This is a genomic window from Planococcus beijingensis, from assembly GCF_016820615.1.
Taxonomy (GTDB): domain Bacteria; phylum Bacillota; class Bacilli; order Bacillales_A; family Planococcaceae; genus Planococcus; species Planococcus notacanthi.
Genome location: NZ_JADHDZ010000002.1, coordinates 57672 through 115342, shown reverse-complemented (window position 1 = coordinate 115342; position 57671 = coordinate 57672). Strand labels below are relative to the sequence as shown.

The following is a 57671-nucleotide window of genomic DNA, read 5'->3' as shown; positions in this document are numbered from 1 at the left end:
TCGCTTCTTCTGAAATCTGCTTGACGATGGCTTGACGCTCTTTATTCAATACGTCCAGACCGGAAGCCAGTGAACGCGCTTCTGCTGCATCATCAGTCAGGAACATCTGCACAGCCGGATCCGCATCCTGCAGACGGCCGATGGCATTGATACGCGGGCCGAACATGAAACCGATCGTTTCTTCCGTAATGTCCTGCTGCTTGATGCCCGCCACTTCACATAACGCGGCAACCGCCGGACTCGGCGAATCAATCAATGCGGCCAAGCCTTCTTTGACGAACAACCGGTTTTCACCGTGAAGCGGAACCAAGTCGGCCACCGTTCCAATGGCTGTCAATTCAATTAGATGATCGGGTATTTCTTCATACAGTGCATGTGCCATTTTAAATGCCACGCCGACACCAGCCAACTCTCCGAACGGATAATTGCCTTCCGGATGGCGCGGATGGACTACCGCAAGCGCGTTCGGCAAAGCCTCCCCGATATCGTGGTGGTCGCTGATGATGACGTCCATTCCCAATCCATTGGCGAAATCGACTTGTTCAATGCCCGAGATGCCGTTATCGACAGTCACAATCAGTTTTGTGCCATTGTCATACGCCTGTTGGAATAACTCCGTATTCGGACCGTATCCGTGCTTAAATCGGTTCGGTATCATAAAGGACACATCAGCCCCTAAATCCTGCAACACAGTCATCATGACAGTCGTGCTTGTAACGCCATCCGCATCATAGTCGCCATAGACAACAATTTTTTCCTGCTTATCGATGGCTCCACGGATCCGTTCGACTGCCACATCCATATCTTTCATCAAATATGGATTATGTATGCCGCTGACGTCCATTTCCATGAACGTACGGGCTGCTTCTGCAGTATCCAGTCCGCGCGTCACTAAAATTTTTGCCAATACGGACGATATATTCAATTCTTTCCGAATTTCCTCAACTGTCTGTTCATCGGGCGTCGTCAAACGCCATCTTTTTTTGGATTCAATCATCTGTATCACTTCCTCACCGATTCATTATACAGCAAAAATTCACAGACAAAAACCTTTCGGCAACTACACCGAAAGGTTCATTTTTCAGAATTGCTCTTTAGTCTGTTCTTCGCTGGTGACGACCTGGGCTTCCGGCACTACACCGGCTTTCTGGTACTCCCCAATTTCATTTTGCTGTGTGGCAATCAGGCTTTCTTTGACCGCCATTTCTTTTTGCAGCGCCTTTACTTTACGTTGCATCTGGTAGTTGCGGATGATCGCCAACACACCGCTGAGCAAAAATCCAAGCAATGCAGATGCCAGGATAACCAGGATCAATGGCCATTCAGCTTCACCAAATACGTAATTGACAGGCACTTCGTCAACGTTGACAACGGCGAACACCGCAATAATTACTGCAAATACAAGTCCAATTAAAATAAGCCATTGTAATTTCATTGTGGATTCTCCTCTCAAAATAAAAAAATGGAACAAGGTCATAGTAACTATACCCTGTTCCATTTCAACTCTAAACTTATACGACAGGCTCGTCAGAACCCCATTTGCTTTCCTGCTCTTTCTTCTCGATGTCGATCGGACCTTTTTTCTTCAACTCGCCTTTTTTCAGTACCAGCCATAGCTGGGCAGCGATGAAGATTGAAGAGTAAGTTCCCGCGATCAAACCGATCAATAAGGCGATTGAGAAGTTGGTGATCGATGGCGCGCCAAAGATCAATAGCGCAATAACCACCAGTACCACGGTCAATACCGTATTGACTGAACGGCCAAGCGTTTGGCGAAGCGATACGTTGACCACGTTTTCCAACTGCTCGAAAGAATCGATTTTCTTCATACGTTTCATATTTTCCCGGATTCGGTCAAATGTCACAATCGTGTCATTGATGGAATACCCGACAATTGTCAGAACTGCCGCGATAAAGGTGATATCCACCTCAAGCCGCAATAGGCTAAAGACGGCAACGATGAAGAATGCATCGTGAATCAATGCCACTACCGAAGCTACACCCATGCGCCATTCAAAACGGAAGGCTACGTAGATGATGATGCCAAGAGCGGCAATCGCCAGCGCATACAATGCATTTTTAGCCAGTTCCTGGCCTACTGTAGGCGACACGGTCGAAATATTCGGTTCTGCACCGAATTCTTCTGCAGCGACCGCTTTCAGGCTATTGATTTCTTCCTGACTGAATTCCTCGTTAAACCGGGCTACGCCGATATTGGACGCATCACCCGAAATGACGATATCTTCCGTTTCATAGCCTGCGCCGTCCAGGAAAGTCTGCACTTCCTCTTTCGACAACGCCGCTTCTGATGCGATTTCCACACGTGTACCGCTGGAGAAGTCGATGCCCAAGTTCAAGCGGAACACACCGATTACGGCCATTCCTGCAATGATCAGGACAATCGAAGCCAAGAAGAATTTATTGCGGTGGCCCGCAAAATCAAAACGGTCAAAGCGTGTTGAAAGGTCTGTGATTTCCAACCCTTCTTCTCTTGCATGGATAGTCGATTTCTTCAAACCGAACAAACCGAATTTATTGTCAAGCACACCACTGTGGACCCATAGCCCAAGCAACAGGCGAGATCCCCATACAGCTGTCAGGAAGCTGACCAGAATGGAAATGATCAACAGCGTTGCAAATCCTTTCACGGAACTCGTTCCGAAATAGAACAATACAATAGCTGCCAGCAGCGTCGTGATATTGGCATCGATAATCGCGGAGAAAGAAGAGCGAGCTCCTACTTTAAACGCTTCTTGAACCGATTTGCCGACACGCATTTCTTCGCGTATCCGCTCGTAGGTGATGATGTTGGCATCAACTGCCATCCCGACACCAAGCATGATTGCCGCGATTCCCGGCAAAGTCAGAACGCCGCCGATCCATTCGAACACCAGCAAGATCAGGTACACATAGGTCGATAAGGTGACGACTGCCACCATTCCGGGCAAACGGTAATAAACCAGCATAAACAGCAGAACCAGTGAAATACCGACTGCTGCAGCGACTATGGTCTGGTCGAGTGCCTGTTCACCGAACTGGGCTCCGACAGAAGTCGAATAGATTTCCGTCAAGCTTACCGGCAACGCACCGGCATTCAAGATTCCTGCCAGGTTCTGTGTTTCTTCCACAGTGAACGATCCCGAAATTTCAACGGATGGTGATGAAATCCGTTGCTGCACACTTGGTGCCGAGACGAATTTCGGGTCTGCTTTCATGCGTTCTTCCGCAAAGGAATCCACGCCTTCTTCAAAATCAAGCCAGATGACCAACACGTTGTCAGGGGCGGGCATCTGGGAAACTTCTTCCGTCACTTCCGCGAACTTGCCGGGATCGTTCAATTCCAGTGTGACAATCGGATTGCCGTTCTGATCGAACGTACCGGTGGCTCCACCTTGTTTCAGGTCATTTCCGGAAAGCAGCAAATTATCTTGAGCATCACGGAAAGTCAGGTTTGCTTCAGTCGACAGCAACTCACGTGCTGAAGACTGATCCTCTACTCCCGCCAATTGGACACGGATCCGGTTATCTCCTTCAATCTGGATGACCGGTTCACTGACACCCAATACATTGATCCGGTTCATCAACGCATCTGTTGTATCCGTCAGTACTTTTTCCGTAACTTCCTTGCCATCTAAGGTTTCCACCTCGTAGAGCACTTCAAAGCCGCCCTGCAGGTCCAGGCCTAGCCGAATGTCTTTAGCGATGGGTAAACTTGTGGTGCCAATGATTCCTATCAGTACAATAACCAGTAAGAAAAAGGCGATAATGCGACCTCTTGCTTTCATATGTAAACTTCCTCCTCGGGTGTGTAAAACACAGCACTATCATTATGAAACAGCCGCTGATTGCTGTCAAATGCAACTGGACATGAGTTGAATAAAAGATCGAATCAAAAAAAGTAATCTGGTTGAACGATGAAATGTTCATCGGTTATTTTACTTCGTTTTTTTCGGGGACGGCCTCAAAAGATGTTCGATGTTCTCAAGTGTGCTGTCATCGTTCCAGCGCGCTTTTTTTAAACCCTCCACTTGGTGGTAAGCCAAAAAGTCGGAAGCGGTCATGTCCATGATGTCGTTGATCATTTCATAGAGATGCATGGTTTCTATATCTTTTTTTCGCCATTTTTTCTTCACACAAAATTCCCATAAGTCTTGTTCTGTAAACGTGTCGTATTCAAAATGATGAAATTCACTGCGTTTGCTCTGAAGGGCTGGCAGAACGAATTCGAATTGCTCAGGGTGACTCGTCATGCGTATACTCCTTTCCGATGTACTGTATCCATTGTACCTCGCAACTGGAAAATTTAGAATAAAATATTATTTAATCATGAAAAAAACGCCTTCACAGTCGAAGGCGTTCCTTTACTTGTTTAGATTGTCGATTTCGCTGATTCCACTACTTTCGCGATTGCTTGGCGCTCGAACTGCATGCGCGTGCCATCCGCTACTGTGATGTAGACTGTTGCATCGTCAACTGCATCCACAAGTCCGTGCAATCCGCCGATTGTAACGATGCGGTCGCCGCGTCTCAATTCTGACTGCATGTTTGCTGTTGCCTTCTGACGTTTTTGGGCAGGACGGATGATGAAAAACCACATTAGCAAGAACATTAATAGTAAAGGTGATAACGCAATTAAAGTTTCCATTATTCATTTTCCCCCTTTCACTTTCTCTATTCTCGAACAAACTCAGAAATTTTTAGCGTTGGGTTTATTGAAACCGTATGCTTCAAAAAATTCTTCGCGGAAATCTCCCAGACGGTCTTCGCGAATCGCTTGACGCACCTGTTCCATTAAGTTTAACAGAAATTGCAGGTTATGATAACTAGTAAGCCTAATTCCGAATGTTTCATCTGCTCGGATCAAGTGATGGACATATGCGCGCGAATAGTTTTTGCATGTATAGCAATCGCATTTCTCATCAATCGGTCCGAAATCACGTTTAAATGCCGCGTTTTTGATGTTCAATCGGCCTGTGCTGGTCATCAATGTTCCATTACGGGCAATGCGCGTCGGCAAGACACAATCGAACATATCGATGCCGCGGATAGCGCCGTCGATCAACGAATCAGGAGATCCGACGCCCATCAGGTAACGCGGTTTGTTGGCAGGCATCAACGGCGTTGTGAACTCAAGCGCACGGTTCATGACATCTTTCGGCTCGCCGACAGACAATCCCCCGATGGCATAGCCAGGAAAATCAAGTGACACCAGATCCTGAGCGCTTTGTTTGCGAAGATCTTCGTACTCGCCGCCCTGGATGATGCCGAACAAGCCTTGGTCCGCTTTGCGGGCATGCGCTTCCAGGCAGCGTTCTGCCCAGCGGGACGTGCGTTCGACACTGGCTTTCATGTATTCATGCGTCGCCGGGAACGGCGGGCATTCGTCAAACGCCATCATGATATCAGAACCCAGATCATTTTGGATCTGCATCGCTTTTTCCGGACTCAGGAACAGCTTGTCGCCGTTCATGTGATTGCGGAAATGGACGCCTTCTTCTTTGATGTTGCGGAATTCGCTTAGTGAAAACACTTGAAACCCGCCGGAATCCGTCAGAATCGGACGGTCCCAGTTCATGAATTTATGCAGGCCGCCCGCTTCTTTGATGACATCATTGCCGGGACGCAGCCACAAGTGGTACGTATTGCTGAGGATAATGCCGGCGTTCATGGCTTTCAACTCTTCCGGTGACATGGTTTTGACCGTCGCTTGCGTGCCGACGGGCATGAATGCCGGGGTTTCAAACGAACCGTGCGGTGTGTGGACGATGCCCAGGCGCGCGCCGGTTTGTTTGCAGGTTTTGATGTGTTCATAGGTTACTGCTGCTGTCATTGGTGAGTCTCCTTTTTCTGTGGCTCAATGAACATGGCGTCTCCGAAACTGAAGAAACGGTAGCGTTCATTTACAGCTTGTTGATAAGCGTTCAAAATATGGTCACGGTTCGACAATGCGCTGACGAGCATAACGAGCGTTGATTTCGGCAAATGGAAATTGGTGATCAACCCATCGATCGCTTTGAATTCATAGCCCGGGAAAATGAAGATATCGGTCCAGCCACTGTCTTCCTGCAGCTCGCCTCCGAATTTCTGGGCAACGGATTCCAAGGTGCGCGTCGAAGTCGTACCGACCGAAATGATGCGTCCCCCTTGTGCTTTTGTTTGATTGATCAAATCAGCCGTTTCCTGTGTAATGCGATAAAATTCCGAATGCATTTCATGGTCTTCAATCGAATCTACCGATACCGGCCGGAATGTTCCAAGTCCCACGTGAAGGGTGATAAAGGCGATATTGACTCCTTTTGCCCGGATTTCTTCCAATAGCTCATCGGTGAAATGAAGCCCTGCTGTCGGTGCCGCCGCACTTCCCCGCTCTTTCGCGAAAACAGTCTGGTAGCGATCCTGGTCTTCCAGTTTTTCACGGATATATGGCGGCAATGGCATTTCGCCCAATTCGTCCAGAATTTCGTAGAAAATGCCATCGTAGATCATCTTGAAATGGCGTCCGCCATGGTCCAGGATGCCGGTGCATTCAGCACGCAGCAAACCTTCTCCAAATGAAACAACGGTTCCGACTTTCACTTTTTTCGCTGGTTTGACCAACGTCTCCCATACATCGTCTTCTATCTGCTTCAACAGCAGCAATTCGATGTTGGCTCCTGTATCTTCCTTGACACCCATCAGGCGTGCAGGTAAAACACGCGTATCGTTGAGGATCAGCGTATCGCCTTTATGCAGATACTCGGTGATGTCGCGGAAATGGCGGTGCTCCGTGTTGCCGGTGGTTTTATTCATGACCAATAGCCGGCTCGACGTACGGTCCAGCAGCGGTGTTTGGGCGATCAACTCTTCCGGAAGTTCAAAATCAAAATCCTGTACATTCAATGTTGTGGGTGGTGTATTTAATTTAGTCATTCAGGCATCTCCATTTTAAAGTGTTCATAGGCAAGCGGCGTCACCGTGCGGCCTCTCGGCGTACGCTGGATAAATCCGATCTGCAGCAAATACGGTTCGTAGACGTCTTCAATCGTCGTCGACTCTTCCCCGATGCTGGCTGCGATGGTATCCAGTCCAACCGGGCCGCCGCGGAAACGTTCAATCATGCCCGTCAATAATTTATGGTCTATATGGTCCAATCCAAGCGGATCGACCTGCAGCATTTCCAAAGCCTGTTCCGCCATGTCCATCGTGATGGACCCGGTGCCGCGCACTTGCGCATAATCACGCACGCGCTTCAGCAACCGGTTGGCGATGCGCGGAGTTCCACGGGAACGGCGGGCAATTTCGACAGCTGCGTTCGGATCGATATCCGCTTCGAACAATTTCGAGCTGCGGATGACGATATCCGTCAGTGCTTCTGTATCGTAGTACTCCAGGCGCGACAAGACGCCGAAACGGTCGCGCAGCGGTGCAGACAAAGCGCCTGCGCGCGTCGTCGCCCCAATCAAAGTGAACGGCGGCAGATCCAGCCGGACAGAACGCGCCGTCGGACCTTTGCCGACGACGATATCCAAACAGAAATCCTCCATTGCCGGATACAGCACTTCTTCAATCGAACGGTTCAAGCGATGGATTTCATCAATGAACAGCACATCTCCAGGCTCCAATGACGACACGATTGCCGCCAAGTCACCCGGACGCTCGATTGCCGGTCCGCTGGTCATCTTGATGTTGACTTCCATTTCATTGGCGATGACAGCAGCGAGTGTCGTTTTCCCGAGTCCAGGAGGCCCGTACAACAGCACATGGTCCAAACTTTCCTGGCGCATTTTCGCGGCCTCGATGAAAATTTGCAGATTGTGTTTTACTTTCTGCTGCCCGATATACTGGCCCAGCAATTGCGGACGCAAGGATTGTTCGAAGCGGTCATCAAATTCCGAGATCTCACTGTCGATAATGCGGTCTTCCATGCCGTTCGCCTCCTTTCATCAGTTTTGTTTAAGCAGCAATTGCAATGCTTTTTTCATAAAGCCTTCTGTATCCAGATCCAAATCCCGCAGCTGCGGTTTGACTTTGGTGATTTCCCGTTCTGAATAGCCGAGGGCTCCCAGGGCCAGCATCGCTTCTTCCAGTTCTGCCTGGTCATGCGACAGCAATGCAGTCGTTTCTTCCGGATCGAAAGGATCGCCGAAAAACTCGGTCAGCTTGCCTTTCAAATCCAAAATCATCTGGCGTGCCGTCTTCTTGCCGACACCCGGGAATTTCACCAAATAGGATTCATCTTCACGTTCGATCGCTTCGATGACATGCTGCGGCTGTCCGCTGGCCAAAATCGCCAATGCGCCTTTGGGGCCGATGCCCGAGACGGAAATCAGCTTGCGGAACAATTCGCGTTGTTCCAGTGTCGGAAAGCCGAACAGCAATTGCGCATCCTCACGGACATGATGATGCAGAAAGACCTGCAATTCATCACTGCTGAAAGAATACGGATTCGGCGCGAAAATCTGCCAGCCGATCCCTTGTTGTTCTATCACTAAATATTCAGGCGTTACGCGTGTAACCTTGCCTTTTATGTAATCGTACATGGACAGTCTCTCCTTCAATTCAACTTTATAATTATAGCATATTCAGCTGCTTTAGACGAAATAAACCCGTTGTTGAGTGGCACATGATAAGATAAAGAGAACGAGTCAATAAGCGAGGGAATCTAATGAAAAAATTATTCGGCGAACAGCGGCGTCAATTCCTGCTGGAAAAAATAAAAACGTCAACACAACCACTGACTGGCGGTGAGCTGGCCGCTTTAACCAGCGTGTCCCGCCAGGTCATCGTCGGCGACATGACGTTACTGAAGGCAAAAGGCGAACCCATCATCGCGACCAGCCAAGGTTATCTGTATCTGGCCGACCGGGCGACAGAAGAAGCAAGCCGGCGCATTGCCTGCCACCATCAGGCCAACGAAACCGAACGCGAACTGAAACTGCTGGTTGAATCGGGCGTCACAGTGAAAGATGTGTCGATTGAGCATCCGGTATACGGCGAACTGACAGCCGGCATCCATGTGTCAAACATCCAGGAAGTTGAAGCTTTCATGAAACGCGTCCGCGAAACCGGCGCCAGCTACTTGCTGGAACTGACAGACGGGACGCATCTCCATACCATCACTGCACCTGATAACGCGACGCTTGAAAAAGCTGTCCAAACGATGCGGGATAACGGATTTTTGTTGGAAGAAATTGAATAGTTTTATGATGAGCCCATGATCCGCAATTTGCGGAATTATGGGCTTTTTGTTTTGAATGCTTAGTTATAGCTATGGCAATTTTAAAAAAGGATAGCCCTTACACAACGCTTCGGCTGCTTAGGGCATAGCTTACGCAAGAATCCAGAGCGCAAGACGGCGAAAGGAAAAGATAGGCTCCTGTATCGCTCCGCAAGTCCACGGATAGCATCCGCCTGGGGTGCAGGATTGGCTATGAAGCTAATAAACCGGCTACTTATTCTTCTAATTAATCATTTATTGCCTAAAAGCTAGAAGTCCCGCAGCGAAAAACGCTGCGGGACTTCTCTTTTTCATTTATACGTATAATACGATCCTAAGGTTTTCACCGTACAGCCAAGTGCCGCAAGCTCTTCAAACGCACCGCGCATCATGGCGTCTTTTTCGTCCGCCAGTACATCAGCGATGAAGAAATAATCGCCGAGGCCGGTTTTCAATGGGCGCGATTCGATTTTGCTTAAGTTCAATCGGCGCCATGCGAAAACGGACAAGATCTGGTGCAGGACACCTGAACGGTCATCGTCGGGCGGTGTGATCATCAACGTTGTTTTGATTTGATCGTCATGCGTCGGGTCTGTCAATTTGTGATCAGACTTCGACAACACGAAAAAGCGTGTGTGGTTAAAATGGAAATCGTGGATGTCACGCTGCAGAATGTCCAACCCGTATTTATGGGCGGAAAATTCGTTGGCGATAGCCGCAATGTTGCGCTCCGGCAATTCGGCAACCATCTTCGCTGCAGCCGCTGTCGAACTATACTGCTCCAAAGGAGTATTCTTGTATGTATAAAACAGGAATTTATGGCATTGCGCCAATGCATGCGGATGTGAATAAATCGCTTCAAACGATTCCGCATTGCGGTTATCCGGATGTACCAGCAAATGTTGTTGAATCGACGACAATACTTCCGCCGTCACATACAATTGCGCTTCGTGGAATAGATAATCCACTGTCAACGGAACTGATCCTTCCAACGCATTTTCCAGTGGCACGACAGCGTAATCCACGCTGCCTTCTGCCACTGCTTCTATGCATTCAGGGATGGTCGTAAATGGCACCAGGGTACCTTCAGGAAAAACTTTTGTTGCCGCAAGGTGTGTAAATGACGCTTCCGGCCCTAAATATGAAATTCGTGTATCAACAGCTTGTCCAGTCATTTAAACATTCCTCCATTAAGATGATCCACTTGATACCACATCAGCCGACTCGACGAAATCGAGCTTTTTCAGCTGTTGCAAAAATACGTCCAAATCCCCGTCCATCGCCGTTACGTCCAAAGACAGTGTGACATTCGCACGCCCTTGGATCGGAATGGTCTGGTGGATGGTTAAAATATTGCAGCCGTTTTCAGCGACTGACTGCAGAAGCGTCGCGAGCGTTCCCGAGCGGTCTTCCAGTTGCAGGAAAACCGTCAGGATTCGTTCTTTGACGATCGAATGGAACGGAAATACAGCGTCCCGATATTTATAAAACGCAGAGCGTGAAAGACCTGTCTTGTTGACCGCGTCCATAATGGAAATGCGGTCGTTCTGCAGCATTTTTTTCACTTCAAGCGTTTTTTGCATCGCTTCCGTCAAAACGTCTTCACGCACTAAATAATACCGTTGTTCCGAAATATCCTTCATTCAAGCTACCTCCGCATCAATCCATAAATTCGAATTCGAATTCAAGCAGGCGAACCGTATCGCCGTTTTCTGCACCGCGCTCACGAAGTGCATCATCAATTCCCATACCGCGCATTTGACGGGCAAATCGGCGAATCGAATCTTCACGTGAGAAGTCGGTCATCTTGAACATGCGTTCAATCGCATAACCGGACAACACGAATGCGCCATCAGACTCACGCGTGATGCTGAATCCATCTGCATCGGTTTCGTGTTTGTACAAGACCGTGCTTTCTGACTCAGCTTCTTCCTCGTCGATCAATGGGAATTCAGGTGTCACTTCAATAACGTCAGCAATGGCGAACAAGAGATTGTTCAATCCTTTGCGGGATAAAGCAGAAATTGGGAAAATACGGGCATCTTCCGGCAATTTTTCACGGAATTTCGCCAAGTTCTCTTCCGACTCCGGCATATCCATTTTGTTCGCAACGATCAATTGCGGACGTTCGGTCAAACGCATATTGTATTGTTTCAGTTCTTCATTGATTGTTACGTAATCCTCATAAGGGTCGCGTCCTTCAAGACCTGACATATCGATGACGTGGATGATGACACGCGTCCGTTCAATATGGCGAAGGAATTGATGGCCTAGGCCAACGCCTTGGTGAGCGCCTTCGATCAATCCTGGAAGATCGGCCATAACAAAGCTGCGCTGGTCTTCTGTTTCGACCATGCCCAGATTCGGGACGATCGTCGTGAAATGATATTCAGCAATTTTTGGTTTTGCAGCAGAAACAACCGACAACAACGTCGATTTTCCGACACTTGGGAATCCGACAAGCCCGGCATCCGCCAACACTTTCAGCTCCAAGATGACATTGCGTTCAAAGCCCGGTTCGCCTTTTTCAGAAAGCTCTGGCGCCGGATTTGCAGGCGTTGCGAAACGAGAGTTTCCACGGCCGCCGCGGCCGCCTTTTGCGATGACTGCTGTCTGCCCATGTTCCACCAAATCAGCAATGGTTTCACCGGTATCTACGTCTTTAACGACTGTGCCCGGTGGAACTTTGATCAATGTATCTTCAGCTTTGGCACCGTGCTGGTTCTTGCTCATGCCGTGTGTTCCGCGTTCGGCTTTAAAGATCCGTTTGTAGCGGAAATCCATCAGCGTGCGCAATCCTTCTTCAACGATAAAGACGATATTTCCGCCTTTACCGCCATCTCCGCCGGCAGGGCCGCCGTTCGGTACATATTTTTCGCGGCGGAATGCAACCATGCCATCCCCGCCGTCGCCACCTTTAACATAAACTTTTACGTGATCGACAAACATATTATCCCTCCATCTGTGCGCGCACAACAATCAATGTGTTGTTTTCGCTGCACTCTTTTCGTGCTGTGAATCCCTGTACTTCTAAAACGTCCAAATCCAGCCAATTCCCCGGACAAGTAATTTTCATTTCAAACAGCGTGGAACTGGAAGCCAATGAAACCGTTCCATAAAACGCCTGATAAGGTTCCAGGCGCCCTTTGGCCGCTTCCACAAAACTCTCCAGAAAAAGCCGAAATGCTGCGTCCAAATGAGTCGGTGCTTTAACAGCCGAACATTCGACATGAAAATTAAATCCCGGAAAACGCCAATTTGCAGTCAACAGCCATTCCTCTGTCAGCGGCAGCCCGATATCAGACAGCCGGCTGGCATGCATAGCCGCTTCGGCATGCGAACGAATTATTTCTTGCGCCTCTTGCAGACGGCCCAGATCCAAATTCATTTTGATCAATTGCAATTCATTTAAAAAATCATGGCGCGCATGCCGAAGCGATTGTGCCACTGTGATTGTCTTTTCCATAAGTCACGTCCCGATTCAGCTTCTTATTCCAGTATACCAAGAGTTCGCAGGAATTTCCTAAAATAATGCGTTCAGCCGACAGGGCCCGCGCTTATAAATTTCAAAAGAAAAAGGACTGCGAAAGCAGCCCTTTTCGTTTTGTATTAAGCTTCTTGTGCAACTGGATATACGCTAACTTTTTTCTTATCGCGTCCGTAACGTTCAAAACGTACGACTCCGTCGATTTTAGCAAAAAGTGTATCGTCTCCGCCGCGTCCAACGTTCTCACCTGGATAAATTTTAGTCCCGCGTTGACGGTATAAAATTGAACCACCAGTAACTTCTTGGCCGTCTGCACGTTTTGCGCCAAGGCGTTTAGATTCAGAGTCACGTCCGTTTCTCGTTGAACCTACACCTTTTTTGGATGCAAAAAACTGAAGATCTAATCTTAACATTCTGTCCCACCTCCTAAGCTGTGAAGGTTATTTTAATATATTCTTCATAGTCTTGTTCAATCGTTTTCAATGAAACAATCATTGCGCGTACAAGCAGTTGAACCTGCTCGTCCGTCTTGTCATCCAGGTTCTCCGGAAAACCGACTTTTAAAAAGCCGCTGTTTGCCTGCTGAATGTCCGGTTCGATTCCCGTCAGCTCCATGATGGCGTTCACCGCTCCGAAAGAGACAGCAGACGCTCCAGCACATACGAGGTCTTGCCCGTGTTCAGCATAATCCGCATGGCCTGACATTTCAAAAGACGAAATGCGTTTTGAGGTTTCTTTTACAGTAACTTGTATCATTCTTACAGGTTGATCGCATCGACAGTCAATTTCGTGTATGGCTGACGGTGACCTTGTTTTTTATGGTAGTTCTTTTTAGCTTTATATTTGAAGACTGTGATCTTTTTCTGTTTGCCGTTTTTAACAACTTTGGCTGTAACAGTAGCTCCTTCAACAAAAGGAACACCCACTTTAGTATCGTCTCCACCTACAAATAGAACTTTGTCAAATGTGATAACATCCCCAGCTTCTCCGTTCAATTTCTCAACGTAGATCTCTTGGCCTGCTTCAACTTTGATTTGTTTTCCACCAGTTTCAATAATCGCGTACATATCCTTGCACCTCCTCTTAAAATAAGACTCGCCTATTCAGGTGACTCGCCGGAGCGAATGCTTAAGGTAACCTGATTCGAGCGGTTGCAGCATGGTACGCTACAAACATAACATTAGAATAATACCACGCCGTTGCGTGTCGCGTCAATAGATAATGTGAGGTTTTGAGAAATTGGTGATGAGTGGTTAGGCAAATGGTTGTGAGGAGTGATTTTGTCGATGCGAGGTGCGCTCTTTGGTGCGTGAGGTGCGCTTGTCCGCTTGCGGGGTGCGCTCTTGGACGGATGAGGTGCGCTTGTCCGCGGATGAGGTGCGCTTTTACCCATTTGAGGTGCGCTTACCGATAAATCTTACCAAAATAGCCGCGCAGTAAATCCCGGTCTTCCACAATGCGCCTCTTTCCGCGAACGTTGCTTTGCGGTGCAGCCGTTTTCAACAATCGGTATAACGTATATTTATTTTCTACTCCCAGCAACCGATACGCCAATTGCGTGTCTAGACTTTCACCAAACAGCACGGCATATTCCTGGAGCGTCACTTGATGTGCATCCCGCGAATGAAACCCGCAGATGCGGCAAAGCCATTTGCGTTCTTGCCAATCCAGTGAAAGGATGCGGCAATTTGGACAGGTGACACCGTGGCGCATGGCGTTGAAGCCGATTCGATGGCGCTCGAGCCAGTGGTGGGTAGAATTCCGCCGAGGCAATCGTTCAATTTTAGAAGCCAGTGCGGTTGCATCAAAAATGTTGGAGCCCAGTGCAAGCCGTTCCAAATGAAAAGGCAGATAGTCGAGCGACACGATGGGATACTGCTTGGGTGCCTCCACCACTTTGCCGGACCGGCTCGCAAGTACGATTACACCATGTACGGAGACGCCGAGAAAATTGCTGACGGCACGGACCGCCCGGTGGAGCTGCGCTTCCGGATTGCGCATTCCTTCCCTGCGCCCATCGATGATCCGGTGAAACTGAAAATTGACGGAATCAAAATAAAACTCGCCCACCATGTTCTTCACTTCCAGTACGCAGACCATTTGTTCATGAATCAACAGCAAATCGATTTGCGCTGTTCCCTCTTTATAAGGAATGTGCACATCACTCAAGAAAATCGTTTCGCCTGGCAGATCCAATTCCCTTTTCAACAAAGCAGCCGTCCGCTGCTCACCACTGGCACCAGCCAATGAACTTTTCAGTTCGGCTAAAACCGCTGCCTTGGATTCATGTGCGTTCGGCAAACGTTCTGCTGCAACCATCTGTGCGAGTAAAAAATCGTTCATGCCACACCTCCCGTAAGTTTTAAAAAAGCCCCCGCTTGGACAGCGAGGGCTCTGACAATCTTATTTAGTGAAAACAGCTTTGATTTTGGTGAACAGGCTTGGCGGTGCTTTTTCCATGCTCATCAACGGTACCGATTCTCCTAGCAAACGGCGCGCAATGTTGCGGTAGCCGAGTGCTGCGGTATTTGATGGGTCCATGACGATCGGCTCGCCTTTGTTCGAACTTGAGATGACACGCTCGTCATCTGCAATGATGCCCAGAAGATCGATCGACAAGTGAGTGGTGATTTCATTGACATCCAGCGCTTCTCCCGCTTTCATCAAATGCGGACGAATGCGGTTGATGATCAAACGCGGAGCGTCGATGTTCTCTTCCAGTTCAAGCAATCCGATGATGCGGTCAGCGTCACGGACAGCTGATATCTCAGGCGTCGTCACGACAATTGCGTGATCCGCGCCAACAACAGCGTTCTTGTAGCCTTGCTCGATACCGGCTGGGCAATCGATGATAACGAAATCATAGTCTTTCTTCAATTCCGTCACCAATTCCTTCATCTGTTCCGGATTGACGTCGTTTTTGTCTGCGGTTTGAGCAGCAGGCAAAAGATACAGCATGTCATCAAAGCGTTTATCTTTGACAAGTGCTTGATGCACTTTGCAGCGGCCTTCCAAGACGTCGATCAAATCATAGATGATGCGGTTTTCCAAACCGAGGATGACGTCAAGGTTGCGCAACCCGATGTCAGTGTCGATCAGGCATACTTTTTTCCCTTGAAGAGCCAATGCAGTGCCGAGGTTGGCGGTTGTCGTCGTTTTACCGACGCCTCCCTTGCCTGATGTAATTACGATAGCTTCTCCCACACTAGCTTCCTCCTTTAAACGTTGAAATTTGCGGACGAATAAACCGCAATTCCTGCAAACGGTCAATGATGATGGTGCCGTTTGTATGTAAATAAGCACATTCCATTTCCGGTTGTTCCGATAAGCTGGACAATTCGTCTGTCATGGTTTCCAATTCGTCAGCGATTTTCAATTGCGTCGCTTCCAGCCAAGAGGCTGCAATGACTGCGTCCCGGTTGCCTTTGGTTCCGGCATGCGCCGCACCTTTCAGCCGTCCCAGCACGTAAACACTGCCGCCCGCTTCGACGCGGCCGTTCGGATTGACGTCGCCGATGACGACCAGGTCGCCGTTCGCTTTGACAACTTGTCCCGAACGCACAATGCCGACATATGTTTCCGACTGGCGTTCAAGGATCATCTGATCGCTTTCTTCGACCGTCAGGATATCGCTCGTCGTCGCAACTACCTTCAAATGAGGGTTGGTCGAAACAATGTCGCTGATTTCTTTGATCTGGCTGTCGGTGCAATAGCGTTTATTCAGATGGACCGTCACTTCAGTATCACTGTCAAGCGCAGGATCCGACACCTTCGCCTTCAGCTCGGCCAATAGATCCGTGTAGGCACATTGGTCATCGAGATACAGCACGAGGCCTTTATTTTTCCCTTTAATGTTAACGAGATTTTTCAAAAAATGTGTCACCTGCGCTTTCTTTAATATAACCCTATTTTAGTGTCACGCTCCGACAGCTGCGTGACCATTACTGATTTGAACACCCAGCCGAGCATCACCAGGAAGATTGAATTAGCGACCATCGTCGGCCAGAGCCGAGTCGCCAAAAATGTACCGAGCGGCATTCCTGTCAATGAAATCAGCAGGAAGAACTGGTAAAGCAAAAATTCGAATACGCCCAGCAAAACGAGCGTCAGAAGTGTCGCCGTCACCAAGTTCTGCGGAATTCGCTTGAAAGCAAATGCAGCTGCCAAACAAGTGGCTGGATACAAAAAAGAATATAATCCAATAATATCAATGTAAAAGACATCATACAAGAGCCCGAAAAATAATCCATAGAACATCGCATGCTTTAAATCATAGTACAAAGTCAGGAAAATCAGGAACATAATCAGGAAGCGCGGCACAATATAATTTAATTCGCCGCCAATATTAAGCGGTGAAAAAAGGCCGAAAACCGGTTCCATGAAAAACAGGACGAGGCAGATCAACGGGATAAGGAAACGGATCATGATTCATCGTCTCCAGTCACGCCGTTGTCTTCACCGTCCACTTCCGGCATGATGCGGTCAGCGATGACGACGTGGTCCAATAAGGAGAAGTCGGCTGACGGTTTCACATAAGCCAGTTTAGTCAACCCGAATTCATCTATGGTGATTTCGGTGATGGTGCCGACCAGAATGCCTTTCGGGAAAATGCCGCCGAGTCCGCTGGATATGACCTGGTCGCCTTCCTTCAATTCGACATTGGCATCAATCCGCTTGAGCAGCAATTCGCGGCGCTCCGCGTCATAGCCTTCGATCAAACCGAAAACATCTTTCTTCCCGCCAACGACCATCGCTGATACGCGGTAGTTCGGATTGAGTGTGGAAATCAATTCGACCGTTGAAGTTGTCGGAGTCGTCAATGTCACTTTGCCGATCAGGCCTGACGCAGTCATGACCGCCATATTCTCTGCTACTCCTTGGTTGGAGCCGCGGTTGAGGATGATTTTCTCTTCCCATTGATCCGGGTTCCGTGCAATAACGGTGGCCTGGATCGGGTTGTAATCGCGCAGGTCTTCTTCTTTCCCTACGAGTTGTTTCAATTCTGCGTTTTCAGAACGCAAGTCTTTGACTTCAGCCTGCACGCCCGCAAATTCTTCTAAGCGCGTTTTCAGATGCTGGTTTTCCTCAAATGTATTCAATAGTGAATCGACATTGTCAAAAATTCCAGTGACAAAATGAGCAGGGCGTGAAAATACCGACTGCCCGGCTCCAACAGCATCTTTTATGATTTGTTCCGGCAGCGACACATTGCCGCGGTCACGGAGCGAAAAAGAAATCAGTGCAACGAGCAGGATGACACCCAACAGCAGCAAAATCAGCCGCTTGTTTGTTAAAAGCTGTGGCATATTGCCATCCTCCTTATTTGATTGATAATTGGCGGCGGAATTGGTCCATGTTCTCCAACGCTTTGCCAGTGCCCAGTGCGACACAGTCCAATGGATTTTCGGCAATAAAGACCGGCATGGACGTTTCATCTGAAATGACGCGGTCGAGGTTCTTGAGCAATGCCCCTCCGCCTGTCAAAACGATGCCGTTTTCCATGACGTCTGAACTTAATTCAGGCGGCGTCTTTTCAAGCGTCGATTTGATGCCTGCTACAATCGCAGCAATCGATTCACTGAGGGCTTCCACAATTTCACCCGAAGTAATCTGCAGCGTTTTCGGAAAACCGCTCAACAAATCGCGCCCGCGGATTTCCATGGAAAGGTCTTTTTCAGCCTCTTCCATAATGCGGGCAGATCCGACACCCATTTTCAGTGCTTCAGCTGTCCGTTCACCGATCAGGACGTTATACGTCTTGCGGATATACTGGATGATTTCAGTGTCCAGTGCATCTCCGGCTACACGGATCGAGTCGCTTGAAACGATGCCGCCAAGTGAAATGACCGCTACTTCAGTCGTTCCGCCTCCAATATCGACGACCATACTGCCCATAGGTTCCCAAACCGGCAAATCCGCGCCGATCGCCGCTGCGAAAGGCTCTTCAATGGTATAGGCTTCACGTGCGCCGGCTGAACGGGCTGCGTTCAAAACTGCCCGCCGTTCAACAGAAGTGATGCCATAGGGAACACAGATCATGACGTTGCCGCTTTTCCATTTGCCCCCTGCCGCTTTCGCTGCTTCGACAAGATTATGCTTGATCATCGCCAAGGTCATATCGTAATCCGCAATGACGCCGTCACGCATCGGACGGATGGCGACAATCGACTCGGCTGTACGGCCCATCATGTTTTTTGCCTGGGTTCCGACAGCGACGATTTCTCCGGTATTTTTATTTTTAACGACAACGGAAGGTTCGCGAAGAACAATTCCCTTGCCTTTGATGTAAACCAATGTATTTGCAGTACCTAAGTCAATTCCAACATCTTTTGAACCAAATCCAAGCACAGGTTTTCTTCCTTTCTGTAACAAGCCGGTATTTCGGCAATTGCGTTGACACAATACCACTCATTATAGACGAAAAGAAAAAAAATAAACAGTGCTACATGAACCCCTTTTCTTTCAGGGAAATGAATTGGTGGTCACCGATAATGACATGGTCCAACAGTTCGATGCCGATGATGCTGCCGGCTTCGACGAGGCGCTTCGTGACATCGATGTCTTCAGGCGATGGCGCTGGATTGCCGGAAGGATGGTTATGGGCGCAGACAATCGAAGCTGAGGAACGGCGGACCGCTTCACGGAAAATCTCACGGGGGTGGACGATGGAGGCGTTCAGGCTGCCGACAAAAATGGTCTGCCGGTGCATCACCTGGTTTTTGATGTTGAGGAACAAGACGACAAAATGCTCCTGTTTCAAGGAAGTCATGTCGGCCATTAAATAGGAAGCTGCATCTTTTGGGGAGCGGATGGTGAATTTCGTATCGGTCTGCTTGGATGACAGGCGACGGCCAAGTTCTACAGCCGCAAGCAGCTGGACAGCTTTCGCCCGGCCGATGCCGTTGATCGCCACCATCTCTTCGATGGTGGCGTTTTTCATTTCCTGGATCTGCTCGAAATGGGTCAGCACCCGGTTGGCCAAATGCAGCACCGACTCCTGCTTGCTTCCGGTGCGCAGCAGGATGGCAATCAGCTCTTGATTGGACAATGCCGATGCTCCTTGGTTGACCAGGCGTTCACGGGGACGATCGGCAATGTGGACGTCACGGATCATCAACGGCGCGTCGTTCAGCATCGGACACCGCTCCCTTCTAACGAAATAAACCCAGCAGCTGCCAGTTTCTGCGTCAGTTCCGCAACCGGCAAGCCGACAACAGCGTTGTAATCTCCTTGAATGCCTTTGACGAACAAGCCGGATACCGTCTGGATACCATAAGCACCTGCTTTGTCGTAAGGGTCTTCGGTTTCAATATAGGCGTTGATCCAGGCTTCCGGCAATTCGAAGAACGTCACGTTGACGGCTTCATGGAAGGACTGCTCGCTATTACCTTTTACGACCGTCACCGCCGTAATGACTTCATGTGTGCGGCCGGATAACTTTTGAAGATAACTTTTGGCCTGCTCTTTGCCTTTCGGCTTCAATAGGATTTCACCATCAAGGACGACAATGGTATCAGAACCGATAACCACAGCTTCTTGATGGGCACTTGCCACTTCCTGCGCTTTTTGAGCAGCACATGCCAATACATAGCCAAGCGGCGTTTGGAAGTCCTGCGGATTTGGTTCATCCTGTTGACTCGGAATGACTTTAAAATCGACACCAAGCATGCCAAGCAGTTCCTGGCGGCGCGGTGATTGTGAAGCTAGAATGACGGGGAAATCAGATTTGAATTTCATGGGGAAATCTCTCCTTTTTTCAAGAATCATACCATCCCTGACAGCACTCAACAAACCATCAAAAATCATTTTTGCCCTTCAGCAGGCGTTCAAAAATCATTTTTCAGTTAGTTTTTTCTTGAAAGCGCTGTGTGCTGTCATCTAAAATTCACATTTGCTTTGTTCACGAATATCCGACAAAAGCTGTAGCGACAAGGTTTTTATGTCAAGCACAAAATTCTTCTAACATTATCCAAAATTAGCATTATTGGCACTTTTTTATAGCGATTCACTTCATTAAAAAGAGCTATTATAATGAAATTTGGCTTTTAATTTCTGAAAATTATTATTATGAAATAGTTTTCACCAATTCTTTTAGCAAAGGAGCTGTCTTTTTTGAAGACAAAGCGCAAAGGTTTATTTCAGAAATCGCTGGATCGCATCGAGCTGATCGGCAACAAGCTGCCTCATCCGGTGACCTTGTTCGCCCTGCTCGCACTTGCCGTCCTTGTGATTTCCTCTATCATCTCGGCAATCGGCATTACCGTCGAACATCCGGGCCAGGAAGGCGAAATCATTGAAGTCAAGAACCTGCTGAATGCAGAAGGCATTCAATACATATTTGCCAGCATGGTCGATAATTTCATCGGATTCGCTCCGCTAGGCGTTGTCCTGGTCACCATGTTGGGTATCGGAATTGCGGAACGCACAGGACTCATCAGTGCTGTACTGCGGGCTTTCGTCCTATCCGTTCCGAAGTTCTTGATCACAGGAGGACTGGTATTCGCTGGAATCATGTCCAGTGTTGCTTCTGACGCCGGGTATGTGGTCCTCCCCCCACTTGGTGCTGTCATTTTCGCGGCGCTCGGACGCCATCCATTGGCTGGTCTTGCCGCAGCATTTGCCGGTGTATCCGCCGGATTCTCGGCAAACCTGCTGCTGTCTGCCACTGATGCCATGCTCGGTGAAATGACGATCGCGGCAGCAGCGATCATCGATCCGACTTATGCAGAAGGCATGAACATTGCCATGAACTATTACTTCATCATCGCTTCGGTCTTCCTGTTGACCGTCGTTGGCGCAATCGTTACAGAAAAAGTGGTTGAGCCGCGTCTTGGTGAATACAAAGGGCAATACCGCGAAGACTTGAACGGCTTGACCGCTGAAGAAAAGAAAGGCCTTCTATGGGCTGGAATTTCCGTATTGGTCGGAATTATCCTGACTGCCTTGTTGATCGTTCCAGAAAACGGCGTCTTGCGCGCTGAAGACGGCGGCATCGTCCAGTCGCCATTCATGAGTTCATTGGTGCCGATCATTACGATCCTGTTCTTCATCCCTGGATTGTTCTACGGTATCGCCACCAAGAACATCCGCAGCGATAAAGACGTCGCTGCGCATTTGACGGATACGATGGCTGCCATGGGAATGTTCATCGTCCTGGCCTTCACCGCCGGACAGTTCGTCGCCTATTTCACAGAATCAAATATTGGAATGGTGCTTGGCGTCTACGGAGCTGAAGCACTCGAAGCCGCTAATTTGACAGGCATTCCGTTGATCATTGGTTTTATTGTGGTCACTGGAATCATTAACCTGTTCATCGGTTCGGCTTCTGCGAAATGGGCCATGATGGCGCCTGTCTTTGTACCGATCATGATGCAGCTCGGCTACTCGCCCGAACTGACGCAGATGGCTTACCGCATCGCGGATTCGTCAACGAACATCATCACGCCATTGATGACGTATTTCGCCATCATTATCGCTTTTGCCCAGAAATACGATAAGAAAATGGGCATCGGTACATTGATTTCGGTCATGTTCCCGTACTCCATCTTCTTCATGATCTTCTGGTCATTGATGCTGATTGTCTGGATGCTGTTCGGCCTTGATCTGGGTCCTGCATCACCGATTCTTTATTCAAAATAAAATAACAAAAAGCTCAAGGGAACATTCCCTTGAGCTTTTTTATAGCCAAAAATTCCAGTACCAAGCAAGCATGGCGTCGCCCCAGAAATAGACGATGACGGCGGCCGCTGCAATCGAAGGGCCGAACGGAATCGGTGTCTTGCGCCCTTTATTCATTACACGCAGCTGAATGATGCCGACGATCGCGCCGATGAACGATGCAAAGAACAAGGTCATCAAGGTGCCGGCTGTTCCGAGCACCAATCCGATAACGAAGAACAGCTTGATGTCCCCGCCCCCCATGCCGCCTTTGGAGACGACAGCGATCAGGAACAGCAATGAAAATCCAATGGCAGCGCCGAGCAGGCTATCCCACCACGGATCAAGCGGAATGGCCAAACGCAAGCCCAGCAGCACCACCGCAAACGGCAGCAGCACTTTATCCGGAATAAGCATATAAGCGATGTCCGACACGGTGATGATCACCAGCATTGAAACGAACAAGAGCGCTACGATCAGCTCCGGCGTAAACCCGAACACCAAGTACGACGCCACAAATAAAACCGCCGTGACTGCTTCCATCAACGGATAGACCCAATGGATTTTCGAACCGCATGTCCGGCATTGGCCTTTCAGAAACAGATACGAGAACACCGGCACCAGGTCAAGCGCGGTCAATCGGCGCTGGCAATTGGTGCAATGGGAAGGCGGATAAGCGATCGATTCCTTTTTCGGCACGCGCAAGCCCACCACATTGAAAAACGACCCAAAGACGAGCCCGAACAGTGAAATGAAAACAGAATAAGTCAGTACCATAGAAACCCTCTTTGCTTTAGTTTATTTTTGGTGATATTTCATAAGCAGCCTCACTTTTCGGTAGGAGGCTTCGGTGTTTTATTCTATATTGTTGGTGAAAAAACGGTTGATGGATGCTTTCCGCGGGCGAAAAGCGAATGAAAGAACTTTTGTTTGCGGAATACTGGTTTTATTTGCGGAATCTGCTCGGTTGTTTGCGGAATTCTGAGTTTGTTTGCGGAATAACACCGGTTGTTTGCAGAATCCGTCCCTTTGTTTGCAGAACGGCCTTAACGGGCTCTTCGTTCCTTTTCTACCAAAAAGAGAGAAATCACGATGATTTCTCTCTTTCATTTATTCCTCATCTGAAGCTGCGGCGTTTTCTTCGACATTGACTTCAACATCTACAGAAACGTCTGCGTCTTCTTCCTCTTCAGCTAAAGCCGTGCCGTCATTTTGCGGCAGCGGATTGACTTTTCCTGCCGGCGCCGGAGCGTCGACTTTCGGCAAAGTGTCTGCGAGCGCGATCAGATCGGGGCGGAAATAAGCCGAGAAGGTCAAGTTGACGTCAAGCGGTTCGCCCACTTGGTCGGTGGATGTAACTTCTTCATTCGAACCGAAATCAATGGCTTCGACGATCATAATGCGTTCCATCGCTTCGACTTCTTCAATGAACGTTGTGATTTCTTTATAGTCATTTGCTTTAACAGTGACGGTCGTCAGCACTTCCTGCAGGTTTTCGAGCCCTTCGACCGGTACCGGCAGTTCCACCAAACCTTCGGTGATGCCAATATTGTCGATCAAAGTACCGGAAATCAATTCAGCTTGTTCGATCTGCAAAACAATCAGCTCCGTCAACGCTTCGACAGAGACTTTCTGCTGCAGGTTGCTGGTGCTTATTTTTTCACCTTCCGGCAATTCCTTCAGCTGCGTCTGCAGTGCGATCAACACGTCGCGCTCAGAGCTCAAAGTCTGTTCTGCTTGAAGCCGTGATTCCTTTGCAGGTGCGTATAAAGAGAAATAGGAATATGCCGCAAGTGCCAGCAGGAAAATGACAGCCAACACAATCAGCGCTTTTTCTTTTTGGCTTTTCGATAAACTGCTCATTGGCCTTCCCCTCCTGTTTCTGCTGGAGCGGTTTCAGCCGGTTCAACCGTTTCGGCAGGCGCTTCGGTCTCCGTATTGACTTCCACATCGACATCCACGTCTTCCACAGGTTCTTCCACCGCTTCTTCTTCCGTGACAGCTTCCCCTTCAACTGAAACAGCCGTGTCGTCCGTTGGAATACGTTCGTCGATAAAGACCAGTGTATAGGTAGCTATGTAACGCGGCGTTTCTTGAATGACTGCTTTTTCAACAACAACGCCTTCTTCCGTTTCGGCGGAATCAAGTTCGTTTTGGGCGACGCTGTCCAGTGTGGCAGTTTCAATCAGCTCAGATGCTTTCAGTTGCGCCAAATAATATGCAGCTTCGCGTGCTGTATCAAACTGGACCGACAAAATTGCCTGGTCCAATCCGGTGTAGGAAAAGCTTTCAAAAAATCCGCGTGCCGGCAAGATCGACACCAATTCCTCAAGCAGCGGCACCGTATCAAATTGATAGCTTTCCGCCCAGTCGACCGTCGCTTTTAATTGCTGTTCTTCGTTCATGCCTTGCGCCGCTTCGAGTTGGGCACGGATGGCCTTCTGTTCAGCAGCCACTTGCACACTTTGCGAGGCGAGAACGGCCTGTTCATCTTCATGGGAGCCTGCCAAAAACGCCAATACGCCCCAAATGATGACGGCCAATAATAAAATCGAAATCGCCGCAATCAGAAAAGCGGGACGGTCCCGTTCTTTTTGCGGCAATAAGTTAATATCAACTAACATAAACTCTTACACCTCTTTCAGCGCGAGACCGATGGCCCGGTTAAAGCGTCTTGCAACATCTTTTTCGTCGCCGCATGGAATGACGTCGATGACGAGCGGCGAAACAGGAATCTGAAAACGCAATTCCAAACTTTTCTGGAAAGACGGCCAGTCGTAGAATTCACCGTTGCAGATGATTTTCGTGATGCCGATTTCGCCGTTGTTCATATTGTAGCGGTAAAAGTTCGCCAGTTTTTCGGCTTCGATTTCAATGGTCTCCATGACCGCGGTACGGTCTGCTGAGAATGGATCTTCAATCTCGAGATCCACGGGCCGCATGAACATCGGAAAATGTTCATGGAAAATCGACACGGTCATCTTTTTCGACTGCAGGTCGATGAGCATGATGTGCTCGTCTTCCTGGAAATCATGCTGTAGGTAGCCTAAACGATATAGCGCGAGCGGTGTAATGTCAGCGACGACCGCTTTTAATTTCACCTGGTCAAATGCATCTTCATAGGACTGCATGACCGATTCTTTGGAAGCAATGATGATCGCTTCCGGCTCTTCGTCTTCCTGGTGGTACGGCACCACATCGAAGACGGGATCTTCGAAGGGCAAGTAAAGCGTCGAACCGATTTCAATGAAGAAGTGGCCTTTCAATTCATCGGCTTCGACATCTTCGGGGTAAGGTACTTTGCGGATAATAACGAATTCGTCAGGGGCGAGGAAGCGGACTGACTTCTTAGAGAGACCCCACTGATTGACAGCCTTATCGAGTTCCGATGCCAGCGCTTCCGGGTCGACGATCTTGCCTTCTTCGATGATGCCGGCGGGAAGAAGCTGTTCTTCCGCGCAATTCAGCTCAATCGGTTCAGAGGATTTCAAGTCGACATGACGAATCGCGTCTTCTTCTATTGTAATGGTGACGACGCGTGCTTTTCTCGATAAAAACGATAAGGCCATTTTTTCAGCTCCTAGAAATATCTTGTAATATTATCTTCTATTCACCATCATCATCTGATGATGCTGCTGATATAGTTTTAGCAGCTTCTGGATCACTACCTTTTTGTTCGTCAGCATTAATAGCTTCAACTGTTGCATTTGAAAAAGAAACTTTTTTGCTACCAGAATAAGTAATATCAGCATATGTCAGAGTAACTGCACCCTCAGTATTTTTTTTGATAAGATTACTAGTTGCTACTGGATCATCTAAAGTCCCAGCATTATCCAAGTACCCATTTTCTAATTCAGCAATTGTCACATCATCTTCATCTGCATTTTCAGCAAAATAAATATTTGCTGCATTTAAAGCATTCAAAGCATCCGATTTAACAGCACTATAACGACTATTCTCAATAATATTCCCAATCGCCGGAATCGCAATCGCAGCAATAATCGCGATGATAACGATAACCGCCAATAGCTCGATCAACGTCATACCTTTTTCGTTGTTCAATTTCTTCTGTAGATATTTTTTCATTTTCTTTCCCCCTATTTTTTTACTTTTATATACTACTTTGAGTACAGCTCAATTATAACAATAGTACCAATTTAAGCAATAGCTGTTTATTGTTTTTTTACAAAATATTTTCAATTTTAATCACTAAATGCACTATAAATTATCTACGTTCTGGAACATCTCGAACATCGGCATCATAATAGCAAGGACTATTGTCCCGACTAAGGCCGCTAATAGCACAATCATCAATGGTTCTATCAACGCTTTTAATCTGTCAGTTTCAGCTTCCACTTCCTTCTCATAGAACTCCGCGACTTTGCTGAGCATGTGATCGAGTGAACCGGTTTGCTCTCCGATCGATATCATATGCGGAATCAACGGCGGAAATGCCCAGTGCTTGCGCATCGGTTCTGTCAAGGAGCCGCCTCTCTCCAGTGAATCGCGGGAGGATAGGATGACTTTCGACATGACCGCATTGCCCACCACTTTTTCGGTCATCGTCAAGCATTGCAGGATCGGCACGGAACTCGAGAACAACGAACTTAAGGTCCGCGTCAAACGCGCCAATGCCGATTTCTGCAAAATCTTACCGAAGATTGGAATCTTCAAAAGCAGCGTATCCAGGATCATAGTGCCTTGCGGATTTTTGCGCATCAGCCAGATGACAGCAGCAATCCCCACTCCTCCAAGCAGCAGTAAATACCAGTAGCCTTGTACAAAGTCGGACGCGCCCATGACGATTTGTGTGATCATCGGCAGCTCGCCGCCGAAGCCTGCGAACATATCGGCAAACATCGGCACGATAGAAGATAACAGGAAAATGACGACGCCGATTGCCAAAATCCCTACGACAACTGGATAAGACATAGCCGAAACGACTTTCTGTCTGGTCTGGTACGCCTTGTCGTAATGAGTTGCGAGGCTTTCCAATGAATCGTCGATATTCCCTGACATTTCCCCCGCTTTGACCAAATTGATCGTCAAAGGTTCAAAGATTTTCGGGTATTTTGCCAGCGAGTCTGACAATGAATTGCCTTTTCGCAGCTCCTCAGCGATTTCCGACAACGCTTTTCGCAGCGCTTTGGACTCGACTTGCTGTGACAGGATGTGGATGGAATCGACAATGGTCACTCCCGCACGCATCAAGGTCGAAAACTGGCGCAGGAACATGATAAACTGATCGCGTTTCACCGGATTGCCGATGACGATGTCTTTTTGCAGCGCCGTAGTCGGAATTTCACGGATATCGATGACGCGTATGCCTTCTTCACGCAGTTTGGCCACCGCATCCCGGCGATTGTTGGCAACGGCGATGCCGGTACGGATTTTTTTACGGTCGCGCCCTTCATATTTAAAACGGGCCACGTTATTCCGCTCCTTTCAAATAAGGCTGCGCAATTTCCCGCGTAATCTTGCCTTTTTTCAAAAGTTCCTGCACGGAAGTCTCCATCATGTGCATACCCGCCGCCCGGTTGGTCAAAATGACGTTCGGGATCTGATGGACTTTTTCCGAACGGATCAAGTTGGCGATGGCCGGATTGGATATCATGATTTCGGTCGCAGCAACACGTCCTTTGCCATCGGCTGTCGGCAACAGGCGCTGTGAGATGACCGCTTTGATGATTCCACCGAGTTGCGTCCGGATTTGCGCATGCTGTTCGTGCGGGAAAACGTCAATGATCCGTTCAATGGTCGAAGCCGCACTGGACGTGTGGAGCGTCCCCATGACCAAGTGGCCGGTTTCAGCGGCGGTGATGGCAGTGGTGATCGTTTCCAGATCGCGCATCTCACCGACCAAAATCACATCCGGATCCTGTCGAAGTGCTGCACGCAGGCCATTGGCAAACGAATTCGTATCAAAACCGACTTCGCGCTGGTCGATGACCGACGTGCCGTGCTTGTGCATGTATTCAATCGGGTCTTCCAACGTGATGATGTGTTTGGTCATGTGTTCATTCATATAGCGGATCATGGCCGCCAAAGTCGTCGATTTTCCGGATCCTGTTGGGCCGGTCACCAATATCAGCCCTTGATGGGTATCCGCCAGTTTTTTCAGAGTATCGGGCATCTGCAGGTCGTCGATGGTCGGGATGCGGGATGGGATGGTCCGGAATGCGTGAGAAATCGAACCGCGCTGATGGAACGAGTTGACGCGGTAGCGAGCGACGCCGGGAATTGAATAGGAATAATCCATTTCGCCTTTTTCCAGGAATGTATCCCATAAGGATTCCGGCATCAATACTTTGGCGATTGCCATCGTGTCTTCGGGCATCAACCGTTTATCGCCGAATTGGACCAAAGTGCCATTCATCCGGAAGACAGGTGGAATGCCGGTGGTCATATGGATATCGGAGACGTTGCGTTCCCTCGCTTCAGTCAATACATGGTCGATGAAAGTCGTAGTAGTCATGGGCTAGTCTGTCATGGCAACGCGAAGTACTTCTTCCGTCGTTGTCATGCCCTCCTTTACTTTTAATAAGCCGTCGTCGATGAGGAAGATGGTTTTATTTCTTATGGCGATTTCACGGATTTCTGCTGCGGTTCCGCCGCGGTTGATGACATCTTTGATGGCTTCGTCCACCACCAGCACTTCGTGTATAGCCATGCGGCCTTTATAGCCGCTCATATTGCATTGTGGACAACCGGTTCCTCGGGAAATGGTCTCGATCGCGATACCGCGTTTGGCGAAGATTTCTTTTTCGCGAAGCGTAGCCACTTGGGTTTCCCGGCAATCCCGGCAGACACGGCGGATCAGCCGCTGTGCCACAACGGCGTTCAAGGAAGCTGTTACGAGGAAGGGCTCGATGCCCATGTCCATCAGACGGGTGATCGAAGCGATCGAGTCGTTCGTATGGATGGTGCTGAGCACCAAATGCCCCGTCAACGAAGCCCTTATGGAAATATCGGCCGTTTCCTTGTCACGGATTTCCCCCACCATGACAATATCGGGGTCCTGGCGCAAAATTGATCGCAGCCCGGCCGCAAAAGTCAGTCCGACATTGGAGTTCACTTGGATCTGATTGATCCCTTCCAATTGGTACTCGACTGGGTCTTCAACGGTAATGATATTGACTTCTTCTGAGTTGAGTTTGTTCAAGGCCGCATACAGCGTCGACGATTTCCCCGAACCCGTCGGACCCGAAATAAGGATGATGCCGTTCGGCTTATCGATTTCATGCATGAAACGTTCCATGTTCAAGTCGTTGAATCCAAGTTTGGAGATGTCCGTCAAATTCTGGCTCAAGTCCAAAATCCGCATAACGATTTTCTCGCCAAAAACCGTCGGCAGGGACGACACACGCAGATCTATCGCACGGAAATCCACTGTGGTCTTGATCCGGCCATCCTGCGGAATCCGGTTTTCGGTGATGTCCAGATTCGCCAAAATCTTGATGCGCGCGGTGATCATCTGCTGCATGGTCTTTGGCAGGATCCGCTCGGTGCGGAGAGTGCCGTCGATCCGGTAGCGCACAAGAATGCGGTTTTCCTGCGGGTCGAAATGGACGTCGCTGGCTTTTTGGGAGACGGCGTTCGACAGGATCTGATTGACCAGACGGACAATCGGCGCATCCATGTCATCCAGATCGTTTTGCTGTTCTTCTGCTGCCTGCGGCAATTCCTCCAGCAGTTCGTCATACGATTCTTCGTCGTAGTATTTCGCAATGGTCCTGACGATGTCTTCCTTAGAAGCAATCGTCGGTTCAATCTGGAAACCGGTCGCCAGCCGAAGGTCGTCAATGGTGATGAAATCCGTCGGGTCGCTCATGGCAATAAACAGCCGGTCGCCTTCTGTCTTGAGCGGCACCAGCAGTTTGCGCTTGGCAAATTCTTTTGGCACCACGTTGAACAGCATCGGATCGAACGGATAGCGGAACAGCGAAACACGCGGAATGCCGAGTTGGACTTCCAGTGTTTCAATCAATTGCTGCTCCGTGATGATTCCCCGCTGAAGCAAGGCGTCTCCCAGCTTTTGATCATTCTGTTTGCCATTCAGCGTTTCCTGCAGTTCTTCAGGAGTCAACAGCCCCTGTTCAACCAATATATCGCCTAACCTTCTTCTGACAATCGCCAATTCAATCTCTCCTTCCTTGCACTTACTTTGGCACTAAATTTCCGCCTTTATCATAGACAGGCTTATCGGCTGGTTCTTTGGATTCTTCGGTCTGCACCGGTGTTGCCGGAGCAGTTGGAACGTCATGCACCCCATCACCATTGGCATCAATAAACCCTGGTTGTCCCGCAACAGGAGTCGTTGGCGTAGCGCCGTCATGGACCCCATCTCCGTTAGTGTCGACAAAGCCCGGTTGGCCGGCGACAGGTATGGTCGGCGTTGCTGGAGCTCCGTCGTGGATGCCATCGCCGTTGGCATCAACAAATCCGGGTTGGCCGGCTATCGGAACAACCGGAGTTGTCCCATCATGAATGCCGTCTCCATTGGCATCGACAAATCCGGGTTGACCTGCGATAGGAACAGTGGCTGCCGGTGCTTCAGGTTTCGTCAACGGATACACTTCCACACGATGGACCGGCGGATAAAAGTCGTTCGATACTGTTTCGACTTCCACTTCTTCATTGCCATCCAAAACCGTCCGGATGACAGTTAAGCGTTTTCCGGCTCGCCCTTTTTCTTCGACTTTATTGCCGCTTGTAACAAATGCACTGTATTGCTTGATCAGCCGCGGTTCGATATCGGTTTCTTCTGTAACTCCGATTGTATAGGTGTGCAGGAACGGATAGCCGCTAAGCGACGCATCGACTGATCCGCTGTCTTTGGACATGTTCAAAGTGAATGAACTGGCATTCGGGTTTGTGAAAACAAAGTCGATGCCAAGCCCTCGATTGATTGCGGCTTCCTGTCCGGCAGGTATCAAAGCCGGCACTTGCGAACCGATGCTGCGCTCGTCGATGCTGAAGTTCGATTGCAGCAAAGCACCATATATGGCGGAGGCAATCTGTGTCAATTCGCTATCGCTGATATCGCTCAGCGGCAGCTCAGCAATAAACTCAAGAAATGAAAATCTGGTTGAAGGCGCCAATTGGATGCCGTCCAATGCCTCGATGACAATGGAACTGCCTTTACTGGAAAGAGATGCCGGAAATACAATATCCGATACTTTTTCACGGGCAATGCCCAGCGCATCATCGCTGATCGTGACAACAGTTTTGGTTTGGCCCGCTTGCAAGGCCGTTTCTAACTTTTCATTAATAAGGGCTAGATCAGGTTCCGTAAAATCGGCAACCGGAAAATGCTGTGCCAGAAAAGCTGCTGTTGTTGCTTCAGGCAATTTAAACACAAAATTATTCTGAGATCCTGTTTCAGCATTTCGAACAGTTTCATCCAACAGAATTTCTGCATTTTCAAGCGGATAAGCCGCTGTTGCATCTTGATACGTGACATGCAGCTCAGCATCTGACCGCCAAGTTTCAGATTGGCCTGCAAACATCATTTTGGCCGACTCCACTTCCATATTGGAGACATCTGTTGTACCAATATACGTATTGTCGCCAAATTCTTCTGTCGGAAACAGCCAGTTGTCTACAGCATATGCCCCAACATTTGCCGTTCCGAATACAAAAACCGCAATGCCGAATACGGCTGCGAAAGCAAGTCCAAATAATTTATTATCCACGAGTAATCTCCTCTCGATCAGCAGCAATCGACTGCATGCCGAACGGCTTCGGCTTTTCAGACGTTTTTTCAACTTGCGGGACTGTTTCTTCCACCGCTAAATAAGTCTTTGCTTTTTGCTGTTTCAACTGCCGGCGTTCCTCGGCCAGACGCTGTTTTTCAACCTGTTCTTTTTCGATGATTTTCATAAAGGCGAAAGATGCCAGGAACGAAACTCCCAGTAGGGCTAGGGCAACCAGGTACCAGGCATATGTCCCTTGCATCCCGACGGCCGCCGCAGCAGCGGCAAGCCCACCCCCGGCAATGGTCATGCGCTTGATGAGCGGAACCTGTTTGAAAAGTAAATAAGCAAGCGGTAAAACCACTGCTGCTATGATGATGAAAATCAGTATGCGTATCATATAAATCCTCCTGTTGGTTAATTGTATCCAGCTGTCAATACTCTACTTCGTAATCAAATCCTGGGTCTATATTGTCTGCAGTCGGAGAGCCATTGACGGAAACATTGCAAAGACTTAAGAAATCCGTATAGTTGGTTATTTTTTTGACATGCTGATTTGTCTGGAAGTAATTTTTCCCGGTGGATGAATAATAGATCAGCCAGCTGCCTTCATTGACTGTGATTTGATTGCCGAAGTTGATGATGTCCGATTCTGTAATCCTGTCTGCATCCAAACAAAATTTTGCATTTGTCTTCAAGGTGATATTGTTGCTCACTTTCAACTCGGCAAGAGTTGCTGCATTGTTATGGCCCAATACCACAATGGTCGAATTTTCGATATTTTGCGAGTTGTTGCTGACCTTCAATTCCTTTAGCACTAAAACTGCATTTGACGTGTTGTTCAAATTTTGGACCGATAATTGGCCATTGATGTAGATTTTGACATTTTCCAGCCCATTCATGTTTTTTGTTACGGTATCTTCACTGCCATAGACGACAATGCTGATGCCTTCGAGGTCTTTGGAGTTGCAGTTGGCGATCTCGGCTTTATCAGGATTGCCATTTGGGTCGCAGACATTTGCCAAATAATTATTGGTGTAGACCATGAAGTCTTTCGGTGCCAGGTTATGCGGTTGAGCTTTCAACTTCAACAGCAGATCCGCTATCTTCTCATCCGCTCCTAGCGTGCATTCATAATAAGGCTCGATGTCTTCATCTGTATATTTCTTGGTGTTCAAGAAATCGTTACAGGATAGAGAAGGAGGATTTTTGTAGATATCGTCATAAATGATCTGTGTAGATTTTGTCAGGAACGTATCGGGGACGGCCACATAAAAAATGACGGCTAATGTATTTTCGGCATCCGCTCCACCTTGTTTTGCTGTCCCTTTCAGTTGGATCTCCACTTTGATGCTTTTGTCGTCGGCAATTTCGGAAACAGCGGATTTTACCGTATAGTCTATTTGCCCATCCAATGAAACGGTTCGACGGTAATAGTCTCCCGCATCTTCCAGATTTTTGACTTTATCCTGGATAACGGCAGTGTACTCTTTAATTTTCCTGTCATTTAAAACTTCGACTTCAGCAGCAAAATTGCACCCCTTGCATTGCTTTAGACTATCCAGCCGTTCATTGATGTCTTTCTGGATTTTCAGCAGTTCCATCTCCAATTCTTTTTCAAAGCTTGCCGTATAGTACAGGACACCCATTTCAGCCGCCGCCACTGACTGGTTGGATGTATCCACGGTTCGTTCCTGCGTCGCATGGTTCAGTGAACCTGCCAGAAATACGGCTGAAAACCCCAGAACCAAAATCACGGCCAACAATACAATCAGCAGCGCATACCCTTTTTCGTTCGTTATAATTTTCAATACGCTGCCTCCTGTCTATCGATCGGTTAAGATTCGCGTCAATTTTGTTTCCACTTCCGCTTCCAGTTCACCTTGAAGATCGGTGACTTTCAGCACCAGTTTGACATGGTTTTTTTTCGGCAGAATGCGGTTTGTTTCATCCAGCAACGCAAAGTCTGTGCCGTTGACCGATCCTTTATGCAAAAAGTCTTGCTGCGTGATTTTTTTAAATCCGTTACAATTTTCGATTCCGGCACCATCCGCATCACAAGAATTGATTTCCAATTGGCCATTTGCCAGCCTCAAGTAATAATGGTCACTCCGTCTATGTTCATTGACCAGTTTGGTGACTATTAAATTCGCTTCCTGCTGAAGTTGTGTTTTGCTGGTTTCAGCAGCACTGTGTTTCATGCCGATCGTAAGGGCTGTCCATGCGATGCCGGCTATAAGTGAAACCAACAGCAAGGCTGCCAGGACTTCGACCAATGTCACACCTTTTTCACTTTTTTCCATATCAGCCACCTCCGCTTTCGCTTGTGGCCTGTGGAATAGCGTCGTATTTAATATAGGAATAGGTTTCGCTGCTCAGTAATTGATTGTCATAGGCTTTCAGATGCACTTTGAACAGTTTGTTGCTGTCTGCGGCCTGACATGGCAGTTCTCCCGATTGAACCAAATCAATTTTTTTAAACGGTTCACAACTCAGATAAATATCAGCTTCATAACGAAAGTCTCCATTTTTTTCAAAACGCAGGTAATTCGGATTCGAGGAGACGTATACATACTGACGTGCCAGCATCGCTTTTTTCAACATTTCCTGATCCAGCGACATGGCATCATGCGATCCTGTTGCCATCACTTTGCTCCAAATGAATTGTTCGTCAAAACGGTCGCTGCCATCTATTTTCTTATTGCCGAACATCACCAGTTCCGCCACTTCCTGCCTTGCTAAGTTCATGGTATCCAGCTTGGTCTCTGTTTTAGCATTAAAGACTGTCATTTGAGGAAAAATAGACATGATCCCAACAAACAGAATCCCTAATATGACGATTGCCGCCAATACTTCCACTAAAGTCAATCCTCGGTCGTTTAAGGTCATCTGTCCTATTCCCCCACAATCAATCATAATTATATTCCTATTTATTCCTAATATAAGAATCTTTTTATCTAATCATTGCTTAGCTACATTATTACACTCTTTTTGCTCTCCTGAATAGTGTTTTTTCTGGAATAAACATGATTTCCTCAAAAAAATTTAATAATATATTTCTCTAAATAGGAAAAAAGACCGCAGACAGGCGTCAGCCCATCTACAGTCTTATTTTGAATACGCCGCAACTTTATTCCGTCCAGCTTGCTTTGCTCCAATATATAGCGCACGGTCCGCGTTCCGGATCAGAGACATGCCTTCGTCGCTGTCATCCGGCGCTGTGGATACGCCGATGCTTAAGGTGATGTGGACGATTTGCTGTCCCCGGTCTTCCCCTAAGTCGTTTTCTATCATGAAGTCGTGCTTCTCGATGCGTTTGCGCAGATTTTCTGCCAGCAGCACGGCTATATCCTTACTGTAATTCGGCAACAGGATGACGAATTCTTCGCCGCCGTAGCGGGCGATGGTTCCTTCATCGCCAAACTCTTCCCGCAAAATATCAGCCAATTGCACAAGAATATCGTTTCCGCTCTGGTGTCCGTACCGGTCATTGATGCTCTTGAAATGATCGATGTCCATCATGACCAAAGACAATTGCTCGAGACGGCCTTCATTCATTTCCTTAATGCAACTTTCCAGACTTTCGTCCAGATAGCGATAATTATATAACTTGGTCAATCCGCAGCGTTCACTTTTGGCAATGACTTTTTGCATATACCCTGCTTTTTCCACCGATACGGCGAAATAAGTACTGAGGATTTCCAAAATTTGAAGCTGGTGCTTGGCAAAAGCGTATTTCTTTTTAGAAGCTAAAATCAGTACACCCTCGGTTTTATTGTTTCGGGCAATCGGCGTGGCCATCAAACTCTCTGTATCTTCTGGCAGGTTGCCGGTGACATAATCCGCCCATTGGCTTTTTTCATCAAAGATGAACGAGTCGTTGGTGACGATGACATGTCCAGCAACTCCCCGATTATAAGGAAGTGACTCAATTTCACGGGGCTGCAATTGATTATTTTCATAAAGCCGCAACATTTGCTGTTGGCCATCACGGTAATCGACGATATAGGCATATTCAACTTTGAACATCTTGGCAACCTCTACAACAAATTGGTCAAGCACTTCATTCGCTTCCAGACGATCTGCAAGCTGATGTCCAATATCTCCAGCCCGTTTCAAGTCAATATTGACTTGTTCTGAGCTGGTGAACTTTTTCATGACCGCTGCCATAATGAAAAACGGCACACCCAGCAATACAAGCGCCGGAATTCCGATATGCGACTCAAACAAATACAAAGCGACCGCAAAAGGGAAAATCACAAACATCAAGGCAAAATCCCAAATGGCGTCGACCGAAAAGAATTTGCTCCGACCACCTGTCGTGTAGTCATATAAGTGATAAATGATTTGATTAATCAATACGGAAAGCACCTGGAATATCAAGCCATACAAAATGACATGCGACATTTCCAATGTTCCGATTTGGCCGCCTGCCCCTATGAAAGCCAATCCTGCTATTAATGAGACAAAGAAAAACATCAGCGAGTTGAAAGGAATCCGCACCGATTGTTCTTCATTGGTTCGAATACGGTACAGCACAATCAACATGCTCAATTGGGATACCAGCATTTCGATAAAAAGTCCATATTTCAGAAACAGCGCCACTGTTACCCATTGCACCAAAAATGTCGAGGCTCCATTGATGTTCATCGGCATCAAACTCATCAAAATAAAAAACAGAATGTACGCCATTAAGTTCCACGGATCTGCTACAGATGGCGGGAAGAAACGGTAAACAATCACTAAGCCTGCCGGAACAATCAATGCCCATAGGCACCATAAAACGATTTTTCGGTTAAATTTCTCCCCCATGACATCTTTCCTTTCTGAAACGAATTAGTGAGGTATAGACCAGGGTATGATTTATTGGTAATTCTTGAAAAAGACGTTCGCTGAGTTTCGAAGAAGTGTAAGAAGATGTAACGAACCTGTGACTATAGTCTTTTCTTTGTTATTCGATACAGGTAATATATCACACATATTTGTAATTGTCTTTCTTTTACTGCAACTTTCTTTAAATAGTTCTGCAGCTGGCAATGCCCGTTCATTATCAAAGTCTACAAAGGTGAAATGATCACTGATCGTCTCCAAATGGCGGAGTACGCTCCGATAATCTTTATCTTTGAAGATTCCCATGACGATATGGATAGGGTCATCCGGAAATGTGTCTCTTATGGTAGCAATCAAGGCTTCGGCACTCGCCTGATTATGGGCACCGTCAAAAATAACATCAGGAAATACTTCTTCAAAACGGTACGGCAAAGTAGCTGAAGAAAGCCCAAGCCCCGCTTTTTCCTCGCTAAAGTTCAGGCCCAGCAGTTCTTTAGCGGCTTCCAACGCCAGTTGGGCATTTTTTTGTTGATGCGGCCCTTTCAGTTTCAGCGGTACATCAATTTGTCCAGCCGGCCGGATGACTTCTGCATGTAAACGGTCAGCTGTCTCCTGGATAATTTCCAGAGACTCAAGCGGCAGTTCCCCTATGACCACCGGCTTCCATTTCTTGATGATTCCTGCTTTATGGCGTGTAATTTCTTCTATAGTTTCTCCCAGAAAATTCGTGTGTTCAATGGAAATGGAAGGAATGATGGAAAGTTCGGGATTGATGACGTTCGTGCTGTCAAGCGCTCCCCCCATGCCTGCTTCAATGATGGAAAAATCAGGTGCCTGCTGCTGGAAAGCGATAAAGGCGGCCGCCGTCAAGAGTTCAAAATCCGTTAACGGTGTCTTTATTTTGCTTAACTGCTCCATCACTTGCTCAAGTTCCACTGGGTCGATCGGCTCTCCATTCATTTGGATCTGGTCATGGAGATCTTCAAGGCAAGGAGAAAAGAAATTCCCGACACTGTAGCCATGCGCCTGAAGGATTGCCGACAGGAATGTAGCTGTCGATCCTTTGCCGTTGGTGCCAGCCAGATGAATGAATCTACCGTTTTTATGCGGGTTCCCCAATTCGTCCAATGCCCCTGTAATAGCTTCCAGACCCGGTTGAATCGAAGCATCTGTATGAATATTCCATTTGTCTTTGTATTGTTCGAGTCCAATTATCATTTTGAAGCCTCTTTTCTGCGGTAAACATGATACACTTTTTGAGTATGATTATAGCACGAAGGTGGAATGGATATGACGAGTTGTTGGGTTATTTACAACGGAAGCTTAGTTTCCGATAAGTTTGCAGATCAGGCCAGGCTTGTTGCCGAAGCAGCAGAACGTGCTGGCATCACTGTCAAAATCATGAAAAATTACGAAACTGTCATGGATTTATCTGTTACTTTCAGTATACCTGATTTCGCAATTTTATTGGATAAAGATATATTGCTTGGATATTTTTTGAAAAGCCGGGGAGTCCCAGTTTATAATGACCCTTCTGTCATTGATTTATGTGATAATAAAGCCACACAATACGTCCAATTGGCTGCAAAAGGTTTGCCGATGCCACGGACCATTGTGGCTCCGAAAGTCTATCCGAATTTCTCTATACTGGATTCGGGCTATTTCGAAGGAGTCATTGATCGTCTCGGGTTGCCGATGGTCATCAAGGAAGGGCATGGCTCTTTTGGCATGAAGGTCTACTTGATTGAAACTGAGGAACAATTCTACGAAAAAGTCGACAGCCTGCGGGGCATCGATTATGTGTTCCAAGAGTTTATCGCCTCCAGCCGGGGGCGCGATATCCGTGTCAATATCGTCGGCGGACAGATTGTGGCTGCCATGTACCGCCATTCGGAAACCGATTTCCGCGCCAACATCACCAATGGCGGTGTCGCTTCACCCATAGAACTGACGGAATCACAACGGGAACTCGCCTTATCGGCTGCTGAAGCAGTTGGTGCAACGTTTGCGGGTGTCGATTTGTTGTTTGGTGAAAACGACCAGCCCTTGGTTTGTGAAGTGAATGCCGCTGCCCATATCCGCAATATCCTCAATGTCACAGGAGTTAATGTTGCAGACGCCATGATCGCTTATATACGGGAGGACTTAGCATGAAACTTCTCTATGAAACTAAAGATGCCGAACGCAATCAAGGGTTTATTGAAGAGCTGCAGCGCTTTGGTGATTTTGATCTGATCCAATGGGACGACTGGAGCGAAGAAGGCTTGGCCATGCTTGTGGATAAGTTGTGCGGGGATATCGTGCTCTTCCGCACGCGGCGTCCGGAAGCGGCCCGTTTTCTAGAGGCTCAAGGCATCCATTTAGTGAACCGCGCCGAAGTCAACCGCACCGCCAACGACAAATGGCAAAGCTATCAACTGCTTTTGCTGCTTGGCGTTCCGGCAGTACCGACATACCGGGAAGCCACGGAGTATCCGTGCATCGCCAAAACCGTGGACGGCCATGGCGGTTCGGAAGTGTGGCTTATTCATTCGGCTGATGAAATTCCACCAGCCACTTCCCCGCTGATTTTTCAGCCGGTTGTTGAACATGTGGCAGACGTTCGCGCCTATGTCATCGGCACAGAAGTAGTGGGTGCGGTTAAACGCAGTTCCACTGGTGACTTTAAAGCCAATTATTCACTTGGTGGCCATGCTGAGAAATACATGTTGAGTGCTGTCCAAGAAAAAGATGTCTTGCGGATTGCCCGTGCCTTGAACAGCGACTATATCGGCATCGACTTTCTTCTATTAGAAGACGGCCGGCATCTATTCAATGAAATCGAAGATCCCGTCGGCGCCCGTTCGTTCTACGAAACGCACGATGAAAACATTGCTGAATTAGTAGTGGAGCATGTCCGGAAACTGGAAAAGCATGCCCCGTTTCGGCGGGAAGATCGTCCTCAGTAGTTAGTGAGCTACTATAAATCGCTTCGGTCGATTTGGGCTGAGTTCCTAAAGTAAGAGTTATAAAACTCCTGCTTCTGCATCGCTTCGCTAGCTTCGAAGCAAAGAAAATAACCCAAACTTCCTTTGGCTTATTTCCTTGTCTAGCCCGCAGACTCGCCGGCGCTAAGAGATTCAGGAAATTCGAAGTGAGTATTTAGTTTCCATTTTTAAATAACTAGTTTAGAGCTATGCAAGCTGAACTGAAGACTAACTTTTTTATTCCTTATGTTCTTTCTTCTGAGAATTCTTTAGCGGAGTTAGTTTACGGAATATCCTTATAAAACCGAAAAAACCGCTCTCCCATTTGGGAAAGCGGTTTTTGTAGTTCTTACAAGTTCTGCAATTCTTCAATTCGTTTTTCAACCGTTGCGTGTTTTTCAACGTAATCGGCTTGCTTCGCACGTTCTTCTGCAACAACGGCTTCAGGAGCTTTCGAAACAAAGCGTTCGTTCGACAATTTGCCGCTGACGAGCTTCACTTCTTTCGCCCATTTTTCCAGTTCTTTTTGCAAACGTGCAAGTTCGGCATCAATATCAATCAGGCCTTCAAGCGGCATGAACAATTCAGCACCGGATACAACCGCTGACATCGATTTGTCTGGAGCTTCGATGTTTTGGCCGATTGTCAACGTTTCTGGATTGCAGAAACGTTCGATGTAGGCAGCGTTCGCTTCAAGCACTGCATGCGTGTCGGCGTCTTTCGCTGAAATCGTCAATGGCACTTTCTTGCTCATCGGCGACTGCACTTCTGCACGGATAGTCCGTACCGAACGGATCACGTCCATCAACAGCTTCATGCTTGAAGATTGGCTTTGGTCGGTCAAGGAATCGTCCACTGTCGGCCATGCTGCAATGGTGATTGATTCGCCTTCATGCGGCAAGTTCTGCCAGATTTCTTCTGTGATGAACGGCATGAACGGATGCAATAGGCGCATCGTGTTGTCCAATACATAAGCAAGGACTGAACGCGTCATTTTCTTCGCTTCTTCGTCTTCACCATATAATGGCAATTTCGCCATCTCGATGTACCAGTCACAGAAATCGTCCCAAATGAAGTTATAAAGGGAACGTCCCACTTCACCAAATTCATAGCGTTCTGCAAGATCCGTCACTTGTTCGATGGTTTCATTCAAACGGGTCAGAATCCATGAATCGGCTACGGATTTCTTGCCGGACAAATCGATTTGATCGTACGTCATGCCTTCCATGTTCATCAATGCAAAACGGGAAGCGTTCCAGATTTTATTGGCAAAGTTCCAAACCGACTCGACTTTGTCGTTCGAGTAGCGGAGATCCTGTCCTGGAGATGAAGCAGTAGCCAGGAAGTAACGCAGGGAATCTGCACCGTATTGAGAAATGACATCCATCGGATCAACTCCGTTGCCCAGTGATTTGGACATTTTGCGTCCTTCCGCATCGCGTACAAGGCCGTGGATCAATACGTCTTTAAACGGTTTTTCACCTGTGAATTCAAGTGCCTGGAAAATCATCCGGGATACCCAGAAATTGATGATGTCATAGCCTGTAACCAACGCATCGGTCGGATAGTAGCGGCTAAGGTCATCGTTTTCTTTCGGCCAGCCGAGCGTTGAGAACGGCCATAATGCAGACGAGAACCACGTATCTAGAACGTCTTCGTCCTGTGTCCAGTTTTCAGCATCCGCCGGTGCTTCGTGCCCTACATAAATTTCACCTGTTTCGTTATGGTACCAGGCTGGAATTTGATGTCCCCACCAAAGCTGGCGTGAAATGCACCAGTCGCGGATGTTCTCCATCCAGTGCAGGTAGGTTTTCTCGAAACGGTCCGGTACAAAATTGACGCCGGCATCGGTTTTCTGTGCTTCCACTGAAGCGGCAGCCAAAGGCTTCATGTCAACAAACCATTGTGTAGACAGATACGGCTCAACAACTGCTCCACTGCGTTCTGAGTGTCCTACAGAATGCATATGTTCTTCGATTTTGAACAACACATCCAAATCCTGCAAGTCCTTGACGATCTGCTTGCGGCATTCGAAGCGGTCAAGCCCTTCGTATTTGCCGGCATTTTCATTCATCGTACCGTCTTCGTGCATGATCAGCACACGTTCCAGGTTGTGGCGGTTACCAATTTCAAAGTCATTCGGGTCATGAGCCGGCGTGATTTTCACAGCACCGCTTCCGAATTCCATGTCCACATAGTCATCCGCAACGATTTCCATTTCACGGCCGATAATTGGCAGGATCACTTTTTTGCCGATCAAGTGCTGGTAGCGCTCATCTTTCGGGTGAACTGCAACCGCTGTATCGCCCAGCATCGTTTCCGGACGCGTCGTCGCGATTTCGATATGGCCGCTGCCATCTGCCAACGGATAACGCATATGGTAAAACGCACCTTGTACGTCTTTGTAGATAACTTCAATATCCGAAATAGCAGTTTTCGTCGCCGGATCCCAGTTGATGATGTATTTCCCGCGGTAGATCAATTTTTTCTCATAGAGCTTTACGAAAACTTCGCGCACCGCATCTGATAAACCGGCATCCAATGTAAACCGCTCACGGGAATAATCAAGGCCAAGACCCAGTTTTGCCCATTGCTCACGGATGTGTCCCGCGTATTGGTCTTTCCATTTCCATGACTCTTCAAGAAATGCTTCACGGCCCAAATCATAGCGTGAACGCCCTTCTTCTTTCAATTTGCCTTCCACTTTCGCTTGCGTCGCAATGCCGGCATGGTCCATTCCAGGCAGCCATAATGCGTCAAAGCCCTGCATGCGTTTCATGCGCGTCATGATGTCCTGCAATGTCGTGTCCCAGGCATGCCCTAAATGCAGCTTGCCGGTAACGTTCGGCGGGGGGATCACAATGGTATACGGCGTTTTGCCGCTTTCCGGTTTCGCTTCAAAGAATTTGTTGTCGACCCACCATTCGTAACGGCCTTTCTCAATGGATTGCGGATCGTACTTAGTAGACATTTGTTCAGTCATTGGAATTCCTCCTCTTATTTCTGATAGAACGCAAAAAACTCCTGTCGTCTGTAAAGGACGAAGGAGTTTTTCGCGGTACCACCTTTATACACAGGTCCACTTGCACACCTGGCTCTCAAGTTTCATAACGGATGTTAAGTCCGGTTCCCGCTACTCATTTCACGGCAACTGCTCCGAGGTGACATTCAAACATGGGTCCATGAAAGCCTCTCACCAATCGGCCTTCTCTCTGAAATGCACACACATTCTACTATCCTCATCAACGCATGAATATCTAATTACTCTTATTGTACTCAATATCCGGTTTTAGCGTCAAGTTTTTTTACAATGAATGCCACAAGCGGCGCGGCCACCAATAGAATAAAGAACAGCCGGAACAGCTGGAATCCGGTGATGAGTGCCACGTCCCCTCCAACAGCGAGCGCGGTGATGGCCATTTCCGCTATGCCACCGGGTGCTGCACTTAGAAAGAAGTCGAGGAATATGTATTCAGGCAGCCAAGTAGCGAGAACCCTGGCAATTAATACGGTGAAGCTGATGAGCAGCACATTGTTCAGGACAATTGCAGCACCCAGCCGGAACGTCAGTTTGTCGCCGATTCCTTCCATCTGCAGGCCGAGATTCGCACCGATGCAGACCTGTGCAATAGCAATGAGCCAGTACGGCATATCAATCAGGACATCCCCCGACACGGCCTGGACAATCGCCATGGCCATAATGGGCGCCAACAGTTCAGCAGCTGGAAATTTAATTTTCTTCATAGCCCCATACAATAATAAACTGACAGTGAGCGCCAACAGGAACAAGCCTGCCGAGAATGTAAACAGCTGCTCTTTCACTTCGCCTGCTCCTCTGCCGTTCAGGAAAATCGTCAGGAACGGCACAATCGTCACCACCATGAAAATGCGGATGGTCTGCATCATCGTCACTACGGTAATATTCGCCGAAGGGATTTCTTCAGCTAAAACCACCATCTGCGCCAATCCACCCGGTATGGAACCAAGCAGGCTCGTTCCCAGGCTTTCATGGACCATCCGCTTGAACAGCAGACCGAGAGCAACCGACAAGGCCACGACTGAAATCGTCATGAACGCCATATAAGGCAAGTCCATCACCATCAATAACACCGCATCGCGTGTAAACGACGAACCGATCTGCACACCGAGCATCACCAGACCCGCTGTCCGCAAGAATCGAGGCCAGTAGAGAGGGATTTTCGTGAATTGATTGACGAGCAAAAGTGTGAACATCGGCCCCAGCAGCCAAGGCAGAAACATGCCGATTGCCTCGAATACCGCCCCTGCAGCAATCGCAATAACTGCCGTTACGACAAATGGCTTCACAGCCTTTCCTCCTTTCCCAAGTGCCTTAGTTGTTTTCTATGGTACAGGAAACAAGGGCATCTGTGGAGTATGCAGGCTGGCGTTCGGTGTTCTTTCCATACAAAAAACCGGGGCCTCTGAAAATTCCAGAAGCCTCGGCCTGTTTTTCTTTTATTAACGTGCCAGTTTAGCAAATACGGTATGGAATGCTTCAACGGTTTTCGCAATATGCTCTTCCGTATGGGCAGTCGATAGGAACATGCCTTCAAACTGGGACGGCGGCAGGAAGATGCCTTCTTCCGCCATCAAGCGGTAATAATCTGCGAACAACTCGGTGTCCGAAGTTTTTGCTGATTCAAAATCGACTACGTCTTCATTTGTGAAGAAGAAACCGATCATTGATCCTGCACGGTTCACGGTATGCGGGATGTTGTATTTCGTCGCCGCTTCACGGAATCCTTTTTCAAGCTGGTCGCCGCGTTCGATAAAGACGTCATAGCTTTCTTCCGTCAAACGGGACAGCGTTTCGTATCCTGCCCGCATTGCAAGCGGATTGCCCGACAACGTACCTGCCTGATAGATCGACCCGCTCGGTGCAACTTGTTGCATGATTTCACGCTTGCCGCCGAATGCCCCAACAGGCAACCCGCCGCCGATGACTTTGCCGAGGCACGTCATGTCCGGTGTAACGCCGAAATAGCCTTGTGCACAATTAAAGCCGACACGGAAACCGGTCATGACTTCATCAAAAATCAAAATCGTGCCATTTTCATGAGTCAAATTGCGAAGCTCTGTCAAAAAGCCTTCATTTGGCGGCACAACGCCCATATTGCCGGCAACCGGCTCGACAATGACTGCAGCCAAATCGTCGCCGAATTCCTGGAACGCCAAACGCACGCTTTCCAGATCGTTATATGGAACTGTAATGGTGTTTTTAGCGATCGATTCTGGAACTCCTGGAGAATCAGGCAATCCTAAAGTCGCAACGCCTGACCCGGCTTTGATCAACAGGCTATCGCCATGGCCGTGGTAGCAGCCTTCAAATTTCAGGATCTTGTCGCGGCCCGTGTAACCACGTGCCACACGCAATGCGCTCATCGTCGCTTCTGTTCCGGATGAAACCATGCGGACCATTTCGATGGAAGGAACACGTTCCATAACCAACTTCGCCATGGTATTTTCAAGTTCAGTCGGTGCACCGAATGAAGTTCCAAGCGCTGCCGTTTCCTGAATCGCCTTGACCACTTCCGGATGGGCATGGCCCAAAATCAGCGGTCCCCAAGACAGGACATAGTCAATATACGTATTGCCATCAATATCTGTGATGGTTGCTCCGCTGCCGGATTGCATGAATATCGGGTCCATGTTGACCGATTTAAACGCACGGACCGGGCTGTTGACGCCGCCCGGCATTAGTTTTTTTGCTTCAGTGAATGCTGCTAATGATTTTTCGTATGTCATTTAGTTCCCTCCAACCAGCGTGCCGCATCTTTTGCATGATACGTCATCACGATATCCGCTCCTGCGCGTTTCATGCTGAGCAGTGTTTCCAAAACGATTTTTTCTTCATCGATCCAACCGTTTGCCGCTGCTGCTTTGACCATGGCGTATTCGCCTGAAACATTGTAAGCAACAATCGGGATATCAAAATTATCGCGTACTTCACGGATGATGTCCAAATAAGACAATGCCGGTTTGACAATCATGAAATCTGCGCCTTCCTGAATGTCGGAAGTAGCTTCACGCAATGCTTCCATACGGTTTGCGGGATCCATTTGGTATGTTTTGCGGTCTCCGAATTGAGGAGTACTGTGTGCTGCTTCACGGAAAGGTCCATAATAAGCAGATGAATACTTGACGCCGTAAGACATGATCGGTGTGTTTTCAAAACCGGCTTGGTCCAGTCCATAACGGATCGCTGCAACAAAGCCGTCCATCATATTCGACGGCGCAATGATGTCAGCTCCTGCTTTTGCTTGAGACACGGCAGTGCGCGCCAACAAGTCAAGTGATTCATCGTTCAAGATGACGCCATTTTCGATTACACCGCAATGGCCATGATCGGTATATTGGCAAAGGCAAGTATCAGCGATAACCACCAATTCCGGATGGCGTTCTTTCGCAAAGCGGATCGCTTCCTGTGTAATGCCATGGTCGTGATAAGCTTGCGAACCGACCGCATCTTTTTCATTTGGCACACCGAACAAAATAACAGAAGGAATTCCAAGATCTACAACTTCGTCCAGTTCCTCGCCTAATTTATCCAATGAGTAATGGAAAACACCCGGCATTGAAGAAATTTCTTCTTTAATGTTCTCGCCTTCAACGACAAAAATCGGATAAATGAAATCCTCTTTATGTAAGCTCGTTTCGCGGACCATTGAACGGATATTGGCAGATCCACGCAAACGGCGATGGCGGTTAAAATTCAATTCTTTCATTTTGAAAAACTTCCTTTCGCTATTTCATTGATGACTTCCATATAAGTGTATTTCTTCGGAGTAAAATCGACTTTTCCGCCGTTTGCCTCAATGGCCCCTTGTGTAACATGGCCAATGGCAGCGGTGCGGATATTCGACCAGCCTCCTCCTGCCTGCCGGTAAGCCGACACAGCAGAAGGACTGGCGAATAGAATGATGACATCTTTCAGTTGCACTAGCTTTTCCGCATTCTTCAAGTCCAGCACGGTATCATAAACCGTCCACTCGTCCACTTGCATATGCATCGAAGCAATCGTGTTTTTCGCTAAATTGCCTTTGATGAACAGGCATTTGACTTTGCCGGAAACCACCGGAAACTCCTGGATGAAATGGTCGGCACTAAAAACCCGCGGGATGAAATCAACGGTGTAGCCATGCTGCTGCAGCACAGCAGCCGTCTGGTCGCCGACAGCCGCAATTTTCGCCGTAACCTTTTCATCGAGCTGACAAAATGCTTGTGCGCTGGTGCGGCTTGTGAAAATCAGCCAGTCGTAGCCATCGAGGTCCGGCTTGTCCAATTGGCGGATCGAAGTGGTGACAAGCGGCACATAAAGCGTCTCCGCTCCTAGTGCTTGTGCATGGCGAACCGCTTCCACCGGCTCTCTGGAACCGGTAAAAACGATGGTTTCGCCTTGAAGCAAAAGATCTTTATCAGACATTGCTCTCAGCTTTAACGCGTTGAATCAAATCGTAACCGCCTTGTGCACTGATTTTCTCAGCCACTTCGCGGCCTGCTTCAACCGGGTCGCGGCTGATTGCCGTTTCCTTGAATACCTGATCCGCTTCCGGCGAAGAAATCAATCCTGTAAATGTAATTTCCCCGTCTTTCACTGTTCCGTATCCTGCAATCGGCACTTGGCAGCTGCCGTCCATGTCACGCAGGAATTTACGCTCTGCATTAACAGCCAAAGCTGTTTCTTCATGATTCAGTTTAGCCAGTTCCGCCAAAAGTTCTTTGTCGTCTTCGCGGCATTCAATTCCTAACGCGCCTTGTCCGATAGCTGGAAGGCATTCGTCGACTTCCAGGAATTCGGTAACCAAGTCATCTTTCCAGCCCATGCGTTTCAAGCCGGCTGCAGCCAAAATGATGGCATCAAAATCGCCAGCCTGCAATTTCGCAAGACGTGTATCGATGTTGCCTCGGATCCATTGGATATCAAGGTCTGGACGCAACAGCAAAAGCTGTGAACTGCGGCGCAAGCTGCTTGTCCCAACAACGGCTCCAACCGGAAGTTCCAATAATTTCACATGGCCATTGGCGATATAAGCATCGCGCGGATCTTCACGTTCTGGAATACAGCCGATAGTCAGGCTTTCCGGCAAGACAGAAGGCATATCCTTCATGCTGTGGACAGCAAAATCGATTTCTTTATTGAACAGCGCCTGTTCGATTTCTTTAACGAAAAGACCTTTACCGCCGACTTTTGAGAGCATGACGTCAACAATGCGATCGCCCTTCGTAACGATTTCCTTGATTTCAAATTCAAAAGGTGCTCCCGCTGCTTTCATTTTTTCGATGAACTGGTTGGTTTGCGTCAATGCCAGCTTACTTCTTCTTGAACCTACAATAATTTTTCTCAAATGAATCCTACCCTTCTTTAATACCAAAAATGAAATTCAGATAACCGGCTGCCTAAAAAGAAATTGATCAGCAGCAATAAAAATGCATACGTATGTGCCAGCGCGTAATTCATCCCATTCAATGAGCCTTTGCGGTGCCACCACAGCACAAAGCTGTAGACCACCAGCAAGATGAACGATCCGACAATCTTCATGTCGAAGATAGAAAATGCAGCAAGTGAAATAAATGCCCATTGCAGCCCGAGCACCAATGACACGAACAGCAGCGAAATCCCGACGAGAATCGAAATCGTCATAAATTGCTGTGTTTGGCTGAGTGACGGCAAGCTGCTCCATTGCTTTGTCCATTTTTTCTGCTTCAATAATCGGTAAAGGATCATGTGAAGCGCCGAAAAAACGAATGACAAGGAAAATGCCACATAGGATAAAATCGCGAAACTGATATGGATGAACAATAATTCCGAGACCAGCGATTCCCCGACAGGCGAACGCTCGATCTGGACCGGCGCGAAGGTGTGGATCGTCATGAAGATGAATCCAATGATGTTGATGAAGAATACAGCAAAATCAAAACGGTAGAAAATCCTCAATACGAGCGACAACGTCACCAGCAACCAGGCATAAAAATAAATGCCTTCGAATAAAGTCAGTATCGGAAATCGTTGAGTCTCAACGATATACAGCACCAGGAAGACCGTCTGCAGCACCCATACAATGCCGAGCAGCGTCATGGCTATCCGGCTGGCTCTTTTCTCTTTATATAAGTAATCTATAAAATAAAAAACAAGGCTGACAGCATATAGTATAACCATAGCTTCGTGCAGCCTTGCCATTGTTATATCAGCCATCCCATTCCCCTTCGTTTCCATAGTTAAAGGCGTTCCGTCTCTACATTTTAACATATAGATCCGAAAACGCCTCTTTAAGAAAGCTTAAAATGAATATTTGGGAGTTTCAGTTGCTTGTTGGGTTTCGAGAACGGCTTTTTCCGTTTTCTTTTGTGCAGCTTGCGACTGCTTTTCAATTTCTTTTTCAACGTCTTCTTCAATTCCGAAAATTTGCATGAATAATTCCAATTGCTCACGTGACTTAGGCGCTCCGCCCATTTCTTTCGCTTGCAGAATCGGATCTTTCAACAATTGATTGATAATCGATTTGGTGTGTTTGTTGAGAATTTTCTTTTCGCGGTCAGTCAGATCCGGCATTTTGTTTTCAATGCTTGCCATGGTCTCAGCCTGTATGCCAAGCGCTTTTTGGCGCAGCGCAGAAATTACCGGGACAACGCCAAGCGTTGTCAGCCAGTCGTTGAACTGAAGTGCTTCCTGATCGATCATGGTCATGATTTGGCCAGCCGCGCGTTCACGTTCTGCCAAATTCGCTTCTACGATGCCTTGCATGTCATCAATGTCGTACAAGAAGACATTCGGCAAGTCGCCGATGCGTGGATCCATATCACGTGGAACTGCGATATCTACCATGAATAACGGTTTGCCTTTGCGTAGTTTTTCCACAAACTGCATCAATTCAAGATCGATGACAAAGTCAGTCGAGCCGGTTGATGAAATCAGAATGTCCGCTTCCAGCAATGCGCATTGCAATTGGTTCAACGGTTTTGCATTGCCGCCGAATTTGTCTGCCAACAGTTCCGCTTTCTCGAATGTACGGTTAATGACAGTGATACGGTCAGCTCCGCTCCCCTGCAAGTTCTTGATGGCCAATTCACCCATTTTTCCGGCACCTAAAATAACAACATGTTTGTTTTTAAGCGTACCAAAAATCTTCTTGCCGAGTTCAACAGCTGCATACGATACCGACACGGCATTTTCGCCGATGGCCGTTTCAGAATGCGCTCTTTTCGCCAATGTAACAGCTTGCTTGAACAATTGATTAAACACCGTACCTGTAGTGCCGTGCTCTTGGCCTGCAAGGAAACTGTTTTTTACTTGCCCAAGAATCTGCGTTTCACCCAATACCATTGAGTCGATGCCGGCTGTTACACGGAATAAGTGTTCAATTGCCTGATCTTGCTCATGGACAAATAAATACTGGGAAATGGCTTCTTGCGGCAAGCCAAAATAGTCAGCAAGAAATTGCTTCACATAATACTTCCCAGTGTGAAGCTGATCCACGACCGCATAGATTTCCGTCCGGTTACAAGTGGACACGATCACGTTCTCCAATATGCTTTTTTGTTCTTTTAACGCCTGCATCGCCTGTGGCAGCTCATTTTCAATAAATGAAAGCTTTTCGCGAATCTCCACGGGTGCAGAGCGATAATTCACCCCGACTACTAATGTATGCATGGGTACAAAACACCTTTCACGTTCATATTTCCTCTAGATTTAGTATACCACTTATCATCTTTAAAATGCCTTTGAATTTGTGAACAAGGCATGAATATAGTCCTTATTTATAATTATTATAAATTAATAGTAGCAAAGGTGTCTGACGTCTACAAGTATAACGCTCTTAGTCGGAATTACCTGTCAACTCAAACTATCGCGAGAGATAATTTCGCTTCAGGCGGGCGATTGAAGAGCAGTTAGGCAGAGGGAAATCTATGGAAGAAGGAGCTATTTCCAATAAAAAAAGCACAGCCCGGAGGCTGCGCTTGAATTTATTGCATTCTGCTTTCGATTTCTTTCCAGGCTTCGTCTTTGCCGAGACCGGTTTCAGACGAAAAAATGATCAATGGATCGGTTTTATCCATATCCAACGTGGTGCGCACAATTTTCTTGTGCTTGTCCCATTTTCCTTTAGGAATTTTATCCGCTTTGGTTGCGATAATGATGCATGGAATGTCATAATGCTTCATGAAATCGTACATTGCAATATCATCTCTGCTTGGCGGATGGCGCAAGTCGACGATTTGGATCACAGCACGCAATGGTTCGCGGTCTGTGATGTACCTTTCAATCATCTTGCCCCATGCTTCCCGTTCGCTTTTTGATACTTTGGCATAGCCGTATCCGGGAACATCGACATAGAACAGCTTTTCTTCAATTTTATAGAAGTTCAAGGTCTGTGTCTTGCCGGGTTTAGATGAGATTCGTGCCATGCTTTTGCGGCCGATCATTTTGTTGATGAAAGACGATTTTCCGACGTTTGAACGTCCGGCTAAAGCGAATTCCGGTAAACCGTCTTCCGGATATTGATCCGGACGGACGGCACTGATGACTAGTTCTACATGATTAACTTTCATTCATTTTCTCCTTCTAAGGCAATTTCCAATGCCTCATCCGCTTGAGAAACCAGTTTAAAGGTTAACTCTTCACGGATTGTTTCTGGTATATCTTCCAGGTCACGCTCGTTGTCAAGCGGCAAGATGATGGTTTTTAAGCCAGCACGGTGCGCACTCAAGGTTTTTTCCTTGATTCCGCCGATTGGCAGAACGCGGCCGCGCAAGGTGATTTCACCCGTCATGCCGACTTCACGGCGGATCGGACGTTTCGTTAAAGCAGATACCAAAGCAGTCGCGATGGTAATCCCCGCTGAAGGGCCGTCTTTTGGAACAGCGCCTTCTGGAACGTGGATGTGGATATCGTGCGATTCATGGAAATTCGGATCGATCCCCAGAGATTCAGCACGGGCACGGACAAACGACAAAGCCGTTTGTGCAGATTCTTTCATGACGTCTCCCAGCTTACCGGTCAACTGCAATTTGCCTTTGCCGGCTGACAGCGAAACTTCGATTTGAAGCGTATCCCCGCCGACTGTTGTGTAGGCAAGGCCAGTAGCCACGCCGATTTGGTTTTCCGTTTCAGCCATTCCGTAACGGAATTTGCGTTTCCCAAGGTAAGTCTCCACTTCTTCTGCGCCGACTTTCACTCGGTCTTTCTCTTTTGAGACAATTTGCTTGGTTACTTTGCGGCAGATTGAAGCGATTTGGCGTTCCAGTCCACGGACACCCGCTTCGCGCGTATAGTAGCGGACGATATTAAGCAAAGCTTCGTCATCAAACTGCAACTGTTCTTCCGTCAAACCATGTTCTTTCAATTGCTTCGGTGCCAAATGGTTTTTAGCGATCATTTGTTTTTCGACTTCTGTGTAGCCCGCTATTGAAATGACTTCCATCCGGTCACGCAGCGGTCCAGGAATTGATCCTAAATCATTGGCTGTCGCGATGAAAAGCACATTGGAAAGATCATACGTTTCTTCAATGTAATGGTCACTGAACGAATTATTCTGTTCTGGATCCAATACTTCCAGCATCGCCGAAGATGGATCGCCGCGGAAATCATTCGACATCTTATCGATTTCATCCAACAGGAAGACCGGGTTAACGGTTCCCGCTTTTTTCATTCCTTGTATGATACGGCCTGGCATCGCACCGACATACGTCCGGCGATGGCCTCGGATTTCCGATTCATCGCGGACGCCGCCAAGTGAAACGCGGACAAATTTGCGGTCCAGGGATTCGGCGATCGATTTCGCCAAGGACGTTTTCCCGACACCTGGAGGTCCGACCAGACAAAGAATTGGGCCACGCAATGAATTGGTCATCTGCTGGACAGCCAAGTATTCCAGTACGCGTTCTTTGACGCTTTCCAGTCCATCATGGTCACGGTCCAACACTTCTTCTGCGTATTTGATATCCAGACGATCATCTGTCGCTTCCGACCACGGAATCGTTACCAACCACTCGATATAATTGCGGATAATGCCGCTTTCTGCAGCTGCGGAAGGAAGTTTCTCGTAACGGTCCAGTTCTTTGAAAGCCACTTTTTGAGTGGATTCCGGCATTTTCGCTTCTTCGATCCGTTTTTTCAGATCGACCACTTCAGCTGATTTGCCGTCTTTGTCGCCAAGTTCCGTTTGGATTGCTTTCATCTGCTCGCGCAAATAAAACTCTTTTTGCGTCTGCTCCATCGCTTTTTTCACACGAAGGTTGATCCGTTTTTCCAGATCCACGACTTCCTGTTCGCTATGCAGGCGGGTAATCAAAAGCTCTAAGCGTTTACTGATATCGAATGTTTCCAAAACTTCCTGCTTGGCAGCCACTTTCATCGAAAGATGGGAAGCGACCATATCCGCCAAGCGGCCAGGCTCTTCAATATCAGCAACGGTATTATACGTTTCTGTGCTGACTTTTTTCGAGCTTTTCGCGTAGTTCTCAAAATGCTCGAGCAACAAACGCATTAGGGCGTCTTGTTCTGCGTCTCTTTCTGTTTCGTCCGGGAAAGAAGTCACTTCAACAATCGTGAAGTCCTCCCCTTCCTCGTAGTTCTTCATTTGTCCGCGTTCCAAACCTTCAACCAGTACACGGATTGTGCCATTTGGCAATTTCAGCATCTGCTTGACGTATGCCAGCGTACCGATTTTGTGGAGATCGTCTTTCTCCGGCTGCTCTGTACTCATGTCTTTTTGAGTTGCCAAAAAGATAATGTTGTCATCCAGCAATGCCTGTTCCAATGCAGCCACCGAACGCTCACGGCCTACATCTATATGCAATACCATCGTCGGGAATACAAGAAGTCCGCGCAATGGCAGTAATGGCACACTTTTCGTCACTTTTTTCTTCGCCATCTGGGAAGTCACCTCCGGGAATATTTTCAACAAGAAACAATCGTAAGTAAGTTTTTAAGGTTATAAGACATATTGCAGCTGAACAGGCGCTTCCGCTTTTCTCTGTCCAGACTCCAGCGGCCAGCTTCTCGAGTCGCTTCAGCCTTTCCCGCAATGGCTGAAAACCGCCATTACCAGCAAGGCTTCCAGCGCTTTTCGAAGCTAAACGGCCGCTTCCGCTTTTCTTTGTCCAGACTCCAGCACCTAGGCCCTCCGGTCATAAGCCACCCCGGAGAAGTGGCAAAACCCGCCACTTCTCCGGTTTGTCTTATGCCTTTCGAGCCTTGACAGGTGCCTCCGCTTTTCTAATAAAAACGGGCCAACTCCGAAATGCGCGGATGCGCACGATCAGAGTCAGCCCGTATCATCCTTTTGATTGGTTCAACTGCCACTCAGTGAGACTTTTCCACTGCGTGAAGTTCCACTCATTTTACGCGGATGTTTTCTCATTATTGTCGTTGACGAATACCGAGCCATCTTCCAAAATCAGTTTAGGCTGTACGCTATCCGCAACAGTTTCTTTTGTGATGACACATTCAACGATGTCTTCACGTGAAGGCAGGTCAAACATCACTTCAAGCATGATATTCTCGATAATTGAACGAAGTCCACGGGCACCGGTTTTGCGTTCAATTGCCAATTTCGCAATTTCAACAAGTGCACCAGGCTCGAAAGTCAATTTAACGCCATCAAGTTCCATCATCTTCTGATATTGCTTGATCAACGCATTCTTCGGTTCAGTCAAGATTTCAACCAAAGCTTTTTCATCCAATTGCTCAAGGCTTGCCAATACAGGTAAACGGCCGATGAACTCTGGAATCAAACCGAATTTCAACAGATCTTCCGGAATCAATTGGCTAAGCAATGATTTCTCATCCAATTCTTCCTTGTTCGGATCTGCACCGAAACCGATGATTTTATTGCCGAGACGGCGTTTGATGATTTGGTCTACTCCATCGAACGCGCCGCCTACGATGAACAAAACGTTCGTCGTATCGATTTGGATGAATTCCTGATGTGGATGCTTGCGTCCGCCCTGAGGTGGAACACTTGCAGTGGTTCCTTCCAAAATCTTCAGAAGGGCCTGCTGTACGCCTTCACCGGAAACATCGCGTGTAATCGATGGGTTTTCGGATTTGCGTGCCACTTTGTCGATCTCATCAATATAGATGATTCCTTTTTCTGCGCGCTCTACATCATAGTCTGCAGCTTGGATCAGCTTGAGTAGAATGTTTTCTACGTCTTCTCCGACATAACCAGCTTCAGTCAATGAAGTTGCGTCTGCAATGGCAAACGGCACATTCAGAATGCGGGCCAAAGTTTGTGCAAGCAAGGTTTTCCCGCTTCCTGTTGGTCCGATCAAGACAATATTGGATTTCGACAACTCGACATCGTCGATCTTGCTGTTTGAGTTGACGCGTTTGTAGTGGTTATAAACTGCTACAGCCAGTGATTTCTTCGCTTTTTCCTGGCCGATGACATAGCCATTTAAAATATCCAGAATTTCTTTTGGCTTAGGCACTTCTTTGAATTCTACTTCTTCGTCTGTACCAAGCTCTTCTTCTACGATTTCCGTACAAAGCTCAATACATTCGTCACAAATATAAACACCTGGTCCTGCGACCAGTTTACGAACTTGCTCTTGTGGTTTACCACAAAATGAACATTTTAAATGCTCTTTCTCGTCATTGAATTTGAACAATGTATTCACCCCTATTCAAGCCATTATCTTACAAGATTATCGTAATTGTAGCAACTAATTAGATTCACAGTCAATTTCTTGGCACCCTAAGTATAATTCCAGTGTTCTATGTAGTGGAAAACAAGGTGCGTCTCCGCACCTTGTTTCCTAATTCTTTATATGTTGCTTATGTGTTATTCAGCGATTTTAGCGTTGTCCACTAGGAACTCAACTGTGTTTTGCATGCGGATATCGTTCTCAAGCATTTCAGTTCCACCTAGAGCTGTTTTGATCTGTTCAATGTCCATGTTGAATTGACCAGCCATTTTTTCAAGCTCTTTGTCGATGTCTTCTGAAGTAACTTGCATGTTTTCAGCTTCAGCAATTGCTTCAAGTGTCAATGAAACGCGTACGCGTGTTTCAGCATCACCGTGCATTTGCTCACGAAGTGCAGCTTCGTCTTGTCCAGAGAACTGGAAGTACAATTCAAGGTTCATGCCTTGTTGAGTTAAACGTTGTTCGAAATCACTCATCATACGGTCCATTTCTGTGTGGATCATTGCATGAGGAATATCGATTGTTGCGTTTTCAGCAGCTTTTTGGACCAATTCGTCGCGAAGCGTTGCATCAGCAGCAGATTTCTTCTCAGCAATCAGGCTTTCTTTCATTTTCGTGCGAAGCGCTTCAAGGCTTTCCACTTCAGGGTCGATTTCTTTAGCGAACTCGTCGTTCAACTCTGGAAGTTCCTTGCCTTTAACTTCGTTTACTTTCACTTTGAATGTTGCAGCTTTACCTGCAAGTTCAGCAGCGTGGTATTCTTCTGGGAAAGTGACTTCAACGTCTTTTTCTTCTCCAGCTTTTACGCCTACTAATTGCTCTTCAAATCCAGGGATGAAAGAGTTTGATCCGATTTCAAGGGAATAATCATTTCCTTGGCCGCCTTCAAAAGCTTCTCCATCAACAAATCCTTCGAAATCGATAACAGCTGTATCGCCTTCAACGATTGCTTCGTCTTCTTTAACAGTCAACTCAGCCATACGCTCTTGGTTTTCTTTCAACTGGTTTTCGATGTCTTCGTCAGTCACTTCAGTATCAGGTTTCGATGCTTCAAGACCTTTGTATTCGCCAAGCTCAACTTCTGGTTTTACAATCACTTTCGCTGTAAATACAAGAGGCTGGCCTTTTTCGATTGTTTCAATGTCGATTTCAGGACGGTCAACCGGGTTGATTCCTGCTTCTTCAACTGCATTCGCGTAAGCGTCAGGCAAGATGAAATCCAAAGCGTCCTGGTAAAGTGATTCTACGCCAAAACGTTTTTCGAACATTTGACGAGGCATTTTTCCTTTACGGAAACCTGGTACGTTAATTTCTTTAACTACTTTCTTAAACGCTTTATCAAGACCGGCGTTTACTTCTTCTGCAGGAACTTCAACTGTAAGAACCCCTGTGTTACCTTCTTGTTTTTCCCATTTTGCTGACATATTATAAGCCCTCCAAACATTTTCTACAAAGTCATTTTACGTTTTATACGAATTTTGACAACTTCAATATTATAGCACACATGCCGACAGGTTCAACTATTTCTACCCATTGCGCATTTCGAACCAAAGTTCGGCCTGCTGAATCAGCTCGAGCAGCTTTTCGTCTTCACTGAATGAAGTCATTCCGCTGAACAGCCCTTCTGTGTAAACCATATACCCCTGCGCCACGTCTTCTTCATTATAGTCATCCCAGATGAACGGATACAATAGATAAATATGCCGTTCAAACAGTTCTTTGACCATCTCTAGACGAGTCGGATCCTTCGCCAGCTCGTTGTCGATGATAGCGGTGATTTTCCGGATTCGGCTGTTGTTCACCGGATCCGGCAATTCATTGATGCTGAATGTGCCTTGGTAATGAAATTTTCGGACGGAAACTTCCGCATCGATCTTTTCCTGGAACAGCATGAATAATATGTATGTCTTCGTCAAGAGATCGGCTTCCGGATGTTCGATGATCGCAATCAGCTTCTTCTTCAAAGCTTGATAGGAAGTCGTCGGCAAATCCAGAATCAATTGCTCTTGTTCCGCAGGGTGCAGCGCCAAAAATGTATCGATGGCGTACTTCGAAGCATCCACTTTTTCAGATGCCGCATTTGCTGCAATGCGTTCGTTCAAGTCACGCAATTGCTGGAATTGTTCCAGCCGTTCTTCCGGCAACACTTTTTCTTCTATTAGAGCTTCAAT

Annotated in this window: 56 protein-coding genes and 2 other annotated features (2 of these 58 cut by a window edge); of the genes, 4 read left to right on the top strand and 52 right to left on the bottom strand. The window is 47.6% G+C overall.

The window, feature by feature from the left end:
* From recJ to ruvA, 9 genes are all read right to left on the bottom strand, one after another.
* A protein-coding gene (recJ, locus tag IRE19_RS06765) for a single-stranded-DNA-specific exonuclease RecJ (protein WP_203339787.1) crosses the window boundary here: on the bottom strand, positions 1–997 show its beginning. It extends 1346 nt beyond the left edge of the window; 997 of the gene's 2343 nt are visible here — the first part of the coding sequence; it begins with the start codon at positions 995–997; its stop codon lies beyond the left edge, outside the window.
* A gap of 84 nt (positions 998–1081) precedes the next feature.
* Positions 1082–1435: a LapA family protein gene (locus IRE19_RS06760; protein WP_203339786.1), complete on the bottom strand. Its 354-nt coding sequence runs from the start codon at positions 1433–1435 to the stop codon at positions 1082–1084.
* Between the two features lie 76 nt (positions 1436–1511).
* Entirely contained in the window at positions 1512–3785 is a 2274-nt protein-coding gene (secDF, locus tag IRE19_RS06755) for a protein translocase subunit SecDF (RefSeq protein ID WP_203339785.1), read from the bottom strand.
* 150 nt (positions 3786–3935) lie between these two features.
* Complete coding sequence (locus IRE19_RS06750; RefSeq protein ID WP_191715948.1) at positions 3936–4250, bottom strand: post-transcriptional regulator; 315 nt, start codon at positions 4248–4250, stop codon at positions 3936–3938.
* 119 nt (positions 4251–4369) lie between these two features.
* Positions 4370–4645 carry a preprotein translocase subunit YajC gene (gene yajC, locus IRE19_RS06745; protein WP_191715949.1) on the bottom strand — a complete coding sequence of 92 codons (276 nt, stop codon included), beginning with the start codon at positions 4643–4645 and terminating at the stop codon, positions 4370–4372.
* Positions 4646–4687: 42 nt separating this feature from the next.
* The gene (gene tgt, locus IRE19_RS06740) at positions 4688–5830 is read right to left on the bottom strand and encodes a tRNA guanosine(34) transglycosylase Tgt (RefSeq protein ID WP_191715950.1); all 1143 of its coding nucleotides are present in this window, start codon (positions 5828–5830) and stop codon (positions 4688–4690) included.
* Positions 5827–6879: a tRNA preQ1(34) S-adenosylmethionine ribosyltransferase-isomerase QueA gene (queA, locus tag IRE19_RS06735; protein WP_203340038.1), complete on the bottom strand. Its 1053-nt coding sequence runs from the start codon at positions 6877–6879 to the stop codon at positions 5827–5829. Before queA ends, tgt begins: the two co-directional genes overlap by 4 nt.
* Positions 6880–6905: 26 nt before the next feature.
* The gene (gene ruvB / locus IRE19_RS06730; RefSeq protein ID WP_203339784.1) at positions 6906–7904 is read right to left on the bottom strand and encodes a Holliday junction branch migration DNA helicase RuvB; all 999 of its coding nucleotides are present in this window, start codon (positions 7902–7904) and stop codon (positions 6906–6908) included.
* 18 nt (positions 7905–7922) lie between these two features.
* Positions 7923–8519 carry a Holliday junction branch migration protein RuvA gene (gene ruvA / locus IRE19_RS06725; protein ID WP_203339783.1) on the bottom strand — a complete coding sequence of 199 codons (597 nt, stop codon included), beginning with the start codon at positions 8517–8519 and terminating at the stop codon, positions 7923–7925.
* A gap of 125 nt (positions 8520–8644) precedes the next feature.
* Between ruvA and IRE19_RS06720 the strand changes: the two genes are divergently transcribed.
* Positions 8645–9178 (top strand): transcription repressor NadR, encoded by a 534-nt coding sequence (locus IRE19_RS06720; protein ID WP_203339782.1) that lies wholly within the window; start codon positions 8645–8647, stop codon positions 9176–9178.
* A gap of 329 nt (positions 9179–9507) precedes the next feature.
* Here IRE19_RS06720 and pheA read toward each other — a convergent pair whose 3' ends face one another.
* From pheA to IRE19_RS06645, 15 genes are all read right to left on the bottom strand, one after another.
* Complete coding sequence (gene pheA, locus IRE19_RS06715) at positions 9508–10371, bottom strand: prephenate dehydratase (protein ID WP_191715954.1); 864 nt, start codon at positions 10369–10371, stop codon at positions 9508–9510.
* A gap of 15 nt (positions 10372–10386) precedes the next feature.
* Positions 10387–10839 carry an ACT domain-containing protein gene (locus tag IRE19_RS06710; protein WP_225218543.1) on the bottom strand — a complete coding sequence of 151 codons (453 nt, stop codon included), beginning with the start codon at positions 10837–10839 and terminating at the stop codon, positions 10387–10389.
* 16 nt (positions 10840–10855) lie between these two features.
* On the bottom strand, positions 10856–12145 hold the full coding sequence (gene obgE / locus IRE19_RS06705; protein WP_191715955.1) for a GTPase ObgE: 1290 nt from the start codon (positions 12143–12145) through the stop codon (positions 10856–10858).
* A 1-nt stretch (position 12146) separates the two neighbouring features.
* Positions 12147–12662, bottom strand: a complete 516-nt coding sequence (locus tag IRE19_RS06700) for a Spo0B domain-containing protein (RefSeq protein WP_203339781.1) — start codon at positions 12660–12662, stop codon at positions 12147–12149.
* 143 nt (positions 12663–12805) lie between these two features.
* Positions 12806–13096 carry a 50S ribosomal protein L27 gene (gene rpmA, locus IRE19_RS06695; protein ID WP_008431505.1) on the bottom strand — a complete coding sequence of 97 codons (291 nt, stop codon included), beginning with the start codon at positions 13094–13096 and terminating at the stop codon, positions 12806–12808.
* Between the two features lie 13 nt (positions 13097–13109).
* Entirely contained in the window at positions 13110–13439 is a 330-nt protein-coding gene (locus IRE19_RS06690) for a ribosomal-processing cysteine protease Prp (protein WP_191715957.1), read from the bottom strand.
* Between the two features lie 2 nt (positions 13440–13441).
* Positions 13442–13750: a 50S ribosomal protein L21 gene (gene rplU, locus IRE19_RS06685; protein ID WP_146557532.1), complete on the bottom strand. Its 309-nt coding sequence runs from the start codon at positions 13748–13750 to the stop codon at positions 13442–13444.
* A 14-nt stretch (positions 13751–13764) separates the two neighbouring features.
* Positions 13765–13846, bottom strand: a sequence feature (ribosomal protein L21 leader region).
* Between the two features lie 241 nt (positions 13847–14087).
* A complete protein-coding gene (locus IRE19_RS06680) occupies positions 14088–15026 on the bottom strand; it encodes a nuclease-related domain-containing protein (RefSeq protein WP_203339780.1) in 939 nt (312 codons plus the stop codon).
* 60 nt (positions 15027–15086) lie between these two features.
* On the bottom strand, positions 15087–15887 hold the full coding sequence (gene minD, locus IRE19_RS06675; protein WP_191715959.1) for a septum site-determining protein MinD: 801 nt from the start codon (positions 15885–15887) through the stop codon (positions 15087–15089).
* A gap of 1 nt (position 15888) precedes the next feature.
* The gene (gene minC / locus IRE19_RS06670; RefSeq protein ID WP_191715960.1) at positions 15889–16554 is read right to left on the bottom strand and encodes a septum site-determining protein MinC; all 666 of its coding nucleotides are present in this window, start codon (positions 16552–16554) and stop codon (positions 15889–15891) included.
* Positions 16555–16577: 23 nt separating this feature from the next.
* Positions 16578–17108 (bottom strand): rod shape-determining protein MreD, encoded by a 531-nt coding sequence (gene mreD, locus IRE19_RS06665; RefSeq protein WP_191715961.1) that lies wholly within the window; start codon positions 17106–17108, stop codon positions 16578–16580.
* On the bottom strand, positions 17105–17989 hold the full coding sequence (gene mreC, locus IRE19_RS06660) for a rod shape-determining protein MreC (protein ID WP_203339779.1): 885 nt from the start codon (positions 17987–17989) through the stop codon (positions 17105–17107). The genes mreD and mreC overlap by 4 nt, the downstream gene beginning before the upstream one ends.
* 13 nt (positions 17990–18002) lie before the next feature.
* Positions 18003–19031 (bottom strand): rod shape-determining protein MreB, encoded by a 1029-nt coding sequence (locus IRE19_RS06655; protein WP_203339778.1) that lies wholly within the window; start codon positions 19029–19031, stop codon positions 18003–18005.
* Positions 19032–19125: 94 nt separating this feature from the next.
* Positions 19126–19818, bottom strand: a complete 693-nt coding sequence (gene radC / locus IRE19_RS06650; protein ID WP_284700306.1) for a RadC family protein — start codon at positions 19816–19818, stop codon at positions 19126–19128.
* Positions 19812–20420 (bottom strand): Maf family protein, encoded by a 609-nt coding sequence (locus tag IRE19_RS06645; RefSeq protein ID WP_203339777.1) that lies wholly within the window; start codon positions 20418–20420, stop codon positions 19812–19814. Before IRE19_RS06645 ends, radC begins: the two co-directional genes overlap by 7 nt.
* A gap of 375 nt (positions 20421–20795) precedes the next feature.
* Between IRE19_RS06645 and IRE19_RS06640 the strand changes: the two genes are divergently transcribed.
* The gene (locus IRE19_RS06640) at positions 20796–22322 is read left to right on the top strand and encodes an AbgT family transporter (protein WP_203339776.1); all 1527 of its coding nucleotides are present in this window, start codon (positions 20796–20798) and stop codon (positions 22320–22322) included.
* A 39-nt stretch (positions 22323–22361) separates the two neighbouring features.
* Here the strand turns inward: IRE19_RS06640 and IRE19_RS06635 are convergent, their stop codons facing one another.
* The 15 genes from IRE19_RS06635 to IRE19_RS06565 all read right to left on the bottom strand — a co-directional run bounded on the left by IRE19_RS06635 (position 22362) and on the right by IRE19_RS06565 (position 38083).
* A complete protein-coding gene (locus tag IRE19_RS06635; RefSeq protein ID WP_203339775.1) occupies positions 22362–23117 on the bottom strand; it encodes a prepilin peptidase in 756 nt (251 codons plus the stop codon).
* A 333-nt stretch (positions 23118–23450) separates the two neighbouring features.
* Complete coding sequence (locus IRE19_RS06630; protein ID WP_203339774.1) at positions 23451–24203, bottom strand: pilus assembly protein PilO; 753 nt, start codon at positions 24201–24203, stop codon at positions 23451–23453.
* Complete coding sequence (locus IRE19_RS06625; RefSeq protein ID WP_203339773.1) at positions 24200–24964, bottom strand: PilN domain-containing protein; 765 nt, start codon at positions 24962–24964, stop codon at positions 24200–24202. The genes IRE19_RS06630 and IRE19_RS06625 overlap by 4 nt, the downstream gene beginning before the upstream one ends.
* A 6-nt stretch (positions 24965–24970) precedes the next feature.
* Positions 24971–25909, bottom strand: a complete 939-nt coding sequence (pilM, locus tag IRE19_RS06620; RefSeq protein WP_203339772.1) for a type IV pilus biogenesis protein PilM — start codon at positions 25907–25909, stop codon at positions 24971–24973.
* 37 nt (positions 25910–25946) lie between these two features.
* Positions 25947–26426: a prepilin-type N-terminal cleavage/methylation domain-containing protein gene (locus tag IRE19_RS06615; protein WP_284700305.1), complete on the bottom strand. Its 480-nt coding sequence runs from the start codon at positions 26424–26426 to the stop codon at positions 25947–25949.
* A 132-nt stretch (positions 26427–26558) separates the two neighbouring features.
* Complete coding sequence (locus IRE19_RS06610) at positions 26559–27770, bottom strand: type II secretion system F family protein (RefSeq protein WP_203339771.1); 1212 nt, start codon at positions 27768–27770, stop codon at positions 26559–26561.
* 1 nt (position 27771) lies between these two features.
* Positions 27772–28815: a type IV pilus twitching motility protein PilT gene (locus tag IRE19_RS06605; RefSeq protein WP_203339770.1), complete on the bottom strand. Its 1044-nt coding sequence runs from the start codon at positions 28813–28815 to the stop codon at positions 27772–27774.
* Positions 28816–28818: 3 nt separating this feature from the next.
* Positions 28819–30477 carry a GspE/PulE family protein gene (locus IRE19_RS06600; protein WP_203339769.1) on the bottom strand — a complete coding sequence of 553 codons (1659 nt, stop codon included), beginning with the start codon at positions 30475–30477 and terminating at the stop codon, positions 28819–28821.
* 22 nt (positions 30478–30499) lie between these two features.
* Positions 30500–32035, bottom strand: coding sequence for a VanW family protein (locus tag IRE19_RS06595; protein WP_203339768.1), 1536 nt, complete (start codon positions 32033–32035; stop codon positions 30500–30502).
* Complete coding sequence (locus tag IRE19_RS06590) at positions 32028–32435, bottom strand: hypothetical protein (protein WP_203339767.1); 408 nt, start codon at positions 32433–32435, stop codon at positions 32028–32030. Before IRE19_RS06590 ends, IRE19_RS06595 begins: the two co-directional genes overlap by 8 nt.
* A 34-nt stretch (positions 32436–32469) precedes the next feature.
* Positions 32470–33846 carry a hypothetical protein gene (locus IRE19_RS06585; RefSeq protein ID WP_203339766.1) on the bottom strand — a complete coding sequence of 459 codons (1377 nt, stop codon included), beginning with the start codon at positions 33844–33846 and terminating at the stop codon, positions 32470–32472.
* Positions 33847–33861: 15 nt separating this feature from the next.
* The gene (locus IRE19_RS06580) at positions 33862–34338 is read right to left on the bottom strand and encodes a prepilin-type N-terminal cleavage/methylation domain-containing protein (protein WP_203339765.1); all 477 of its coding nucleotides are present in this window, start codon (positions 34336–34338) and stop codon (positions 33862–33864) included.
* Position 34339: 1 nt separating this feature from the next.
* Positions 34340–34924: a type IV pilus modification PilV family protein gene (locus IRE19_RS06575; protein ID WP_203339764.1), complete on the bottom strand. Its 585-nt coding sequence runs from the start codon at positions 34922–34924 to the stop codon at positions 34340–34342.
* A 219-nt stretch (positions 34925–35143) separates the two neighbouring features.
* Entirely contained in the window at positions 35144–36847 is a 1704-nt protein-coding gene (locus IRE19_RS06570) for a sensor domain-containing diguanylate cyclase (protein WP_203339763.1), read from the bottom strand.
* 51 nt (positions 36848–36898) lie between these two features.
* On the bottom strand, positions 36899–38083 hold the full coding sequence (locus tag IRE19_RS06565) for a bifunctional folylpolyglutamate synthase/dihydrofolate synthase (protein ID WP_203339762.1): 1185 nt from the start codon (positions 38081–38083) through the stop codon (positions 36899–36901).
* Positions 38084–38155: 72 nt separating this feature from the next.
* On the opposite strand from IRE19_RS06565, the gene IRE19_RS06560 reads away from it, so the two are divergent.
* Positions 38156–39019 (top strand): ATP-grasp domain-containing protein, encoded by an 864-nt coding sequence (locus IRE19_RS06560; RefSeq protein ID WP_203339761.1) that lies wholly within the window; start codon positions 38156–38158, stop codon positions 39017–39019.
* Positions 39016–39813, top strand: a complete 798-nt coding sequence (locus IRE19_RS06555; protein WP_203339760.1) for an ATP-grasp domain-containing protein — start codon at positions 39016–39018, stop codon at positions 39811–39813. Before IRE19_RS06560 ends, IRE19_RS06555 begins: the two co-directional genes overlap by 4 nt.
* Before the next feature lie 367 nt (positions 39814–40180).
* On the opposite strand, the gene IRE19_RS06550 is transcribed toward IRE19_RS06555, so the two are convergent.
* The 13 genes from IRE19_RS06550 to IRE19_RS06490 form a co-directional block, all read right to left on the bottom strand.
* Positions 40181–42814: a valine--tRNA ligase gene (locus tag IRE19_RS06550; protein WP_238943111.1), complete on the bottom strand. Its 2634-nt coding sequence runs from the start codon at positions 42812–42814 to the stop codon at positions 40181–40183.
* Positions 42815–42864: 50 nt separating this feature from the next.
* Positions 42865–43086, bottom strand: a binding site (T-box leader).
* Between the two features lie 21 nt (positions 43087–43107).
* The gene (locus IRE19_RS06545) at positions 43108–44157 is read right to left on the bottom strand and encodes an AbrB family transcriptional regulator (protein WP_203339759.1); all 1050 of its coding nucleotides are present in this window, start codon (positions 44155–44157) and stop codon (positions 43108–43110) included.
* A 153-nt stretch (positions 44158–44310) separates the two neighbouring features.
* The gene (hemL, locus tag IRE19_RS06540) at positions 44311–45597 is read right to left on the bottom strand and encodes a glutamate-1-semialdehyde 2,1-aminomutase (protein ID WP_191715984.1); all 1287 of its coding nucleotides are present in this window, start codon (positions 45595–45597) and stop codon (positions 44311–44313) included.
* A complete protein-coding gene (gene hemB, locus IRE19_RS06535) occupies positions 45594–46577 on the bottom strand; it encodes a porphobilinogen synthase (protein ID WP_191715985.1) in 984 nt (327 codons plus the stop codon). The genes hemL and hemB overlap by 4 nt, the downstream gene beginning before the upstream one ends.
* Entirely contained in the window at positions 46574–47275 is a 702-nt protein-coding gene (locus IRE19_RS06530) for a uroporphyrinogen-III synthase (protein ID WP_203339758.1), read from the bottom strand. Before IRE19_RS06530 ends, hemB begins: the two co-directional genes overlap by 4 nt.
* The gene (gene hemC, locus IRE19_RS06525; protein ID WP_203339757.1) at positions 47268–48197 is read right to left on the bottom strand and encodes a hydroxymethylbilane synthase; all 930 of its coding nucleotides are present in this window, start codon (positions 48195–48197) and stop codon (positions 47268–47270) included. Before hemC ends, IRE19_RS06530 begins: the two co-directional genes overlap by 8 nt.
* Before the next feature lie 17 nt (positions 48198–48214).
* Positions 48215–49045, bottom strand: coding sequence for a cytochrome c biogenesis protein CcsA (gene ccsA, locus IRE19_RS06520; protein ID WP_191715988.1), 831 nt, complete (start codon positions 49043–49045; stop codon positions 48215–48217).
* An 84-nt stretch (positions 49046–49129) separates the two neighbouring features.
* Entirely contained in the window at positions 49130–50500 is a 1371-nt protein-coding gene (gene hemA / locus IRE19_RS06515; RefSeq protein WP_191715989.1) for a glutamyl-tRNA reductase, read from the bottom strand.
* Positions 50501–50814: 314 nt separating this feature from the next.
* Positions 50815–51399, bottom strand: coding sequence for a ribosome biogenesis GTP-binding protein YihA/YsxC (yihA, locus tag IRE19_RS06510; protein WP_203339756.1), 585 nt, complete (start codon positions 51397–51399; stop codon positions 50815–50817).
* Positions 51396–53723 carry an endopeptidase La gene (lon, locus tag IRE19_RS06505; RefSeq protein WP_203339755.1) on the bottom strand — a complete coding sequence of 776 codons (2328 nt, stop codon included), beginning with the start codon at positions 53721–53723 and terminating at the stop codon, positions 51396–51398. The genes yihA and lon overlap by 4 nt, the downstream gene beginning before the upstream one ends.
* Positions 53724–54192: 469 nt before the next feature.
* Positions 54193–55464: an ATP-dependent protease ATP-binding subunit ClpX gene (clpX, locus tag IRE19_RS06500; RefSeq protein ID WP_191715992.1), complete on the bottom strand. Its 1272-nt coding sequence runs from the start codon at positions 55462–55464 to the stop codon at positions 54193–54195.
* Positions 55465–55637: 173 nt separating this feature from the next.
* A complete protein-coding gene (tig, locus tag IRE19_RS06495; RefSeq protein ID WP_191715993.1) occupies positions 55638–56924 on the bottom strand; it encodes a trigger factor in 1287 nt (428 codons plus the stop codon).
* Between the two features lie 102 nt (positions 56925–57026).
* A protein-coding gene (locus IRE19_RS06490) for a tetratricopeptide repeat protein (RefSeq protein ID WP_203339754.1) crosses the window boundary here: on the bottom strand, positions 57027–57671 show its 3' portion. The gene runs 336 nt beyond the window's last position; the window shows 645 of its 981 coding nt (coding positions 337–981); its start codon lies off the right edge, out of view; its stop codon occupies positions 57027–57029.

What these genes read in the sequence shown, in the direction of transcription:
- IRE19_RS06760 (WP_203339786.1), bottom strand. Translation starts at nt 1,435, where the DNA reads ATGAAATTACAATGGCTTATTTTAATTGGACTTGTATTTGCAGTAATT.
- secDF (WP_203339785.1), bottom strand. Translation starts at nt 3,785, where the DNA reads ATGAAAGCAAGAGGTCGCATTATCGCCTTTTTCTTACTGGTTATTGTA.
- IRE19_RS06750 (WP_191715948.1), bottom strand. Translation starts at nt 4,250, where the DNA reads ATGACGAGTCACCCTGAGCAATTCGAATTCGTTCTGCCAGCCCTTCAG.
- yajC (WP_191715949.1), bottom strand. Translation starts at nt 4,645, where the DNA reads ATGGAAACTTTAATTGCGTTATCACCTTTACTATTAATGTTCTTGCTA.
- tgt (WP_191715950.1), bottom strand. Translation starts at nt 5,830, where the DNA reads ATGACAGCAGCAGTAACCTATGAACACATCAAAACCTGCAAACAAACC.
- ruvB (WP_203339784.1), bottom strand. Translation starts at nt 7,904, where the DNA reads ATGGAAGACCGCATTATCGACAGTGAGATCTCGGAATTTGATGACCGC.
- ruvA (WP_203339783.1), bottom strand. Translation starts at nt 8,519, where the DNA reads ATGTACGATTACATAAAAGGCAAGGTTACACGCGTAACGCCTGAATAT.
- IRE19_RS06720 (WP_203339782.1), top strand. Translation starts at nt 8,645, where the DNA reads ATGAAAAAATTATTCGGCGAACAGCGGCGTCAATTCCTGCTGGAAAAA.
- pheA (WP_191715954.1), bottom strand. Translation starts at nt 10,371, where the DNA reads ATGACTGGACAAGCTGTTGATACACGAATTTCATATTTAGGGCCGGAA.
- IRE19_RS06710 (WP_225218543.1), bottom strand. Translation starts at nt 10,839, where the DNA reads ATGAAGGATATTTCGGAACAACGGTATTATTTAGTGCGTGAAGACGTT.
- obgE (WP_191715955.1), bottom strand. Translation starts at nt 12,145, where the DNA reads ATGTTTGTCGATCACGTAAAAGTTTATGTTAAAGGTGGCGACGGCGGG.
- IRE19_RS06700 (WP_203339781.1), bottom strand. Translation starts at nt 12,662, where the DNA reads ATGGAAAAGACAATCACAGTGGCACAATCGCTTCGGCATGCGCGCCAT.
- rpmA (WP_008431505.1), bottom strand. Translation starts at nt 13,096, where the DNA reads ATGTTAAGATTAGATCTTCAGTTTTTTGCATCCAAAAAAGGTGTAGGT.
- IRE19_RS06690 (WP_191715957.1), bottom strand. Translation starts at nt 13,439, where the DNA reads ATGATACAAGTTACTGTAAAAGAAACCTCAAAACGCATTTCGTCTTTT.
- rplU (WP_146557532.1), bottom strand. Translation starts at nt 13,750, where the DNA reads ATGTACGCGATTATTGAAACTGGTGGAAAACAAATCAAAGTTGAAGCA.
- IRE19_RS06680 (WP_203339780.1), bottom strand. Translation starts at nt 15,026, where the DNA reads ATGAACGATTTTTTACTCGCACAGATGGTTGCAGCAGAACGTTTGCCG.
- mreD (WP_191715961.1), bottom strand. Translation starts at nt 17,108, where the DNA reads ATGATCCGTTTCCTTATCCCGTTGATCTGCCTCGTCCTGTTTTTCATG.
- mreC (WP_203339779.1), bottom strand. Translation starts at nt 17,989, where the DNA reads ATGCCACAGCTTTTAACAAACAAGCGGCTGATTTTGCTGCTGTTGGGT.
- radC (WP_284700306.1), bottom strand. Translation starts at nt 19,818, where the DNA reads ATGCTGAACGACGCGCCGTTGATGATCCGTGACGTCCACATTGCCGAT.
- IRE19_RS06645 (WP_203339777.1), bottom strand. Translation starts at nt 20,420, where the DNA reads ATGAAATTCAAATCTGATTTCCCCGTCATTCTAGCTTCACAATCACCG.
- IRE19_RS06635 (WP_203339775.1), bottom strand. Translation starts at nt 23,117, where the DNA reads ATGGTACTGACTTATTCTGTTTTCATTTCACTGTTCGGGCTCGTCTTT.
- IRE19_RS06630 (WP_203339774.1), bottom strand. Translation starts at nt 24,203, where the DNA reads ATGAGCAGTTTATCGAAAAGCCAAAAAGAAAAAGCGCTGATTGTGTTG.
- IRE19_RS06625 (WP_203339773.1), bottom strand. Translation starts at nt 24,964, where the DNA reads ATGTTAGTTGATATTAACTTATTGCCGCAAAAAGAACGGGACCGTCCC.
- pilM (WP_203339772.1), bottom strand. Translation starts at nt 25,909, where the DNA reads ATGGCCTTATCGTTTTTATCGAGAAAAGCACGCGTCGTCACCATTACA.
- IRE19_RS06615 (WP_284700305.1), bottom strand. Translation starts at nt 26,426, where the DNA reads ATGAAAAAATATCTACAGAAGAAATTGAACAACGAAAAAGGTATGACG.
- IRE19_RS06605 (WP_203339770.1), bottom strand. Translation starts at nt 28,815, where the DNA reads ATGACTACTACGACTTTCATCGACCATGTATTGACTGAAGCGAGGGAA.
- IRE19_RS06590 (WP_203339767.1), bottom strand. Translation starts at nt 32,435, where the DNA reads ATGATACGCATACTGATTTTCATCATCATAGCAGCAGTGGTTTTACCG.
- IRE19_RS06580 (WP_203339765.1), bottom strand. Translation starts at nt 34,338, where the DNA reads ATGGAAAAAAGTGAAAAAGGTGTGACATTGGTCGAAGTCCTGGCAGCC.
- IRE19_RS06575 (WP_203339764.1), bottom strand. Translation starts at nt 34,924, where the DNA reads ATGACCTTAAACGACCGAGGATTGACTTTAGTGGAAGTATTGGCGGCA.
- IRE19_RS06570 (WP_203339763.1), bottom strand. Translation starts at nt 36,847, where the DNA reads ATGGGGGAGAAATTTAACCGAAAAATCGTTTTATGGTGCCTATGGGCA.
- IRE19_RS06565 (WP_203339762.1), bottom strand. Translation starts at nt 38,083, where the DNA reads ATGATAATTGGACTCGAACAATACAAAGACAAATGGAATATTCATACA.
- IRE19_RS06560 (WP_203339761.1), top strand. Translation starts at nt 38,156, where the DNA reads ATGACGAGTTGTTGGGTTATTTACAACGGAAGCTTAGTTTCCGATAAG.
- IRE19_RS06555 (WP_203339760.1), top strand. Translation starts at nt 39,016, where the DNA reads ATGAAACTTCTCTATGAAACTAAAGATGCCGAACGCAATCAAGGGTTT.
- IRE19_RS06550 (WP_238943111.1), bottom strand. Translation starts at nt 42,814, where the DNA reads ATGACTGAACAAATGTCTACTAAGTACGATCCGCAATCCATTGAGAAA.
- hemL (WP_191715984.1), bottom strand. Translation starts at nt 45,597, where the DNA reads ATGACATACGAAAAATCATTAGCAGCATTCACTGAAGCAAAAAAACTA.
- hemB (WP_191715985.1), bottom strand. Translation starts at nt 46,577, where the DNA reads ATGAAAGAATTGAATTTTAACCGCCATCGCCGTTTGCGTGGATCTGCC.
- IRE19_RS06530 (WP_203339758.1), bottom strand. Translation starts at nt 47,275, where the DNA reads ATGTCTGATAAAGATCTTTTGCTTCAAGGCGAAACCATCGTTTTTACC.
- ccsA (WP_191715988.1), bottom strand. Translation starts at nt 49,045, where the DNA reads ATGGCTGATATAACAATGGCAAGGCTGCACGAAGCTATGGTTATACTA.
- hemA (WP_191715989.1), bottom strand. Translation starts at nt 50,500, where the DNA reads ATGCATACATTAGTAGTCGGGGTGAATTATCGCTCTGCACCCGTGGAG.
- yihA (WP_203339756.1), bottom strand. Translation starts at nt 51,399, where the DNA reads ATGAAAGTTAATCATGTAGAACTAGTCATCAGTGCCGTCCGTCCGGAT.
- lon (WP_203339755.1), bottom strand. Translation starts at nt 53,723, where the DNA reads ATGGCGAAGAAAAAAGTGACGAAAAGTGTGCCATTACTGCCATTGCGC.
- tig (WP_191715993.1), bottom strand. Translation starts at nt 56,924, where the DNA reads ATGTCAGCAAAATGGGAAAAACAAGAAGGTAACACAGGGGTTCTTACA.